We start from the raw sequence: 57,393 nt of genomic DNA, 5'->3' as shown, positions 1-57,393 counted from the left end.
GCTTCGTCGTCCTGATCCTCGGCTTCGCCTTTCACTGGCAGTCGACCCGCGCCCGCGAGGGAGACCTCATCAACGACGCCGTGCGCGGCCGGATCGACACCGCGCTCAACCGCGGCCGCTGCGGATTGTGGGACTGGGACCTGTCGCGCGGCCGGATCTTCTGGTCGCAATCAATGTTCTCGATGCTGGGCCTCGACGGTCGCAACGAACTCCTCACCTTCGGCGAGGTCAACGCGCTGGTGAAGTCCGACGACATCGACCTGTTCGAGATCGCCGACCAGCTCATTTCCGAGAAGATCGCCCACATCGACCAGACCTTCCGCATGCAGCACGTCGACGGCCACTGGATCTGGCTCCGCGTCCGCTGCGAGAAGACCAGCGGGGCGACCGATTCCAGCGTGCACCTGATCGGGATTGCGGTCGACATCACCGAGCAGAAGAGCCTCGCCGAGCGCACGGTGGAAGCCGACCTCCGCCTGCGCGACGCCATCGAGACCATTAACGAGGCCTTCGTGCTGTGGGACGCCAGCGACCGCCTCGTGCTCTGCAACTCGCACTTCCAGCGCCTGCACAAGCTGCCCGACTCGGCCGTCATCCCCGGCACCTCCTACGAGACGGTGCTTGAGGTCGGCCGCATGCCGGAGGTGCGCACCCGTCACAACGAGACCGCGGCCCAAGGCCCCGGCGCGCGCACCTTCGAGGCGCAGCTCGACGACGGCAGCTGGCTGCACATCAGCGAGCGCCGCACCAAGGACGGCGGCTACGTCTCGGTCGGCACCGACATCACCCGCATCAAGGAGCACGAGCAGAAGCTGGTCGACAACGATTTGCGCCAGCGCGCCACCGTCATCGACCTCAAGCGCTCACAGGCAGCCCTCGAGCGCCAGACCAACGAGCTCGCCGATCTCGCCGAAAAATATCAACGCGAGAAAACCCGCGCCGAGGAAGCCAACCAGACCAAATCGAAATTCCTCGCCAATATGAGCCACGAGCTGCGCACCCCGCTCAACGCCATCATCGGCTTCTCCGAGATCATGGGAAGCGGCATGTTCGGTGAGCTGGGCTCGGAGAAATACCAGGAATACTGCCAGGACATCCTGACCAGCGGCCATTACCTGCTCGAAGTCATCAACGACATCCTCGACATGTCCAAGATCGAGGCCGGCCGCATGAAGCTCGACATGGAAGAGCTCGATCTCGCGCAGACGCTGGCGGAATCCTTGCGGGTCGTCACCGGCCGGGCCCAGGACAAGAAACTGACGCTCGACGCCGACATCGAGACGTCGATCTCCGTTGTTGCCGACCGCCGCGCCACCAAGCAGATCATCGTCAATTTGCTGTCGAACGCGGTGAAGTTCACGCCCGACGGCGGACGCATCGTGGTGCGCAGCCGGCAGCTCGACGACAAGATCGTGCTGATGATCGCCGACACCGGCATCGGCATCGCGCCGCATTCGCTGTCGCGGCTCGGCCGTCCGTTCGAGCAGGTCGAGAGCCAGCTCACCAAGACCTATCACGGCTCGGGCCTCGGCCTCGCGATCGCCCGCTCGCTGGCGCAGCTGCACGGCGGCTCGATGAAGCTGCGCTCGAAGATCGACGTCGGCACCGTCGTCCGCGTCACCCTGCCGCGCGATGCGATCAAGGCGGCGGCCGGAATATCGGCTGCGGCGTAACGCTTACAATTGCAGCGACGGCGCGACTTCGCGCGCGACATTGACCAGCGCCGCGATCAACGGCGTCATGGGATCACGCTGCGGGATCACCATGCCGATGCTGTAATTGACGTCGGGATCGGTGATCGGGATCGAGCGGACCGTGTCGGACAGACCGAGCGTCTCGGCGAGCTTGGCCGGCATCACGCTCGCCCAGCGCCCCGTCTTCACGTGCGTGAACAGCACCAGCAGCGAGTTCGAGGTCAGGGTCGGCGTCGCCTCCGCGCCGACCGAGCGCAGCGCGCGGTCGATGATGCGGCGGTTCTGCATGTCGGGCGTCAGCAGGCACAGCGGCACCTCGCCGACCTCCTTCCACGTCACCGTCTCGCGATCGCCGAACATCCCGTCCGGGGCGGTCAGCAGGCGATAGCTCTCGTTGTAGAGCGGAATGGTACGCACCTTTCCGATCGGCTCGTTCTCGATGTAGGTCAGCCCCGCATCGACCTCGAGATTTTCGAGCAGTCCCAGCACTTCCGATGACGTGGTGGACTGGATGCGGAAGCGCACCTCGGGATGCTTGGCGCGGAATGGTGTCGTCAGCTGGGCGACCATGCCGAGCACGGTCGGGATCGCCGCGATGCGTATCTCGCCGGAGAGCTGATGCTTCAGCCCGTTGATCTCGTCGCGCATGGCCCGCGCGTCGCCCACGATCCGCCGCGCCCAATCCAGCGCCCGCTCGCCCTCAGGGGTGAAACCCTGGAAGCGCGATCCGCGCTGGACCAGCATCACGCCCAGGATCTCCTCGAGCTGCTTCAGCCCGGTCGACATGGTCGGTTGCGTCACGCCGCAAACTTCTGCCGCGCGTCCAAAATGCCGCTCCTTTGCCAGCGCCAGCAGCAGTTCAAGCTTGTCGATCAACCGGTCGTCTCCTCGAATTCTGTCGTGGCATGCAAGCTAGCACGCCGGCCCTGCACCAACACGCAAAAACCGGCAACCGATACGAGCTTGATTACCAATTCGTATCGTCCAATTGGCTGTGCCGATCGATCTGAATTCGCAATCGCAGCATGAGACAGCTTTATTGATCTTCGAACGATTCCAAATAGTTTGCGAGGAAGGGACGCTCAAATTGAGAACGAAGAATGACAGCGGTTTACGAGCCTTGGGATGAGACGCGCGGCGCCGAGATCATCGCCGAACATGCGAACCGGGAAGGCGCGACGCTGGTCATCCTGCATGCGCTTCAGGAGGCGTTCGGCTACGTGCCGGAGGCAGCGATTCCCATGGTGGCGCAGGCGCTGAACCTGTCGCGCGCGGAAGTGCATGGCGTGTTCACGTTCTATCACGATTTCCGCCACAAGCCGGCCGGCCGCCATGTGCTGAAGCTGTGCCGCGCGGAGGCCTGTCAGGCCGCCGGCGGCGATGCGCTGGCTGCGCGCGCGGAAGCGAGGCTCGGCGTTTCGCTTGGACATACGACAGCCGATGATCGCGTCACGCTGGAGCCGATCTACTGCCTCGGCCTGTGCGCGACCGCGCCGTCCGCGATGCTCGACGGTCGCCTTGTTGGCCGGCTCGACGAGAAGCGCCTCGATGCGCTGGTTGCGGAGGCACAGCGATGAGCGTGCGTCTGTTCGTCTCACGCGATGCGGGTGCGGTCGCTGTTGGTGCCGACGAGGTTGCACTGGCCCTGGAAAAAGCTGCAGCCAAACGCGGCGTTGCCATCGAGATCATCAGGACCGGCTCGCGCGGCCTGTACTGGCTGGAGCCGCTGGTCGAGGTCGCGACGCCGCAGGGCCGGATCGCGTTCGGCCCCGTCACCGAGAGCGATGTGCCCTCGCTGCTCGACGCGCTCGCCAGCAATACGCCGCATCTGCTGCGGCTGGGCGCGACCGACGAGATTCCGTGGCTGAAGCGCCAGACCCGCCTCACCTTCGCGCGCTGCGGCGTGATCGATCCGCGCTCGCTCGACGACTACCGCGCCCATGGCGGCTACAAGGGCCTTGAGCGTGCGCTCTCGCTCGGCTCGGATGCGATCCTCACCGAGGTCACCGCATCCGGCCTGCGTGGCCGCGGCGGCGCGGGCTTCCCAACCGGCATCAAGTGGAAGACGGTTGCGCAGGCGAAGGCCGACCGCAAGTTCATCGTCTGCAACGCCGACGAAGGCGACAGCGGCACCTTCGCCGACCGCATGATCATGGAAGGCGATCCCTTTCTCGTCATCGAGGGCATGACGACATCAGGCATCACGGTCGGCGCCACCAAAGGCTACATCTACATCCGCAGCGAATATCCGCACGCGGTCGAGGCGATGAATGCCGCCATCGTGGCGGCGAGGCGCGGCGGCTATCTCGGCGACAAGATCGGCGGCTCGACGTACAGCTTCGATATGGAAGTGCGCGTCGGCGCCGGCGCTTACGTCTGCGGCGAAGAGACCTCGCTGCTGGAAAGCCTCGAAGGCCGCCGCGGCCTCGTGCGCGCAAAACCGCCGCTGCCGGCGCATCACGGCCTGTTCGGCAAGCCGACCGTGATCAACAACGTGCTGTCGTTCGCGGCGATCCCCTTCATCCTCGCCGAAGGCGCCAAGGCCTATGCGGATTTCGGCATGGGCCGTTCGCGCGGCACGATGCCGATCCAGCTCGCCGGCAACATCCGCCATGGCGGCCTGTTCGAGACCGCGTTCGGCGTGACGCTCGGCGAACTCGTCGACGACATCGGCGGTGGCACGTTCACCGGACGCCCGGTGCGCGCGGTGCAGGTCGGCGGTCCGCTCGGCGCCTATTTCCCCCGCGCGTTGTTCGACACCCCGTTCGACTATGAGGCCTTCGCCGCGCGCGACGGCCTGATCGGTCATGGCGGCATCGTCGTGTTCGACGACAGCGTCGACATGCGCAAGCAGGCCCGCTTCGCCATGGAGTTCTGCGCCATCGAATCCTGCGGCAAGTGCACGCCCTGCCGGATCGGCTCGACCCGCGGCGTCGAGACCATCGAGAAGATCATCCGCGGCGATCGCGTCAGCGAAAACCTCGCGCTGGTCGAAGACCTCTGCAACACCATGAAATTCGGCTCGCTCTGCGCACTCGGCGGCTTCACGCCCTACCCCGTGCTCAGCGCATTGAAGCACTTCCGGGAGGATTTTGTTCCGGCGCCGACCACGCTTCAGGCCGCGGAATAGGAGAACGACGATGTCTCTGATCGAAGAAATCGACTACGGCACGCCACGCTCGAAATCGGAAACGATGGTGACGCTGACCATCGACGGAAACCAGGTCACGGTGCCCGAGGGCACCTCGATCATGCGGGCCGCGATGGATGCGGGCCACCAGATCCCAAAACTCTGCGCCACCGACATGGTCGACGCCTTCGGCTCCTGCCGGCTCTGCGTCGTCGAGATCGAGGGCCGCGCCGGCACGCCGGCCTCCTGCACCACGCCAGCGATGAACGGCCTCGTCGTGCACACCCAGAGCGAACGGCTGAAGAAGCTGCGCAAGGGCGTGATGGAGCTCTACATCTCCGACCATCCGCTCGACTGCCTCACCTGCGGCGCCAATGGCGATTGCGAATTGCAGGACATGGCGGGCGCCGTGGGCCTGCGCGACGTGCGCTACGGCTATGAGGGCGAGAACCACGTGTTTGCCAAATCCAACGGCAAGATCAACGCCGCCTGGATGCCGAAGGACGAGTCCAACCCGTACTTCACCTACGATCCCTCCAAGTGCATCGTCTGCTCGCGCTGCGTCCGCGCCTGCGAGGAGGTGCAAGGCACTTTTGCGCTGACGATCTCCGGCCGCGGCTTCGACAGCCGCGTCTCGCCGGGCATGAGCGAGAGCTTTCTGGGCTCCGAATGCGTCTCCTGCGGCGCCTGCGTGCAGGCCTGCCCGACTGCGACGCTGACGGAGAAGTCCGTCATCGAGATCGGCCAGCCCGAACACTCCGTCGTCACCACCTGCGCCTATTGCGGCGTCGGCTGTGCCTTCAAGGCCGAAATGCGCGGCGAGGAAGTCGTGCGCATGGTTCCCTACAAGGACGGCAAGGCCAATCGCGGCCATTCCTGCGTCAAGGGCCGCTTCGCCTGGGGCTACACCAACCATAAGGAACGCATCCTCAATCCGATGATCCGCGAGCGGATCGAGGATCCCTGGCGCGAAGTGTCGTGGGACGAAGCGTTCAGCTTCGCCGCGGAGAAGATGCGCGGCATCCAGAAGAAATATGGCCGCGACGCCATCGGCGGCATCACCTCGTCCCGCTGCACCAATGAAGAGACCTATCTGGTGCAGAAGCTGATCCGCGCCGGCTTCGGCAACAACAATGTCGACACCTGCGCCCGCGTCTGCCACTCTCCGACCGGCTACGGCCTGTCGCAGACTTTTGGCACGTCCGCCGGCACACAAGACTTCGACTCCGTGGAAGACACCGACGTCGCCGTCATCATCGGCGCCAATCCGGCCTCGGCTCACCCCGTGTTCGCCTCGCGCTTGAAGAAGCGGCTGCGCCAGGGTGCAAAGCTGATCGTGATCGATCCGCGCCGCACTGAGATGGTGGAATCGCCGCACGTGAAGGCGTTGCACCTGCCCTTGATGCCCGGCACCAACGTCGCCGTCGTGACGGCGCTGGCGCATGTCATTGTCACCGAGGGACTCGCCAACGAGGCCTTTATCCGCGAGCGCTGCGACTGGAGCGAGTTCGAGGAATGGGCCGCCTTCGTCGCCCAGCCCAAGCACAGCCCGGAAGCAACCGCCATCCTGACCGGCATCGATCCGAAGGATCTGCGCGAAGCCGCCCGCATCTACGCCACTGGCGGCAATGGCGCGATCTATTACGGCCTCGGCGTCACCGAGCACAGCCAGGGCTCGACCACGGTGATCGCGATTGCCAACCTTGCGATGGTCACAGGCAATATCGGCCGTCCCGGCGTCGGCGTGAACCCGCTGCGCGGCCAGAACAACGTGCAGGGCTCCTGCGACATGGGCTCGTTCCCGCACGAGCTGCCTGGCTATCGCCACATCTCCGGCGAGGCCGTGCGCGACCAGTTCGAGGCGCTGTGGAACGTCAAGCTCAACCCGGAGCCGGGCCTGCGCATCCCCAACATGTTCGATGCCGCGATCGAAGGCACGTTCATGGGCATCTACGTGCAGGGCGAGGACATCCTCCAGTCCGACCCCAACACCAAGCACGTGGTCGCCGCGCTGTCTGCGATGGAATGCGTCATCGTCCACGACCTCTTCCTGAACGAGACCGCCAACTACGCCCACGTGTTCCTGCCCGGCTCGAGCTTCCTCGAGAAGGACGGCACCTTCACCAACGCCGAGCGCCGCATCCAGCGCGTGCGCAAGGTGATGACGCCGAAGAACGGCATGGCCGACTGGGAGGTCACCATTGCGCTGGCCAAGGCCATGGGCTTCGAGATGAACTACAACCACCCCTCGGAGATCATGGACGAGATCGCGGCGCTGACGCCGACCTTCACCGGCGTCTCCTACGCCAAGCTCGACGAGCTCGGCTCGGTGCAGTGGCCCTGCAACGAGAAGGCGCCGGAGGGCACGCCGGTGATGCATATGGACGGCTTCGTCCGCGGCAAGGGCAAGTTCATCGTTACCGAATATGTCGCGACCGACGAGCGCACCGGTCCCCGCTTCCCGCTGCTGCTCACCACGGGCCGCATCCTCAGCCAGTACAATGTCGGCGCGCAGACAAGACGCACCGAGAACGTGGTCTGGCATGCCGAGGACCGGCTGGAGATTCATCCGCACGATGCCGAGCAGCGCGGCGTGCGCGAGGGCGACTGGGTGCGGCTGACGAGCCGCGCCGGCGAGACCACGCTGCGCGCGGAGATCACCGACCGCGTGTCGCCGGGCGTCGTCTACACCACCTTCCATCATCCGGACACACAGGCCAACGTGATCACGACCGACTATTCGGACTGGGCCACCAACTGCCCCGAATACAAGGTCACGGCGGTGCAGATCTCGCCGTCGAACGGCCCGTCCGACTGGCAGAAATCCTACGACGAGCAGGCGCGGCACTCCCGCCGCATCGCGCCGGCCGAGGCTGCGGAGTAACGGCATGCACGTGCCGGTCCAGGCCATCGACCGCGAGAGCTGGCGTGACGGTGTCGCGTCGGAAGGCGCGCGTCTGATCCCGGAGGAGACGCCGCTGGCGCTGACCTATAATGGCGGCACCTATGCCGTCATGATGGGGACGCCGCAGAACCTCGAGGATTTTGCCGTCGGCTTCAGCCTGGACGAAGGCATCATCAAATCGGTCGACGAGATCAAGTCGCTCGAGGTGGTGCGCCTCGACGATGGCATCGAGCTGCGGATGTGGCTGGCGTCAGAGGATGCAGGGCGCATCAGCGAGCGCCGCCGCCACATCGCAGGCCCGACCGGCTGCGGCATCTGCGGGATCGACTCGATTGCCGAGGCCGTGCGGCCCGCAGCCGTCGTGCCGCAAGGGACCAGCTTCACGCCGCAACAGATCATGGCCGCGATGCAGGCGATCGCGCCGCTGCAAGCGATCAACATGCAGACCCGCGCGGTCCATGCCGCGGCCTTCTGGTCGCCGTCGAATGGCATCGTGGCCTTGCGCGAAGACGTCGGCCGCCATAACGCGCTCGACAAGCTCGCAGGTGCGCTGGCACGCAGCCGGACGGACGCGAGCAACGGCATTGTGCTGCTGACGAGCCGCGTCTCGGTCGAGATGGTGCAGAAGACGGCCGCCATCGGCGCACCCGTGCTGGTCGCGGTCTCCGCCCCCACCGCGCTTGCGGTCCGCACCGCGGAGGCCGCCGGCATCACGCTGATTGCGATTGCCCGCAGCGACGGGTTTGAAGTGTTCACGCACCAGGGCCGCGTCACGGCCATTCGTGCTCAGGAGATCATCGATGTCGTCGCCTGACCGCCTCGTCTACATGGCCAACCAGATCGGCACGTTCTTCCGCAGCCAGGGTCACGACAAGGCCGTGCCGGGGATCGCCGACCACATCAAGAAGTTCTGGGATCCACGGATGAAGCGCGCGATCTTCGCCCATCTTGATGCCGGCGGCGCGGGTCTGGAGCCGAACGTGCGCGAAGCCCTCACCTCGCTGAAGCAGAGCCTTCCAGCAGCGTCCTGAACACGCGCCGCACCTCGCTTTGCGTCTCCTTCACGCGCGCCTCCAGCGACGAGAAGTCCGGCGCATCGCCGGCGCGGGCCATGACGCGCAACAGATCGGTGCCGGCGGTTTCCGGCTTGAAGCCGTCGCTGACGCAGAGCCGCAGGATCTGCGTCAAATCGTGATAGAGCCGCGCAGCTGCACGCAGGATCTCGGCCTCCGACTGCGCGAGCACGCCGAGCCTGGCCGCGTTATCCAGCACCTGAAGCGTACTGACGTCGAGAATGTCGGGCTTGGCATGGGCATGCACGAGCTGGAGATATTGCGCGATGAAGTCGATGTCGATCATGCCGCCGGCGGCATATTTGATATCCCAATGGTCGGTCTCGCCCTTCTCCTGCGCGATCGCGCGCCGCATGTCGGCGACGTCGTTGCCAATGATGGCGGGATCACGGCGGCGGGTCAGCACGTCACGAATAACGCCCCCAATCCGCTCGCCGAAGTCAGCCGATGCCGACACCACGCGTGCGCGCGTCAGCGCCATGTGCTCCCAAGTCCACGCCTCGTTGGCCTGATAATCGGCGAAGGAGGCAAGGCTCGACGCAACCGGGCCGGCGCGTCCTGACGGGCGCAGCCGCATGTCGATCTCGTAGAGCACGCCGTAATTGGTGCGTGTCGTGAAAGCGCTGATCAGGCGCTGGGTGAGGCGGGCGAAATAATGCGCGCCCTGCAGCGATTTCGCTCCGTCCGAGTCCGGGGTATCGCCGTCGAAATCGTAGAGCAGGATCAAATCGAGATCGGACGACGCCGTCATCTCGCGGCTGCCGAGCCGGCCCATCGCGATGATGGCGGTCTCCTGCCCCTTGATGCGGCCGTGCTGGGCGGCAAAGCGGTCGGCGACGAGGCCATGCACGGTGTGGACCACGCCTTCGGCAACGTCCGCAAAGGCCGTGCTCGCCTGTTGCGCCGAGACGGTGCCGGAGAGGATACGCGTGCCGATCAGAAACAGGCTCTCCTGCCCGAACAGGCGCAGGCGGTCCAAAAACTCCTCGTAGGAGGCCGCGTCCTGCACGGTGGCCGCAAGCCGCGCCGACAATTCCTGCCGATCAGGCATCGCGCCGAAGAAGCGCGGGTCGATCAGGCCATCCATCAGCTGCGGCTGCCGCGCCAGCATTTCGCCGAGCCGCGGCGCCGCGCCCAGCACCAGCGCGACCAGCGCGACGAGGTCGCGGTTCTGGCCGAGCAGCGTGATCAGCCGGCCGCCACGCTGGAGCGCCCCGAGGAAATGATCGAACGACACCACGGCGCGGTCCGGCCCCTCGGCATGCGCAAGGCCGTCAATCAGCGCCGGCACGAATTCGATGAAGGCGCTTCGCGTCGCCTCATTGCGGAACACGCGGTAATCGCCGGTGATCCAGTCACGCAAGGTCTGTGCGACGGCGGCGGGCTGCTTGAAGCCGAGCGTCGTCAGATGCTGGAGCAGGCGCGGATCGTCGGGACCCGCACCGTAGTCGAGCGCGGGCAGCCCCGCCGTGCCGGTCGGATCGTCGCCCTCGAACAGTTTTTCGTAGTGGCCCTGGACGATTTCGAGCTGGCGCAGCAGGTCGCGCGCAAAGGCCTCGCGATCCGGATAGCCGAAGAAGCGGGCAAAGCGCTCGACCGCCTCCTTGTCGTCGGGCAGCGCATGGGTCTGCTCGTCCGCGACCATCTGGAGGCGGTGCTCGACCCGGCGCAGGAATTCATAGGCCCTGGTCAGCTCGTCACGCGCTGCGAAGGTGATCCAGTTGCTGTTCGCGAGCACATTGAGCGCGGCGAGCGTCGGCCGCACCCGCAATTGCGGATGGCGGCCGCCCGCGATCAATTGCTGGGTCTGCGCGAAGAACTCGATCTCGCGGATGCCGCCACGGCCGACCTTGACGTTGTGACCTTCGACCGCAACCTCGCTCTGGCCGCGATAGGTCTGCATCTGCCGTTTCATGTCGTGGACGTCGGCAAGTGCTGCGAAGTCGAGATGCTTGCGCCAGACGAACGGTGCGATCTCGGCCAGCATCGCCTCGCCTGCCCTCGCATCGCCGGCACAGGCGCGCGCCTTGATCATCGCGGCGCGCTCCCAGGTGCGCCCTTCCCGCTCGTAGTAATGCAGCGCGGCATCGCGCGAGATCGCAACCTGCGTCGAGGACGGATCCGGGCGCAGGCGCAGATCGACACGGAAGACGTAGCCGTCATAGGTGCGCTGCTGGAGGATGCGCGCCATGCCTTGCGTCACGCGGACGAAGAACGGCTGCGGCTCGATGTCGGGTGCCAGCGTCGTGTTATCAGGGTCGAAGAACACGATGAGGTCGATGTCGCTGGAATAGTTCAGCTCGCCCGCCCCCATCTTGCCCATGGCGAGCACGATCAGGCCGCAGCCCTCCTCGGGCGCCTCGGGATTGGGCGGCAGGATCTTTCCACGTGCGGCTTCCTGCCGCAGCAGGTATTGCAGCGCCGCCTGCACCGAGGCGACCGCGAGGTCAGTCAGCGCCGCCGTCACCCGCATCACCGGCCAGACTCCGCCGATGTCGCACAGCGCGATCAGCAGCGCCGCCTCCGCCTTCATGCGGCGAAGCAGCCGCATCACATCGGCCTCGTCGCCTGCAGCTAACACCGCGTCCCTCGCCTCGGCGATCAGCGCCGCGAGATGCACATCCGGATCGCAGTCGAGCAGCCGGATCAGGCGCGGCGCATCGGCGCGCACCAGATCGAACAGATAGGGCGAGAATTCGGCAATGCCGGCCAGGATATTCCGGGCGAAGGGATGAACCAGCAACGCGCCAAGACGGCTCGATTGTGCCGGCTCGAGCTCGGCCAGCCAATTGTCAAAACGTCGTTGGTCGGTGGTGGAAGCGGCAATATGGGGAGCCTCCGCGAACCGCGCGGCCAGGCCCTCACCATGCTTGTCCGCGTTTCCCGGCGCGGAGTGGTTCATGCCACCTTCTGTGGCACATCCGGCATTGGAGGAGCAACCCTGTCGCCTGCGCGCGCCGGAAGCACCAACGTGGCGACGAGGCCGGGATGGGCATCACCCAGCCGCAATTCGCCGCCATGAAGCGTCGCAACTGCGGAGGCGAGGCTGAGGCCAAGGCCGGAGCCCGGCAGCGTGCGGCTGGCCTCAAGCCGCACGAATCGCTCAACGGCATGCTTGCGGTCGGCCTCGGGGATGCCGGGGCCGCGATCGGTGACGCTGAGCAGCACCTGATCGCCTTCGCGCCTGGCCTCGATCGTAATCTGCCTGGAGTCCATGCTCACCACGGTTCCACCTGTCGGCGCGGCTGGCTTGCCATATTTGATCGCGTTCTCGACCAGATTGGCGAGCGCCTGGCTGATCAATTCGCGGTTGGCATGAACCGGCGTCGGGTCGGCCTTCACCTTGAGCGTCATGTCGTCGTCCTCGGCCAGCGGCTCGTAGAGCTCGTGGATGCCGCCCGCGACATCGGCCGCGTCGAAATCATCCATGTTGCCGCGCGCCTGTCCGGACTCGGCGCGCGCGATCATCAGCAGCGCGTTGAAGGTGCGGATCAGGCCGTCGGATTCCTCGATGGTCCGCTCCAGCGCGGCACGGTAATCGGCCTCGCTGCCCGATTTCGCCAGCGCCTCCTCGGCACGGTTGCGCAAGCGCGTCAGCGGCGTCTTGAGGTCGTGGGCGATGTTGTCGGAGACCTCCTTCAGTCCCGCCATCAGCGCCTCGATCCGCTCCAGCATGGCGTTGAGGTTTTCCGCAAGACGATCGAGCTCGTCGCCGCTGCGCCCCACCGGCAGACGCCCGCTGAGATCGCCGGCCATGATGCGCTGCGCGGTGCCGGTCATGGCGTCGATACGCGTCAGCACACGACGCGCCACAAAGATGCCGCCGCCAAGGCCAAGCACCACGACGATCAGGACCGACCATTGCGCCGCTTTCGCCACGATGCCGAACAGGCGCCGCCGCTCGTCGAGATCGCGGCCGATCAGCAGCCGGAAGCCATTCTCGAGCTCGGTGACGCGCACCAATGCGCGGTGATCGCGCTCGTCCGCGTCCTCGATCCGCCGGTACGCCGTCTCCGACCAGCCGCGCGTCGCCATCACGCCCGGTGCCAGCGAGCCGACATTGCCGGCAACCGCCTGCCCCGTCGGCGTGGTCACGAGATAGAGGTTGGCGCCCGGCCGCAGCGCCCGGGACTCGATCGCGAGCACGAGCCCACGCAGGCCCCGGCGGCCGTAGAGCTCGCTGATCTCCGACGTCTCGGCATTCACCGTCTGCGTGATCTCCTCGGTGATCAGCCGCCGCGTATTCCAGGCGAAATAGCCGAGCAGCGAGGCCGCGAAGATCGCGAACAAAAACAGGTAGACCAGCGTCAGCCGGAATGCCGTGGTGCGGACGAGTTTACCGAATGCCGTCACGGATCATGTACCCGGCGCCGCGGATCGTGTGCAGCAGCGGCCGCTCAAAACCCTTGTCGATCTTGGAGCGCAGCCGCGAAATGTGCACGTCGATCACGTTGGTTTGCGGATCGAAATGATAGTCCCAGACGTTCTCCAGCAGCATGGTCCGCGTCACCACCTGGCCGGCATGCTTCATCAGATATTCGAGCAGTCGGAATTCGCGCGGCTGGAGCGTCAGCTCGTCCTTGCCGCGGGCAACGCGATGGGAGAGCCGGTCGAGCTCGAGGTCGCCGACGCGGTAGAGCGTGTCCTCGGCAGGTCCGCCGCGGCGGCGCGACAGCACCTCGACCCGGGCCAGCAGCTCGGCGAAGGAATAGGGTTTTGGCAGATAGTCGTCGCCGCCGGCGCGCAGGCCCTTGATGCGGTCGTCGACCTGGCCAAGCGCGGAGAGAATCAGCACCGGCGTCGTGTCGTCCTTGCCGCGCAGCGCGCCGATCAGCGACAGGCCGTCGCGCTTGGGCAGCATGCGGTCGACCACCAGCACGTCGTACTCGCCGTTCTCGGCCATGGCGAGGCCTTCCTCGCCATCGGCGGCGTGGTCGGCAATGTGGCCGACTTCGCGAAACGCCTTCACGAGGTAGTCGGCGGATTCGCGGTCGTCTTCAATGATGAGGAGGCGCATCGTGCGTTCGGCGGCGGTCAAGGGGGTCAACCTTCTCTGAACATGGCGCGAGCGGCGATCGCATGCAAGCCAAGCAAACAGGACTTGGGCGAGAACCTGGGCGAGAACCAGGGTAGGCAGAAAGGCGGGCGGTGAAGCTGGGGGGACTTCACCGCCCTAGGCCTTCCGACGGAGGGGGGCGTAATTCCACCGGAAGGTAGACTGGGGAAGCGAAATTTACGCTGCTCCCCTGAAGGGCGTCGCCGGCGGGGGCGACTAATGCCGGCGACACCCCTCATCTCGTAAGCTCCTGGCGCTTACCCCTTGGCGAGGGGAATGGCGACGAAGCGCGACTGGCCGCCGCTCTTCACGCGCATCAGGACGCTGTTCTTGTTGTCGGTCCGCGCCGCGGTGATGGCGTCGCGGACGTCGCCGGCGGTGGCCACGCTCTTGCCGCCGACTTCGAGGATCACGTCGCCTTCCTTGAAGCCGCGTTCGGCGGCTGCGCTCTTCGGATCGACCTCGGTGACCACGACGCCGTCCTTGCCGGCGCCGGCCACGGAATTGGCGGGCGCAACCGTCATGCCGAGCTTCGGCACGTCGGTGCCCTTGCTCGCACCCTTGCCGCTGTCGTTATCGATGTCGGCCTTGGCCTCGACCGTGTTCGGCAGCTGGCCGAGGGTGAGGGTAAGGACCTTGTCCTGGCCCTTGTGCAGCACGTTGAGTTTGACAGACGCGCCGGGTGCCATACCGCCAATGGTGCGGGCGAGTTCGCGGGCGTCCTTGACGGATTCGCCGTTGACCGACGTGATGACGTCGCCGGACTCGATACCGGCCTTGGCCGCCGGACCATCCTTCTGCGGCTCCGCCACCAGCGCGCCTTCGGCCTTCTTCATGCCGAGGCTGTCGGCGATGTCGGAGGTCACAGGTTGGATCTGCACGCCGATCCAGCCGCGGCTGACCGAGCCCTTGTCCTTGAGCTGGGCGACCACGCTCTTCACGGTGCTCGCAGGGATCGAGAACGCGATGCCGACGCTGCCGCCGGAGGGCGAGTAGATCGCGGTGTTGACGCCCATCACCTCACCGTTGGTGTCGAAGGCCGGACCGCCGGAATTGCCCTTGTTCACGGGCGCGTCGATCTGGATGAAATCGTCATAGGGGCCGTTGCCGATGTCGCGGCCGCTGGCCGAGACGATGCCCGCGGTGACGGTGCCGCCGAGGCCGAAGGGATTGCCGACCGCGAGCACCCAGTCGCCGATCCGCGGCTTGGCGTCGGCGAGCTTGGCGAACGGGAAATTCGAGCCGCCCTCGACCTTGATCAGGGCGAGGTCGGTGCGCTGGTCGGTACCGATCACCTTGGCGCTGTAGGTCTTGCCGTCGTCGGTCGTGACCTCGACCTTGTCGGCGCCGTCGACCACGTGGTTGTTGGTCACGGCAAAGCCGTCAGCCGAGATGAAGAAGCCGGAGCCCTGGCCCTGGACGACGCGGCCACGACCACCACCCTTCAGGCCCGGCATGCCATCCGGACCACCGAAGCGGCGGAAGAAGCGCTCCATCGGCGAGCCCGGCTGGAACGGCGACTGCGCGTCATCGCCGTCATCGTTGCTCGCGGTCTTTTCCTTGATGTTGACCTTCACCGAAATCACCGATGGCTTCACGCGCTCGACGATGTCGGCGAAGCCGATCGGACGCTCGACCTTGCGGACCTCGTTGTTGACCTGCGCGTGCGCCGGGCTCGAGAACAAATCGGCCGGCGAGGTCGACGGGCTGAAGCCGTGGACGGCAATCCCGAGACCGGCGAGGACAGACGCCATGAGCGCGATCCTGCGGGCCGAGAAAATCGACCGGCGCGGCTGCCGGTAGGACGGAAGGTTCGAGAGGTCGATACGGTCGCTCATGCAGAGATCTCCAGGGCCTTGAATTCGTTTTGGTGCCGGATGCCAGCACGTTGCGAACCTGAACATGGGGGCTCGCGCCTTACCGTGCGCTGGCGGCGGGGTTAAACTTTTGTAATGAAGGGCGAAGCCGATGCGGCGGTTTGAAGCAGCCCGAAAGTCGTGGTCTGACAGGAACTTAATCGAGTTCCCGTAATCAGCCGCGGAACGCGTTTTCGAGGGGCTTAGCTGGCCCTGACGCCAACGATGAACGCGTCGACTTCACACTTCAGGGTCTCGGCCTGTTGCGACAGGTCGACGGCGGAATCCCGGGCTTCAGCCGCCATGCGCCCGGTCTCGGCCGAGGTCGAGGTGATCTGCACGATATGATTGGACACATCGAGCGTTCCGTGTGCGGCGTCCTGCGCGCTACGGGTGATGTCCTGCGTGGCGTTGCGCTGCTGGGCGGTGTCGACCTCGATGCCGGACATGATCGACGAGATCTCCGACAGCGTCTTCGAGATGCCGTCGATGGCGCCGCGCGTCTCCGCGGTGATGGCCTGGATACTGGCGACGTGCGAGGTGATCTCCTCGGTCGCCTTGCTGGTCTGGTGCGCGAGGCTCTTCACCTCGGAGGCGACCACGGCAAAGCCCTTGCCGGCCTCGCCTGCCCGCGCCGCCTCGATGGTGGCGTTGAGTGCGAGCAGATTGGTTTGCGATGCGATCGCCTGCACCAGCTGCACGACCTCGCCGATCTTGTCGGCGGCATCCGACAGGGTGTGGATGGTGTCGCGGCTCTTCTCGGCCTGGGACGCTGCGCCCTCGGCGCGCTGGGTCGCATCGGTGACGCGGCGGCTGATCATGCCGATCGAATTCGTCATCGCCTCGGCCGAGCCCGCGACCGTCTGCACGCTGGTGCTGGCCTGGCTCGCGGCGCTCGCGACTGCATTGGCCTTGGTGCTGGTGTCGTTCGCAGTCCGCGACAGCGTCTCGGCGTTGCTCTTCAGATGCACAGCCGAGGAGGCCACGCTGTCGACGACGCTGGCAACGAGATCGTTGAAGCGCTTGACCCGCTCGTCGAGAAGCTTCGACCGCTCGGCCTGATGCTGGGCTTCATGCAGCTGCTGCTCGGTGAGGCGCCGCCGCTCGAGGCCATTGGTCTTGAACACTTCCAGCGCACCGGCGAGCAGGCCGATCTCGTTAGTGCCGCCGAGCCCGGGGACCGGCGTCTCGAACTTCTGGTCGGCGACCTCGCGCATGGCGTGGACGATCGCCGCCAGGGGGCTGAGGATGCCGTTGCGCACGGCGAAGAAGGTGGTGAGACAGATCGCGACGGCGACCACCGCAATCACGCCGCACGCGATCAGGAACCAGGAGAACGCCGTCTGCGCCTGCTGATAGATCAGCATCGCATGATCGCGCGCGGGGCCGCTCAGCGCGGCGAAGTCCGACGACAGGCTGGTGATCTCGTTGTTCAGATAGAGCACCGCGACGAAGCCGGTGCCGCCGCCGATGCCCAGCAGGAACAATAATGCAGCGACGACGGCGCCAACCAGAAAGCGGATCGTCAGATTGCTGTTCGTGAACATCGCTGCGGACTCAACGTCTGGAATCGAAACTCGCGACAAGCTTCCAGACAAAGGTCAACAGAACATGAAATACGCTGCGGCAGCCAGCCTACGTATCATTACGTAGGTCAGGACGATCTCGCCTCGTCCGACATGAGAGCCGCGAGCCGCGCTTCTTCTTCAGGCGTGAGCGGCGGAGCTGGTACATCTGCACCACTTCGTGCGCGCCGGCGGATTTGCAGCCACAGCGCCAGGCCGCCGCCAATCAGCAGCAGCGGCGCGAGCAGCCACAACGCCATGGTCTGCCGCTCGAAGCGCGGCTTGAGCAGCACGAACTCGCCATAGCGTGCGACGAGGAAATCGAGCACTTGCGAATTGCTGTCGCCGGCCGCGATCCGCTCGCGCACCAGCAGCCGCAAATCGCGCGCCAGCGGCGCATCGGAATCGTCGATCGATTGGTTCTGACAAACCATGCAGCGCAGCTCGCGCGACAGACCGCGTGCGCGCGACTCCTTCACGGGATCAGACATGATCTCGTCGGGTTGCACGGCGTATGCCGCAGGCAAGGCCAGCAGCACGAGCGCGACGATCGCAGCCATCATCCGCCGCATCAAAATCACTCCGCCGGCTGGAGGCGCTGCTTGGCCCGCGCCGGCTTTGGCGCGCCGACGCGCAGGCGCCGGTCCGACAGCGACAGCATGCCGCCGAAGGCCATCAGCACCGGCCCCCACCAGATCATGAGCACCAGCGGCTTGTGATAGATGCGCACGGCGATCGAGCCCTCGGTGGTGGCATCGCCAAGAGAGACGTAAAGCTGGCTTGCACCGCGGGTCAGCAGCGCGGCCTCGGTGGTCGAGGAGCCGCGCGTGGTGAAACTGCGCTTGGACGGCGTCATGACGCTGATCGTCTCGCCGTCGCGGCTGACGTTGAACTCGGCGATCATCTCGCGGAAGTTCGGGCCCTGGCGCTGAAACAGGCCGTCGAGCTTGAGATCGTAGCCGGCGACATGGGCAACGTCGTTCTGCTTCATGGTCGCGATGTATTCGCTGTTCCAGGTGGTCTCGCAGACGATCCCGATCAGTGCGACGCCGAGGCCGGCATGCGCGAACGCCGTGCCCCAGGCCGAGCGCGGCAGGCCGCGCGCCCGGTGCAGCACTGTGGCAAACGGCAGCCGTACGAGGCCGGTCCGCTCGACGATGTCAGTGACGGCGCCGGCGATCACGAAGATGCCGAGCCCGATTGCGAGCGGTGCCAGCGTGCTGCCGCCACTCGCCCAGCCCCAGACGATGGCGACGGCGACGAGACCCGCAACACCCGCCGCGAGCAGGCGCTGGGTCACGCCGAGCAGGTCGCCGCGCTTCCACGCCATCATCGGCCCGAACGGCACCGCGAGCAGCAAGAGGGCAAACAGCGGGGCGAAGGTGAGATTGTAGAAGGGTGCGCCGACCGAAATCTTGAGGTCGAGCGCTTCCATCGCCAGCGGATAGAGCGTGCCGAACAGCACGACCGCGCAGGCCACGCTGAGCAGCAGATTGTTCAAGACCAGCGCGCCCTCGCGCGAGATCGGCGCGAACAGGCCGCCCTGCTTCAACGAGGTCGCACGGCCCGCGAACAGCGACAGGCCGCCGCCGATGAACAGGCAGAGGATCAGCAGGATGAACACGCCGCGGGTCGGATCGGTGGCGAAGGCGTGCACCGAGGTGATGACGCCCGAGCGCACCAGGAAAGTGCCGAGCAGCGACAGCGAGAAGGTCAGGATCGAGAGAAGGATGGTCCAGACCTTGAGCGCATTGCGCTTCTCCATCACCAGCGCCGAGTGCAGCAGCGCGGTGCCGGCGAGCCACGGCATCAGCGAGGCGTTCTCGACCGGATCCCAGAACCACCAGCCGCCCCAACCGAGCTCGTAATAGGCCCAGTAGGAGCCCATCGCGATGCCGAGGGTGAGGAATATCCAGGCCACCAATGTCCACGGCCGCACCCAGCGCGCCCAGGCCGCATCGATCCGTCCCTCCATCAGCGCCGCGATGGCGAAGGAGAACGAGATCGAGAAGCCGACATAGCCGAGATAGAGCATGGGCGGATGCACGGCGAGGCCGATGTCCTGCAGCACCGGGTTGAGATCGCGTCCCTCGATCGGCGGATTGACGATGCGCAGGAACGGGTTCGAGGTCATCAGGATGAAGAGATAGAAGGCGCTGGCGATCCAGGCCTGCACCGCCAGCACATGCGCGCGCAGCGACAGCGGCAGATTGTTGCCGAAGGCCGCGACCAGGCCACCGAACAGCGCCAGGATCGACACCCACAGCAGCATCGATCCCTCATGGTTTCCCCACACGCCGGTGATCTTGTAGATCAGCGGTTTCATCGAGTGGGAATTCTCGTAGACATTGGCGACCGAGAAATCCGAGTTCACGTGCAACGTCACCAGCGCGATGAAGGACGCGCCGACGAACAGCAGCTGCGCCAGCGCGGTCGAGCGCGCCACGTTCATCAGCGCGGCATCGTGCAGGCGCGCACCGATCAGCGGCACGATGGACTGGATCAGCGCCAGCGCGAGTGCCAGCACCAGCGCATAATGTCCGGCTTCCGCGATCACCGCACCGCTCCCTGCGAGTTGCCCTGCGCAGTCGTGGCCGCAGGCTTGACGCCATCAGAAGCTTTGGCGCCGTAATCGTCCTTCCAGTGTCCCTGCTTCTTCAGGGCATCGGCGACGTCCTTCGGCATGTAGGTCTCGTCATGCTTGGCGAGCACCGTGTCGGCCTTGAACACGCCGTTGGCATCGAGCGCGCCTTCGGCGACGACGCCCTGCCCTTCACGGAACAGATCAGGCAAAATGCCCTTGAAGGCGACCGGAAGCTTGGCGCCGCCGTCGGCGACCTCGAACGTCACCGCGAGATTGTCACCGCGCTGGAGCGAGCCGGGCTGCACCAGTCCGCCAAGGCGAAACCGTTTTCCCGGCGCGACGTGCTTCTCGGCGACCATCGTCGGGGTCGAGAAGAACACGATGGAGTCGCGAAGCGCGTTGAGCACCAGCGCGGCCGCGAGCGCGAGCACGGCGAGCGAGCCGCCGATGATGGTCATACGTCGCTGCTTGCGCGTCATGGCGTATCCGTTCCCTGCTCGTCTCGCCCTGAACTCATCATCCGTCGAGCCCAAGTGTCTTGAGGCCTTCGTTGAGCTGGCGCAGTCGCGCGGCATCGTTGGCAACGGCCTGGCGGGCATCGGTCGACGCGCCCATCGCCTTGTCGCGATCGCCCATCACGAGATAGGCCCGCACCAGGCGCAACCAGCCTTCGACGTCGTCGCCGTTCTGCTTGAGGCGCGTGGCGAGACGCTCGACCATGCCGCGGACCATCGCGTTGCGATCGCCCGCGTTCATGTCCTTGGAGGCTGCGATGGTCTCGTCCGAGAGCGCGGGCATGGTCACGCCATCACCGCCAACCCGCGCCAGCGAGGTCTGCACCAGCGGACGCCACGGCGCATCCGCCGGCGCCTTGGCCAGCAGCGCGCGCCAGATATTGGCGGCATCGTCCTTGCGGCCGTCCTGCTCGGCGGCAAGGCCGAGGAAGTAGTTCGCCTTGGGATCGCCCGCGTCGAGCGCGTGCGCGCGTTCGAACTCGCCCTTCGCTTCGGCGGTCACCACGCCGTTTGCGGCAGCTGCGATGGCTTCGCCGAGATCGGACCGGCGCTCCGCGCTTTCGCCGTTATAGGTCAGCGAATTGCGATAGGCCCGAACCGCATCGTCAAAACGGCCGAGCCGCTCCAGCACCGGCGCAAGCACGTTCCAGCCGCGGCCATCGGTCGGATTCTTTTCCAGATGTTGCTCGACCTGCACGACGAGGTTTTCGAGCGATTGCGCCATGCCGGAGCCGGACCCGCGCTCCCGCTGCGCCAGGGGAAAGTCGCGCAGCAGGGGCGAACCGAGCGGCATGTAGATTCCGATCGCGACCAGCGGCAGGCCGACGAGCGCCAGCACGGCCGCTACGCGGCGCCATTTGAGGCTCGATTTCGGGGCCATTGCGGGCTCGCTGCCGGCGGCGGCGAGCAGCCTGCGGCTGATCTCGACACGCGCGGCCTCGGCTTCCGGTGCGGCGATCAATCCTGCGGCGAGATCACGCTCGATCTCGGCCAGCTGGTCCTTGTAGACCGCGACTTCGCTACCCTGGTTTTGGCTACCCTGATTTTCCGCTCCCGCGCCGCGGCCGAGCGGCCAGAGCACGGCGAAAATCGCCGCGACCGTCATCAGCGCGAACACGAACCATAGCGTCATCTGGCAAGCTTCCGGCGGCGCGCGAGCCGCGCCCATAGGTGGCTTTACACCACGGCCGGACGATGCGGCAATTGACAATTGTCAATTCGGCGCGAGCGCACACAGTCCCGAAACGTTGGAAATCCAACGGCTTAGTGGATCTCGAAGTCCACGCTTCGAGCGGCGTCTTCGCCGTGCCCGTCGAAGGCCCTCAGGAAGTAGGTTCCCGGCTCGATTGCGTCAGGCAATCTGATGCGCAACGCCCCGACGGGAACGGGCGATGCAACCCTGGTGATGGTCTCAGGCAGCTGCCGACCGCTTGCCTTCTCGACCAGCACCACCTTCGCGCCGACCATCAGCCTTTGATATTTGGCAACAACGACGCGATTCTCGATTTCGATGGAGCTGATATGAGGTTTCATGCGCCCACAGATAGAAATTCCAGAAACTTGCACGGCGAGCGTAGGGCTCGCCACGGCCACCGTCAACCTCAAATTGTGATCACGAAAATATGCGCCTGAATCAGCTCGCGCGCGACGATTTGCGTTCGCCGGTCGCCGCGTTCTCCGCGGCGCGGCTCATCAGCGAGGCATAATCATCGCCGAACAGCACCTGGCAGAAGCGAATAGCGGCCTGCACCTGCTGCTGCCTGTAGGTGCGGACCTTGTGATCGGCCGAGCGCAACGCCTGCACCAATTGCTCGGTCGAGCGTTCGACATATTGCTGGAGGTCGGAATAGGTGCGCAGCGTCACCTCGTTGATCGCAAGCTCGCTGGCGTAATTGCGGCAGGTCGCGACGAAATCGATCAACGCCGCGGTTTCCTCCACCTCGGTGCTGTCGATCCGCGCCCCCGGCGGAATGTCCTTTTCGGCGCGCTGGCGCAGGATGCGGCGAACGCGGCCGGGAACGCTGTCGATCTCCGACTGGAGAGCGTTCGAGATATCGGCCCGAATTGACGTCAACTGCTTGCCCCACGCGGAATCGTTGCGCAGGTCGAGTTCCGTGCGCAGGCCGCGCGCGCCGTCATGCAGCGCCTTGAGATTGTCCGCGACGGTGTCGAAATTACCGCGCTTGATGTCCATGCGCAGGATCGCGGCGACGGAGGACAAATCGTGCAGGGCGATCGTGACCGCGACGCCATAGGGCGTGGCCGCCACGCGGATCTCGTCGTCGGAGGCGGCGATCTTGATGGCGAGGCGGATGATCTGCCACGGCGCGGTCATGCGCTGCACGACGATCGACAGCGCGAAGGGCAGCATCTGCGGCGTCTGGAGAACGGGAATGTTGAGCGCAGTCGTCACCGAGGCGATCTGCGGATCGCCGAAGCTGCGCAGGAAGCGCGGCAGCTTCTCGTTCAGGGTGGCGATCGCCTCGCGGACGGCGAGCACCGCGCCGACCGAATAGAGGTCCTCGATCACGTTGGGCGGGCCGACGCGGGCGAGCGCGCGCGACTTGTCGCCGCCGCCGGGGCCCGTCAGCGTGAAGATGGCATCCGCAGCCACGGCCTGGAGCTTTTGCGCGAGGGCCTCGACCTGCCCTGTACTGTCGGCCGGCATGCGCGCCAGCGCCGCCTCGAATTCGTTCAGCTTGTCCGGGGCGCCGTCACGGCCAAGCCATTGCCAGATCGGCGGTAGCGAGGAGCGGCGGATCTGTCCGACCCGGATCGGAGCGCCCGCCTCGACCAGGAACGGTTCCAGCGCCTGGAACAGCAGCCGCGACAGGTCGTCCGTGCGCGGCGGCGGGGTCTCATCGGATTCCGTCTTGCGCACGATCTTGCGCAGCTGCTCGAGCACGAGGGTCGCCACAGCCGTGTCCTGGCCGCGTTCGAGCGCGCGCTCGAACTCCCGCATCAGCAGCGCCTGCGCCTGCGGCGGGAGCTGCGCGAGATATTCCCTCAGCCGCTCGATCGATGTCTGGCTCATGCGCCCGGGTAATGCACGGTAAAATGGCGGACATGGGATGCGTCCAGCGCGATCATAGGTGGCTGCGCCTTAAGAAGCCGTTGAGGACGTTGGCTCAAATGCCCGCCTTTTGCTCCGGATCGGCGCCCCGCTGAGCAAATAACCCCTTGGGAACAGAGGATTATATTCCGGGAAGCACCAGTTCGGCCCGCAAGCCCCCGATCGGCGCGCCACTGAGCGAGAGGCTGCCGCCATAGAGGGCGGCCAAGTCGGTCACGATGGACAGGCCCAGCCCCGAGCCGGGCTTGGACTCGTCGAGCCGCTGGCCGCGCCGGGAGACCTGGGCGCGCTCGGCCTCCGACAGGCCGCGACCGTCATCGTCCACGATGATCCTTAAGCGCGGACCGGCACCCGCCTGCTGCGGCGCCTCGACCAAAACCTCGATGAAGACGCGGGAAGCCGCCCATTTGCAGGCATTGTCGACGAGGTTGCCGACCATCTCCTCCAGATCCTGCCGTTCGCCGCGGAATTTCGCCGACGGATCCGCCTTGGCCTCGACCATGATGCCGCGGTCGCGGTGGATCTTCTCCATGGTCCGCCGCAGCGCCTCGATGGCGGGCGCGACCTCCGTGACGGTCGCAACGACCGAGACCCGTGCCGCGATGCGCGCGCGCTCGAGGTGATGGGCGACCTGGTCGCGCATCACGTCCGCCTGCTCCATCACCTTCTCCGCGAACGGATCGGCCGCATGCGCGCTGGCCTCATTCACGATCACCGAGAGCGGCGTCTTGATCGCGTGGGCGAGATTGCCGACGTGGGTGCGGGCGCGCTCGACGATCTCGCGATTGGCATCGATCAGCGCGTTGGTCTCGCGCGCCAGCGGCGCGATCTCGACCGGGAATTCGCCCTCGAGCCGCTCCGCGCGCCCCGAGCGGATGTCGGCGATCGATTCCGAGATGCGCTTGAGCGGCGCGAGGCCGAACCGGACCTGGAACACCGTGGTCAGCAGCAGCACGATGCCGAGCGCGGTGAAGGTGCCGCCGAGGTAATAGTCGAAGCTGCGCGTCTCGTCGAAAATCTCGGTGTCGTCGCCGGCGACGCTGACGAGAAACTTGCCGTCGGCGCCGAGATCGACCGGACGCTCGACCATGCGCAGGTTCTGGCCCTCGGGCCCGTCGACATAGGCGAGGCGAATGCCGGCGGCGGTGAGCTCGCTGCCCTGCTCCTCCAGCTTCGGGAGCTTCTTGTCCCAGAGCGAGCGCGACGAGCGCACCTCCGGCTTTTCGGCGTCGGTGCGCGTGATCTGCCAGTACCAGCCGGACAGCGGCAGCTCGAACAGCGGCTCGCCGAGCGACTGGAACTGGCGGTCCGGCGGCTCGTCAGGAGTCGCGACCTCGGCGATCAGGGTGCGCAGATAGAGGTTCAGCCGGCGGTCGAAGGCGCGTTCGGTGGCGTTCTTGTAGACCGACGACAGCACCACGCCGGTGATGGCCAGGATCACCACGAGCCACGCCGTCGCCGACAGGAACAGTCGGTTCGCAAGCGAGCTGGCGGGCATCGGAATGATCCCGGGAGCGCGAGGGGGCATGGCGTCGGCGGTCATGACGCGACCAAGGCCCCTGCCCGACCGCTCGTCAAGCCCAGATCACTTCAAGCCCCTGCTGGCGGCGGGGTCAGGAGATAGCCAAGACCACGGACGGTCTGGATGATATCGACGTCGAGCTTCTTGCGGATACGGCCGACGAAGACCTCGATGGTGTTGGAGTCGCGGTCGAAGTCCTGGTCGTAGAGGTGCTCGACCAGCTCGGTGCGGGACACCACGCGCCCGGAATGGTGCATCAGGTAGGCCAGAAGCCGATATTCGTGCGAGGTCATCTTGACGGGGTTGCCGGAGACACTGACCCGGCCGGTCCTGGTGTCGAGGGTAACAGGGCCGCAAGAGAGCTCGCTCTGGGCATGGCCGGTCGAGCGGCGCAGCAGCGCGCGGATGCGCGCCAGCACCTCCTCCAGATGGAACGGCTTTGCGACGTAATCGTCGGCGCCGGCATCAAAACCCTGGACCTTGTCGCTCCAGCGGTCGCGCGCGGTAAGGATCAGGACCGGCATGGTACGGCCGTTGCGGCGCCAGGCCTCCAGCACCGAGATGCCGTCCTTCTTGGGCAGGCCGATGTCGAGCACGACGGCGTCGTAGGGCTCGTTATCGCCGAGATAGTGCCCCTCCTCTCCGTCGAAGGCGCGGTCGACGACATAGCCGGCGTCGGTCAACGCCTTGGTGAGCTGGCGATTGAGATCAGGGTCGTCCTCAACAACGAGCAGGCGCACGCTTCTCTCCAGAAATAGGCCGCATGAACACCGCACCAGATGAGCAATTCCGGCGTGAACTGAATATGAACGCGGGGAACCGCCTGCGTTACTTTTTGGTCATATACGATTTGTTCGCAACCTGCGCGACTGCGCCCGCCAGGCCACCGGACGAGTCGGCGGCCTAGCGGGCGCAATGTGCCGCGTTATGCGGCGAGTCGGAAGCTCCGAAACAGGCCGTCAGGTTCGGAAGAACACGAACCAGATGACGGCGAGGATCAGGATCGCAAGCCCGGTCGAGATGGCGAGCAACGCGGCCACCGACGGACCAAGTTCGCCCTGGCGCGCCTCGGTTGCAGTTTCGACGATCTGGTGTCGGTCTCGCGTGGTTGCCATGGTGACCTCAATCTCTGGATGTCGCGTCGGATGGCCGCGACATCCTCGCGGCGTGATGTCCTGTGGCAACGCGTGATCGGATATGATGTTCCGGCTTTTGCCGGGGATCAGGCAGCAACCACGCGGCTGGCGGCCGGTTAACGCAGTTGCAAGATTCCGCTGCCCGCCGAGTATGATTCGGTGTGCCCCAATGGTATCCTCGTAAGTCGGTCCCCGTTGCGTTTGGAGTAGCCCATGGCCCCCCGCGCCAATTGGAAGGGTTTTCTGCGTCTGTCGCTCGTGACCTGCCCGGTCGCGCTTTATCCGGCCACTTCGGATACCGAGAAGGTCTCGTTCAACCAGATCAATCGCAAGACCGGCCACCGGATCAAGTACCTCAAGGTCGACGCCGAGACCGGTGACGAGGTGACCTCCGAGGACATCGTCAAGGGCTACAAGGTCGACACCGACACTTACATCGAGGTCACCAAGGACGAGCTCGACGACATCGCGCTCGACTCGACGCACACGATCGAGATCGACGAGTTCGTACCGAAGACAGACATCGACAGCCGCTATCTGATCCGCCCCTACTATCTCGTGCCGGATGGCAAGGTCGGCCACGACGCCTTTGCAGTGATCCGCGAGACCATCCGCAGCATGGACAAGGTCGCGATCGGCCGCGTGGTGCTGACCAACCGCGAGCATATCATCGCGCTGGAGCCGCTCGAGAGCGGCCTGATGGGCACGCTGCTGCGCTACCCCTACGAGGTCCGCAGTGAGAAGGACTATTTCGACGACATCCAGGACGTGAAGCTCACCAGGGACATGCTCGACCTCGCCAAGCACATCGTCGAGAAGAAGTCCGGCGCGTTCGAGCCCGAGCTGTTCGAGGATCATTACGAGACCGCGCTGATCGACCTCATCAACAAGAAGCGCTCGGGCGCGCCGATCGCGGCCAAGGCGACACCCAAGACCGGCGGCAACGTCATCAACCTGATGGACGCGCTGAAGAAGAGCATCGCGAACGAGAAGGACGCGCCCGCGGCGAAGGTCGCCAAGGAAACGGTCAAGGCCAAGAAGCCGAAGAAGCGCGTCGAGGGCCAGCGCGAGATGCTGCTGCCGATCTCCGGCAAGGGCGGCAAGGATGCTGCGGCGAAAGCGGCTCCCAAGGAAACTGCGAAGGAAACTGCGAAGAAGGCCGACAAGCCGGTGCGCGCAGCGGCGCGGGCGAAGAAGGCCGGCTAGCCGCACGCACCTCTCGATCGCGCCGTGATCACTTCCCTCGCCGATCGGCCGGCCTGACATGCCCTGGTCGGCGGCATTCGACGATCCCATTTCCTTAGCCGGCGGGCGCAAGCTGCGGACGCTGCAAGAGGCGGCCGATCACATCATGCAGCTGCCCGAGGACGCGCAGCGTGCGAGCCATTGGCAGACCGCGATCGAAACCCTGATCAACGCGGCCGAGACGGGCTGTGGCTGGACGATGTTCGCCCGCATCGCGATGCTGCGGGCACTCAACGCGGACGCGCGCCGCAAGTAGCCTCAACAATTCGTTAAGCGGCACCCTCGTTTTCGGCGTCTGCCTTCCGCCTGCGCGACGCTACGTAATCCTACGGAAGATAAAATTAACTGTCGATTCCCGCTGCGTGCACCAAGGTCGCGCCGTCGATCGAACCTAAGGTTTGCACACGGTGCAGCAGCGCGACGCCAGAAAGAACTATATCGGCCTCGTCAGCGACACGACCGAGGACAAGCACCTCGCCCACAGCGCGGCGCGGTCTCGGCCGCGCGTCATGAGCTATCTGGTCGGACGCCTCGCAGCGGTGCTGAAACGGCCAAGGCCGCGCCTGGACGCACGATCGAGTCCTGGGAAGGACAGTGTCAAATCCGGCCGAATTGGGTGACGAAACCTTAAGTCAACGAATGGCAACATATAAGGCCTGAGGTCGGGACCGCCCCACCTGCAGTTTGGCGCGTCTGCGCCCCGAAAAGTTAGTGAATCAATTTACCATTCCGAAAACGGCACCAGCTTACGTTGGACGGATGAAAAGGAGTTGACGATGGCTTTGCTCAGGTCCTTCCTCGCCGACGAAAGTGCAGCCACCGCGATCGAATATTGCCTGATCGCCACCGGCATTGCGCTCGCGATCGTCACGGTCGTGAACAACACTGGCAGTGCCCTGCTGAACAACAAGTTCAACTCGATCAGCGCCGCCACGAAGTAAACCGCAGATTAAGGCGCTCGGGTCTGCCGGCCCCGCCTCCACAAACTCGTCATTGCGAGCGCAGCGAAGCAATCCAGAGTCTTTCCGCGGAGGGATTCTGGATTGCTTCGCTGCGCTCGCAATGACGTCGTAGGCCGGATCGAGCGGAGCGAAATCCGGCAGTCGGCTCCCGCGGGTGCGATCACCCCGGATTATGCGGAGCCTGTCATCGGGCGGCGCTTTGCGGCGACCCGTTGGCTCCACCCACGCTACGGTGCTATCAATCGTTGAGCCACGGTTGCTGAGGGGATGCGGATGAGAAGCGCGACGCTATTGGCCCTCAGTCTCATGGTTGTCGGCGTTTGGTCGCTGGACGGCGCGCGCGGGCAGACCGCGCCGCCGGTTTCGCTTGCCCCGCCTAATGCCTCTCCTCCGCATGCGAACGCCAAAAACTCGAGAATTCCGTCGGCGTCCGGCAGGGAGACTTCGACATCTGTGCCGGGCGTGACTGCGCCGGCGCCGAATCCGGCCGCCGACTATGATGGCTTCAGCGCTGTCGATGACAATGACACCGCAAGTCAGCCGCCTGTGAGTTCACATGCAGCAAAGGGCTCCAGGTCCAATCCGGACACAAAAGGCACCGCGGCTCAGCAATTGATCGATCAGGAAGATGAGACGTTGAAACGCAAGCTGACGATCTGCAAGAACTGCAAATAGGAAGTTCGTAGCCCGGATGCAGCGGAGCGCAATCCGGGCTACGGCGGCTTGCTGCATAGCTGACTGTCACTCACACGCGCTTTACCCTCCCCAAGATTCCTGATCCTCTCTCTCCCAACCAGCCGGGACCAACCGGCATCCCAGGGAGAGAAACGCCATGAAGCTCGGCACCGCCATTGCGGAAATCATGCGGCGCGAGGGGATCGAGATCCTCTGCGGTTATCCCGTCAACCACCTGATCGAGCATGCGGCGAAGGCCGAGATCCGCCCTGTGATGGTGCGGCAGGAGCGCGTCGGCGTGCACATGGCGGATGCGATCTCGCGGGTGACGTCGGGGCGCACCATCGGCGCATTCTGCATGCAGCACGGGCCCGGCGCCGAGAACGCGATGGGCGGCGTCGCGCAGTGTTTTGGCGAGTCCGTGCCCGTGCTGGTGCTGCCGATGGGCTATCAGCGCCGGCTTGCGCATATCGAGCCGAACTTCAATTCCAGCGAGGCGATGAAGGCGTTTTCGAAATCGTCCGAGCCGATCATCCTGGCCGCCGAGGTCACCAACATTTTTCGCCGCGCCTTCACCAAATTGAAGAACGGCCGCGGTGGGCCCGTGATCGTCGAGATCCCCGCCGACATGTGGAACGAGGAGGTGCCGGAGCCGCTGAACTACACGCCGGTTCTGCGCACGCGCTACGGCGCCGATCCTGTTCATGTGAAGGAAGCCGCGAGCTTGCTCGTCAACGCAAAGCGGCCGGTGATCTATGCCGGTCAGGGCGTGCATTACGCGCAGGCTTGGCCCCAGCTGAAACGGCTGGCCGAGCGGCTCGCCATTCCCGTCACCACCAGCCTCGGCGGCAAATCGTCGTTTCCGGAGACGCATCCGCTCTCGCTCGGCTCGGGCGGTCTCGCCGTGCCGCGCGCCGTGCCGAAATTCCTCGCTGAAGCCGACGTCATCTTCGGTATCGGTTGCTCCTTCACCGAGACCAGTTTTGGCATCGCCATGCCGAAGGGAAAGACCATCATCCACTCGACGCTCGACCCGAACCATCTCAACAAGGATGTCGAGACGAAGATTGGCCTCGTCGGCGATGCCGGTCTCGTGCTCGATGCCTTGCTGGAGGAGATCGGCAAGACCGTCACCGCCGATCGCGATACCTCGGCGGTCGCAGCCGAGATCGCGGCCTCGCACAAGGAGTGGCTGGCGAAATGGATGCCAAAACTCACCAGCAATGACGCGCCGCTCAGCCCCTATCGCGTGCTGTGGGACTTGCAGCATACGGTCGACATCAAGAACACCATCATCACCCATGATGCCGGCAGCCCGCGCGACCAGCTCTCGCCGTTCTGGAAGGCGGTGGAACCGCTTTCCTATCTCGGCTGGGGCAAGACGACGCAGCTCGGCTACGGCCTTGGGCTGGCGATGGGCGCAAAGCTCGCAAAACCCGACAAGCTCTGCATCAATGTCTGGGGCGATGCGGCGATCGGCTTCACGGGCATGGATTTCGAAACCGCGGTGCGCGAGCGCATTCCGATCATGTCGATCCTGCTCAACAATTTCTCGATGGCGATCGAGTTGAAGGTGATGCCGATCTCGACCGAAAAATATCGCTCGACCGACATTTCCGGCGACTACGCCGCGATGGCGCGCGCCTTCGGCGGCTATGGCGAGCGCGTGACCAGGCCCGAGGACATCATCCCCGCGATCAGGCGCGGCATCCAGAAGACGCAGGAGGGCATTCCCGTGCTGCTGGAGTTCATCACCAGCAAGGAAACCGAGGTATCGCGGCCGGGGACGTGAGGGGGGCGGGGTTCAGCAAGGCGCGCTGGCTCCCGCCGCAGGAGGTGTGATAATCCGGCCAGGTGCCGCGCCTGTCGCGGCATCAAGCCGGATTGCGAATGACCGACCCTTCCAACGATGTCGCCGACGGGCTCGCCGCCGAGAACGCGCGGTTGCGCAGCGCGCTCGCGATGGCGCGCGATCGCGAGAATGCGAGCGCCGAGATCCTGCGCACCATCGCGGCCTCCCCGTCCGATGCAACGCCGGTGTTCGCGGCGATCGCATCCAGCTCGAAGCGTTTGCTCGGCGGCTTCTCCGCAACCGTGCTTCAGTTCACCGGCGACGAACTGCACCTCGTGGCGTTCACACCGACCAGCCCGGAAGGAGACGAAGGGCTGAAGGCGTCGTTCCCACGACGGATCGAGGATTTTCCGACCTTTGCGCTGGTTCGCGGCGGCGAGACGATCCAGTTTCCCGACAGCGAGGCTGGCGACGTCCCGGAGCTGAACCGCGATCTCGCGCGATTGCGTGGCTTCCGCAGCGTCCTGTTCATGCCGCTGATGAACCGCGGCATGGCGGTCGGCATGATCAGCGTCACGCGAACCGAGACCGGGGCGTTTGCACCCGACCTCGTGCAACTGCTCCAGACCTTTGCCGACCAGGCCGTGGTCGCGATCGAGAACGCACGGCTGTTCAACGAGACGCGCGAGGCGCTGGAGCGCCAGACTGCCACCGCCGACATCCTGAAGGTGATGGCGACCTCGCCCTCCGACATGCAACCCGTGTTCGACGCCATCGCCGCCGACGCCAACCGCCTGATCGGCGGCTTCTCCACCGCCGTGCTGCGCTATATCGACGGCGCCGCGCACCTTGCGGCCTTCACGCCCGGCGATCCTTTCGGCGACCGCGTGCTGCAGGCCTCGTTCCCGGTGCCGTTCGCGCAATTCCCGGCCTATCAGCTCGTCGCCCATGGCGAATCGGCGCAGCTGCCCGACACCGAGCTCGAGCCGGCCGCACGCGACATCGCGCGCGCCCGCGGCTTTCGCAGCATGCTGTTCACGCCGCTGATGAGCGAGGGCGAGGCCAAAGGCGTCATCATCGCGACGCGACGGACGACAGGCAGCTTCGCCGAGCATCACGTGCGGCTGTTGCAGACTTTCGCCGACCAGGCGGTGATCGCGGTCAAGAATGTCAGCCTGTTCAACGCCACCAGGGAGGCGCTCGAACGGCAGACTGCGACCGCCGACATCCTCAAGGTGATCGCGGCTTCGCCCGCGGATGTCACGCCGGTGTTCCAGGCCATCTCCGACAGTGCCAAGACGCTGGTCGGCGGACATTCCTCCACCGTCACCCGCCTGATCGACGGCATGCTGTATCTGGCCGCGTTCACCACCGACAATGATGCCGGCAACGATGAGCTGCTCAGCTCGTTTCCAGCACCGCTCGCAGCGTCCGGCATTCACAGCCGGGTGGCGGCGAGCGGGGAATACGCCTTCCGCAGCGACATGCAGAACGAGCCCGACCTCACGGACGCCATGCGGGAACTGGCACGGGCGCGCGGCTATCGCAGCATTCTCGTGATCCCGATGCTGCGCGATGGCGTTGCGATCGGCACCATCGGCGTGACACGGCCCGAGGCCGGTCCTTTCCCGGAGAAGGCGATCAGCCTGCTCAAGACCTTTGCCGACCAGGCCGTGATCGCGATCGAGAACACGCGGCTGTTCAACGAGGTGCAGGAGCGCACGCGGGAGCTTGCGAAATCGCTCGACGATCTGCGCGCGGCGCAGGACCGGCTGGTGCAGACCGAGAAGCTGGCCTCGCTCGGCCAGCTCACCGCCGGCATCGCGCACGAGATCAAGAACCCGCTCAATTTCGTCAACAATTTCGCCTCGCTCTCCGCCGAGCTGACAGACGAGCTGAACGAGGCCCTGGCGCCCGTTCCGCTCGCGAACGATGTCCGCAGCGAAGTCGACGAACTGACGGGACTGCTGAAAGACAATCTGCAAAAGGTCGTGCAGCATGGCAGGCGCGCCGACTCCATCGTCAAGAACATGCTGCTGCATTCGCGCGAGGGCGGCGGCGAGCATCGCCAGAGCGATATCAACGCGCTGGTCGAGGAAAGCCTCAGCCTCGCCTACCACGGCGCGCGCGCCGAGAAGCCGCAATTCGACGTGACGCTCAGGCGCGAGCTCGATCCTTTGGCCGGGTCGGCCGAAGTGTTTCCGCAGGAGATCACCCGGGTGCTGCTGAACCTGATCTCGAACGGGTTTCATGCGGTGGCGAAACGCAAGGCGGACAATGGCGCTGGCAGTTACGAGCCGGTGGTGACAGCCACGACCCGCGACCGCGGCGACAGCATCGAGATCCGCATCCGCGACAACGGCACCGGCATTCCCGATGACGTGAAGGCGAAGATGTTCAATCCGTTCTTCACCACCAAGCCGGCCGGCGAAGGCACCGGCCTCGGGCTGTCGATGAGCCACGACATCGTGGTGAAGCAGCATGGCGGAACCATCGACGTCGCGACCGAGCCGGGCGCGTTCACGGAGTTCACGATCCTGCTGCCGCGCAAGAGCAGTTTTTCAGACAACAGAGGATAGCGTCGCTCGGGGGCTTTCATGAATCTGGCGCGGCTCGTTCGACGGCAATTGCTCTCGCTCTCCGGCGTCGGCCTCATGCTGGGCGCGCTGTTTTTCGCGGCGGCGCTCACACCGACACTGATCCCGCGCAGCTACCTCACTCAAGGCGCCCTCGCCGGCGCCTGCTTTGCGATCGGCTATCTCGCCGGCGTCCTCTGGCGCTCGCTGTGGCATTATCTCGAGCTGCCGGAGCCTTCGGCACGCGCGCGGTCGAGCGCCAATGCGCTGGCAGCAGCCGGCTGCCTGCTCGTGGCGATCATCTGTCTACGGCAGGCCGCCGAATGGCAGAACTCGATCCGCACTGTGATGAAGATGCAGCCGGTCGACACCGCGCATCCGCTCAAGGTCTGCGCCATCGCCCTGGCCACCTTCGTGGTGCTGTTGATGCTGGGGCGGCTGTTTGTGTTGCTCGCCCGCTTCCTTGCCGCGCGCAAACGGCGCTTCATTCCGCAGAGGATCGCAAACGTCGTCGGCGTTCTGGTTGCAGGCCTGCTGTTCTGGGCGATCGCCAGCAATGTCCTGGTCCGCATGGCGTTCAACGCGCTCGATTCGTCCTTCCGCGAACTCGATGCCGTCTTCGAGCCCGAGCGGCCGCAGCCGACGGCGCCGGGGAAAACAGGAAGCCCGGCATCACTGGTGAAATGGAATGAGCTCGGACGTACGGGACGCCGATTCATTGCCTCGGGTCCGACCGCAGCCGAGATCAGCGCCATCACGGGACAGGCCGCACAGGAGCCTGTGCGTGTTTATGTCGGCCTCGGCGGCGCCGGCACCGCGCAAGCGCGCGCCAGGCTGGCGCTGGACGAGCTCAAGCGTCAGCACGGTTTTGAACGCAAGGTCCTGATCGTCATCACACCGACCGGCACCGGCTGGATCGATCCGTCGGCGATGGATAGCGTCGAATATCTCCACCATGGCGACGTCGCGAGCGTCGCGATGCAATACTCCTACCTCAACAGCCCGCTGTCGCTGCTGTTTCAGCCCGAATACGGCGCCGAAGCGGCACGCACTCTGTTTGCGGAAATCTACGGCTACTGGACGACACTGCCGAAGGACGGGCGGCCAAAACTGTATCTGCACGGGCTCAGCCTCGGCGCCATGAACTCGGAAAAATCCGCGGAGTTGTTCGAGACGATCGGCGATCCCATCGCTGGCGCGGTGTGGAGCGGACCGCCGTTCGAGAGCCGCATCTGGCGCTGGGTCACCGCGAACCGCAATCCGGGGACGCCGGCGTGGCTGCCGGAATTCCGAGACGGCCGCTTCGTGCGGTTCATGAACCAGAACGGACCGACGGTGCCGGCAGATGCGCCCTGGGGCCCGATGCGAATCGTCTATCTGCAGCATGCAAGCGACGCGATCACGTTCTTCAGTTACCGGGATGCCTACCAGCGTCCGGCCTGGATGGAGGCGCCCCGCGGTCCGGATGTTTCGCCGGAGCTCAGATGGTATCCGATCGTCACCATGCTTCAGCTTGCCCTCGACATGGGGATGGCGAATGGCACGCCGATGGGCTTCGGCCATGTCTACGCGCCCGAGCATTACGTCGATGCCTGGGTTGCCGTGACCGATGTCCGGGACTGGTCAACCGAAGCTCTTGCCCGGCTGAAAGAGTATCTTGCAGCGAAAGCGCGGAAGACAAGTAGCGGCAGTGCCGGTGACGATCCCTATGCCGATCGCGGCGGCTGAAGCGCCCTACTCCGCCATCTCCACCTGCTGCGTGACGGTGGGGCCGGCCAGCGGCCGCTCCTCCATCATGATCAGGCAGAGCGCGGCGGTGGTCATCAGCGCGGTGGCCGCGCCGAAGACGTAGCGGAACGCGTGCCGCATGTCCTCGGTGGGGATCGCGGGGATGCCGCCCGCGGCGTGATGCTCGCCGGCGAGCGGAATGTCGGCGCCGAGCGCGATCAGCAGGATCGCCGCGAAAGCCGCGACCGTGAACGAGGACATCAGCGAGCGGAAGAAGTTCATCGCGCCGGTGATGGTGCCGACTTGCGGCCGCGCCACCGAATTCTGCAGCGAGACCACGCAGACCGGGAAGGTCGTGCCGAGGCCGAGCGCGAACGCCGCCATCAGCGTCAACAGACCCCACAGCGGCAAGGTCGTGACCGTCAGGCCGAGCGCGCAAATCGCCGCCCACGACGTGCCGATGATGGCGACGCGCTTGTAATGCTTGGCGCGCGCCATGGTGCGGCCGGCGATCGCCGCGCCGCAGGTCGAGACCGCCGCGAGCGGGATCAGCGCAAGGCCGGCCTCGCTGGCGCTGAGATGGTAGACCGACTCGTAGTAGAGCGGCAGCTGCACGGTGAGGCCCGTGATCGCACCGAGCCCGCAACCGCCGGCCGTCAGCGCGAACGGCGCGACCGATCCCGTCAACAGCTTCAACGGCAGGAACGGCTCGTCGGCGCGGCGCGCGTGCCACACGAAGCTGACGGCGAGCGCGACGGCGCCGCCGACCATCGCAAGCACGGTCGGCGAGAGCCACGGGAAACGCGTGCCGCCCCAAGTCAGCACCAGCATGAAGACGACGGCGGAGGCCATCAGCAGCACACCGCCGAGCCAGTCGACCTTGCGCTTGCGGTGGAACACCGGGATCTTCTTCATCTTCGGCAGCAGCATCGCGATCGCCGCGGCCGCGAGCGGCAGATTGATCCAGAAGATCATCGACCAGTGCAGATGCTCGGCGAACACGCCGCCGATGACGGGGCCCAAAATGCCGCCGACCATCCAGACGCTGGAGAAATAGGCTTGATATTGGCCGCGCTCACGCGGTGAGACGACGTCGGAGATCACCGTCTGCACGACCGGCATGATGCCGCCGCCGCCAAGCCCCTGGAGACCGCGCGCGAGGATCAGCATCGGCATGTTCGGCGCGATTGCGCACAGCACCGAGCCTGCGACGAACAGGCTGAGCGAGATGATGATCATGACGCGGCGGCCGTAGATGTCGCTCAGCGTGCCGAACACCGGCGCGACCGCGGTCGAAGCGAGCAGATAGGCCGTGATGACCCACGACAGGTTCGAGACGTCCTGGAACTGGCGCCCGATGGTCGGCAGTGCGGTCGCCACGATGGTCTGGTCGAGCGCTGCGAGGAACATCGTCAGCATCAGGCTGATGACGATGGTGCGGACTTCATCCTGGGAGAGCGGCGTCGGCGGCGCGAGCGAAGGAGCGTCATCGACGCTCAGGACCTCGCTCGGAAGGCGGGTCAGCTCTTCGGCGATATCGTCGGGCAACACCTGAGTGTCGGCAGAACTGCTCTGCCGGTCGAACTTGTTCATCTCGATCGGAAGCCGTGAGGCGGCGCAATGCCGCGAAAGATTCGTTCTATGCAGTCAATGTAGAGAGGAAAGTTCTTCTCAGGCAGGCACCGCGGCGCATGGGTGCATCCCGCCTCGGGGCCATCCCGAACACGTGATGGAGCGTGCGGCGGATCAGTCCTTCGGGCGTCGCTTCAGGCGTGCCCGTTTCGGCAGCTGCGCCGGCCATTGCACGATGTGGTTCTCAAGCTCGTCGTCCGGGATCTCAACCTCACTGCCCTCGACCCGGCCGCGCACGGAGACGCCGGCCTCGTGCACGGTGTTGGGATCGCCGGAGACCAGCGGATGCCACCAATAGAGGTCGCGGCCCTCGGCGACGAGCTTGTAGCCGCAGCTCGGCGGCAGCCAGTTCAGGGTGCGGACATTGGCCGGGGTCAGGCGGACGCAGTCCGGAACCTTGTCGGAGCGATTCGGGTAGTCCTTGCAGCCGCAGGTCCCGGCATCGAGCAGCTTGCAGCCGACATGGGTGAAATAGATCTCGCCGGTATCCTCCTCCTCGAGCTTGTTCAGGCAGCAGCGGCCGCAGCCGTCGCACAGGCTTTCCCACTCGGCCTCCGACATCTCTTCCAACGTCTTGGTTTTCCAGAAGAATCCTTCCTGGCCTGAAGGTCGTTTGGGAGCTGCGGTCATGCGCCTCAACAAAGGTTCGAAAGAGCTACGGTTGATGCCATCTAGGGCGTGCGGCCGGGAGGCCGCAAGCAACGCCTCCGTGTGGCCCGTAATGAACCGGGGTTCAATTCAATTAGTCCTGTTGTTCAAAATCGCGAGCCTGACCATTGGTTTATAGCCCCCGCTCGGCTAGAAGGAACACAGAGTCCCCCTCGGACGCGAAACGGGCGCCTTGGGTTTGCCGCAACATTCCCGCAAGACGTCTCGATGCCGCCCCGGCCGGGTGCTTGAACGCTGTCGAAGCGAGCCTCAAGGGTTCTAGGTGGTCCAGAACACACCATCCAACTGGAAGAGCCGTGTCCGGAATTTCTTTCTGGACCTCGACGCGCGCATCGACTCCTCGCTGTTCTCCTCGGCCAAGGGCATCCGCGAGCTCTACGAGCGCTATTCGACCTTCATGGACCGCTTCTATGTCGGGCGGTGGAAGCGCTGGGTGTTCATCGAGCCGCTGTCGGAGGCCGCAACGCTCGGCCTCGGCGGCCTGGTGCTGATGCTCACCCTCGCCATTCCCGCCTTCCGCGAGACCGCGGACGAGGACTGGCTGAAGAAGTCCGACCTCGCGGTGTCCTTCCTCGACCGCTACGGCAACCCGATCGGCAGCCGCGGCATCAAGCACAACGATTCGATCCCGCTGGAAGATTTTCCTGACGTCCTGATCAAGGCGACGCTCGCCACCGAAGACCGCCGCTTCTACGAGCATTTCGGCATCGACATCGCCGGCACCGCGCGCGCGCTCGTCACCAACGCGCAAGCCGGCGGCGTCCGCCAGGGCGGCTCCTCGATCACGCAGCAGCTCGCCAAGAACCTGTTCCTGAGCAACGAGCGCACCATCGAGCGCAAGGTCAACGAGGCCTTCCTCGCGGTCTGGCTGGAATGGCGCCTGACCAAGAACGAGATCCTCAAGCTCTACCTCGACCGCGCCTATATGGGCGGCGGCACCTTCGGCGTCGACGGCGCCGCGCATTTCTACTTCAACAAGTCCGCGCGCGACGTGACGCTATCGGAAGCCGCGATGCTCGCCGGCCTGTTCAAGGCGCCGACGAAATATGCACCCCACATCAACCTGCCAGCAGCGCGTGCCCGCGCCAACGTCGTGCTCGACAACCTCGTCGATGCCGGCTTCATGACCGAGGGCCAGGTGTTCGGCGCCCGCCGCAACCCCGCCTTCGCCGTCGACCGCCGCGACGAGGCCTCGCCGAACTATTATCTCGACTATGCCTTCGACGAGATGCGCAAGCTGGTCGACACCTTCCCGAAGTCCTACACCGAGCGCGTCTTCGTGGTGCGACTTGCGATCGATGCCAATGTGCAGAAGGCCGCCGAAGACGCGATCGAGAACCAGCTCCGCCAGTTCGGCCGCGACTATCATGCGACGCAGGCCGCAACCGTCGTCTCCGATCTCGACGGCGGCATCCGCGCGATGGTCGGCGGCCGCGATTATGGCGCGAGCCAGTTCAACCGCGCCACCGACGCCTATCGCCAGCCGGGCTCGTCGTTCAAGCCTTACGTCTACACCACGGCGCTCCTGAACGGTTTCACGCCGAACTCGATCGTCGTCGACGGCCCGGTCTGCATCGGCAATTGGTGCCCGCAGAATTATGGCCATTCCTATTCCGGCGCGGTGACGCTGACGCAGGCGATCACGCGCTCGATCAACGTCGTGCCGGTGAAACTGTCGATCGCGATCGGCCAGAAGGAACAGCCGAAGGCGCCGAACCCGGCCAAGATCGGCCGCGCCAAGATCGTCGAGGTCGCGCGCCGCTTCGGCCTCAAGGCACCGCTGCCCGATACACCGTCGCTGCCGATCGGCTCGGACGAAGTCAGCGTGATCGAGCACGCCGTCGCCTACGCGACCTTCCCCAACCGCGGTAAGTCGGTGACGCCGCATTCGGTGCTGGAAGTGCGCACCGGCGCCGGCGACCTGGTCTGGCGCTGGGACCGCGACGGTCCGAAGCCGCGGCAGGCCATTCCTGCGAACATCGCCGCCGACATGGCGGGTATGATGAGCCACGTCGTCAGTGAAGGCACCGCGCGGCGCGCCGCGCTCGACGGCATTCCGACCGCGGGCAAGACCGGCACCACGAATGCTTATCGCGACGCCTGGTTCGTCGGCTACACCGGCAATTTCACCTGCGCGGTCTGGTACGGCAATGACGATTACTCGCCGACCAACCGCATGACCGGCGGCTCGCTGCCGGCGCAGACCTGGCACGACATCATGGTCGCGGCGCATCAGGGCGTCGAGGTCCGGGAAATCCCCGGCATCGGTATGGGCACGAAGCTTCCGCGCGAGCCGCTCGCCAACGCGCAGGCCAATGCGGCGCCAAAAGTGCTGGAGACCAAACCCGGTCCGCCGCCGGTGTTGACCAAGCGCGGCGCCGACATTCTGGTGCGCGTCGAGAAGCTGCTCGATGACGCGGCCCGGACCGCGACCAAGGCGGCTGCCGACGACGGCAAGCAAGCCAAGCCGGCATCGTCGACGAGCGCGCTCGCCTTCCCGCAGAACTATGCGGAAGAGAATGCGAACGCGTCCGCCCCGCGCAAGAACTGAGCAAGAGCTGATCGAAACCCGTGCGGCTGATCCTGATCACATTGACGGCCCTTCTGCTCGCGAGCGTGGTCGGCGTCGGCGCGACGTGGATGACGACGACGCGCGGCACCGAGATCGGCGCGCTGACCATCGGCGCCTGGACCGCGCGGCCGCGCACCGGCACCGCCGACGTCGATCCCTATTCGCGCGCCACCATCGTGCGCAACGGCGAGCTGCCGATCGGCACCGGTGACGGCGTCGCCTTCACCGCGACCGCCGACGACAAGAAGAAGGCGCTCGACGGCCGCTGCGACGTGATCGTCTCCGGCGTGACGCCGCCGGCGCGGTTCTGGACGCTGACGCTGTACGACCGCAAGGGCCACCTCGTCGCCAATTCGCTTGCCCGCTACGGCTTCACCAGCCAGGAGATCGTGCGGGGGTCCGACGGCTCGTTCGAGATCCGCATCGCCTCGCGCTCGCGCGCCGGCAACTGGCTGCCGACCGGCGGCATCGAGCGCTATGCGCTGATGCTGCGCCTCTACGACACGCCTGTCGGCGTTGCCACGCGCACCCAGCGCGATGCGCCGATGCCCACCATCAAGACGGTGGGCTGCTCATGATCCGGCTGCTGTTCACCATCGTTGCCGGCGTGGTGCTGGGCCTCGTGGTCCATCTCGTCAGCGTGCTGGCGCTGCCGCGGATCGCGACGCAGGACGCCTATTCGCGGCTGACGCCGATGACCAAGCTCAACGGCGTGACGCAACTGCCCCTCGCCGATCCCAACACCTCGCCGATGCCGTTCATGGACCCGGCCTTTGCGCTGGCGATCTGCCGCTACGACCTTACGAATGGACCGATCAAGCTCACGGTGCCGGTGAGCCAGGCCTACACCTCGGTATCGTTCTACACCCGCAACGAGATCGCTTATTACGCGATCAACGACCGCTCCGCGGGCAAGAAGGTGATCGAGCTCGACCTGATGACGCAGGCCCAGCACGACGAGCTGCCCGAGGACGAAGAGGTCACCGCGGCCGACCGCCTGATCATCGATTCCCCTGCAACCACCGGCCTGATCGTGATGAAGGCGCTCGCCGCCGAGCCCGGCCTGATGCCGCAGGCGCAGGCAACGCTTGCCGCTGCGAGCTGCGGACCGCAGACCGATGCGCCGGCCAAGGCCGAGGCGCCGCGCGGACGGCGCTGACGCGCGGCTGTTTCGGCAGCTCAAAACAAAAAGTGCGAAAACAACCCCATGCACAGTAGCCGGGGCATTGAAATCATTTGTTGTTTTGAGTTCGCGCCCGACGCGCCTCCCGGACCAGCCCATCCGCGCCGGCGCGCCCCCATTTTGCGCTTTGACACGTCGGGCAAAACACTGGCAGAATGGCATCATCGAAAGTTCGTCACACCCGCGCTGAGAAATCCGGCGCGGGTTTTTCGTTTCGGAGCAGGCGCGCTTACGATAGCTGCTTTCCGGGTTGCGCTATCCGCGCCCAGAGCAGCGCCAATGGTCCCAGCAGGATACCGCCTGCGAGAACGATGAACACGAGCAACCATCCGCTTGCGCTCTGCGGGCCGCCCGCAATGTCGAGCGCGGCGCCGGTCCCCCAGGCGCCGACCGCCGAGAGGCCAAAGCCAACAGTGGAGTGCAAGGCCAGAGTCGCACCACGATGTTCGGAGACGGCCGCCGCCGACATGCCCGCGGTCAACGCGCCGGAATCGGCCGGCACCGTCAGCCCATAGATCATCAGCAGCAGCGCGAGCACCCATGCCGGGGCTGTCGCGTTGAGTCCGATGACCAGCGCGACACAAGCCGATGCGATCATCACGATCGTGATCGCCCGATGGCGCCCGAATTTCAGTGCGGCCTCGTTGCCGAGGATGCTGGCGGGCATCGAGATGACCGCGAAGCAGAAGCTGAGCGCGACGGGGCTCAGCCACGACGGCGCGCCTTGATGAGCGATGACGAACGTCCAGAATCCGACCAGCCAGGTGCGGATACCATAGAGTTCGAAGCAATGAGCGCCGTAGCCGAAGATGTATCCAAGCGCCTCGCGGTTGGCGAAGACGGGCGCGAAGTTCAGCAGACGCCCGGCCTTCGGCGCGGGCCGCCGCCCCTCGATCAATAGACATGCGACGACCATCGCGACGGGACCGGAACCAGTCACGAGGAAAGCGATCCGCCACCCCCAGCGGTCGGCGATCAGTTGCGCCATCAGGAACGAGAGGCCGACGCCGACCGAGAAGCTCGATGTGTAGAGCGTGACGGCGCGCGAGGTGTCGCCGGCGGGAAGTCGGTCCGTCAGCGCCTTAAGGCCGGGCATGTAAGCGCCCGCAAATCCAAGTCCTGCAATGGACCAGATCGCGGTCGCCGACCAGAACCCTTGTGCGAAGAGTCCGAACGCTGCGGTCGCGAGCCCGCTGACGATCGAGCCCCAGAGCAGGACGAGCCGCGCGTCGATCCGGTCGGTCAACGTCGTCAGCACGGGCACCGCGAGCATGTAGCCGAAGGCGTAGCCGCTTGCCATCAAGCCGCCTTCGGCCGCCGATAGTCCCCACGCCGGCATCAGGTGCTGCGCCAGGTTTGCGGACAGCGTCACATGCGGCAGCAGATTGCCGACCTGGCCGATGCACATCACCGCAATGAGAGACCGACCGCCGAGCTTACGAATTTTGTTCTCCCACCTGAAGCGGCTTCGATATCGTCGGCTCGGTGCGAAGCAGCAGAAGCGCAAAGAAGGCCGAGACCGAGACCAGCGCGCTGATCCACAACGCACCGCTGCCGATGTGCTCGACCATCAGCCCGAGTGCGAGCGGCGCGGCGGCACCCGTCAGTCTGGAAGGCAGCGAGATCATGCCGACGCGCCTGCCGAATCCGGCCGGCCCAAACAGCACCAATGGAAGTGTACCACGGGCGATGGTGATGATGCCGTTGCCCGCGCCATACAGCACCGCGAAGACCGACGCCAGAAAGGGTCCTCCTGCGATCAACGCGACGATGCCAAACGGATTCATGAGTATGGCCAGCCTGGTCGACAGGAGCGGATGAAACCGGCCTAGCCATCCAGCCTCCAGCAGGCGGGCGCTAACTTGCGCAGGTCCAATCAACGCTCCCGCGAACAAGGCTTCGGCTGGCGTTGCGCCGAATGCGACCAGCATCGTCGGCAAGATTGCCGACACGCCGGAACTGACAAAGCTTGTCGCAGCAAGCATGTAAGCCAGCACGATCATCGCAAAGGTCTCGCTCTGTCGTCCGGATTGCTGGCTTGCATCCGGCCCCGGTCGGGACATCTGGTCCAATGGAGCCGCGCGCGGCAGTGAAAGATTGAGCGGCAATGCAAGGCCGATATGGATCGCCGCCCACACCTGGCAGGCGACACGCCAGTCGTACTCCGATGCGAGCCAATTCGTGAGGGGCCAGCCGAGAGTGCTGGCGAAACCGGCGATCAGGGTGATGCCGGTGATGGTTCGTCGCGCATTGGCGCCGTAGATGCGAGCCAGCGTCGCGAACGCCGCTTCGTAGAGGCCCATGCCCATGCCGATCCCGAGCAGCACCCAGGCTGCGATCAGCACCGCCACACCATGGGCCACGGACAGCAGCAGCAAGCCCGCCACAAAGACGACATTCGAGATGGCAAGCAGGCTGCGCCCACCGAACTTGTCGATGGCATGCCCCACGCGTGGGCCGAGCAGCCCGGAGATCACAAGCGCTCCCGACAGCGCGCCGAACACGTAAGTCGGCGCAAGATCGAGATCGTGCGCGATCGGCGCCGCCAGGATGGCCGGGAGATAGTAGCTCGACGCCCACGCAATGGTCTGAGCGGTGCCGAGTGCGACGACGACTGGGAGCGAGCCGGCGGCCTGCCTCGCAGTGACGTGCATCATGAGCAACCGCACCCCGCACTACCTGCCTTCTTGGCCGTCTCGTCGGCGGCACAGCAGGCTGACAGCTCTTCCTTCGCCGGACCACCGCAGCATCCCGCCGCAGCCCCTGACTCGACGCCACCGCGCGTGCATACGCCCGTCTCCGGCAGCACGAGTTCGACACGTGCCGCCGCTTCCTTGTCGCCCGCGATGTCGGCGACGATCGATCGGACCTGCTCGTAGCCGGTCATCATCAAGAAGGTCGGAGCACGACCGTAGGATTTCATGCCGGCCAGATAAAAGCCCGGCTCGTCATGGGCCAGTTCGCGGGCGCCATGAGGGCGCACCGTCCCGCAGCTGTGCTCGTTTGGATCGATCAGCGGCGCAAGCGCGGCGGGTGCCTCGATGGCCGGATCGAGCCGAAGCCGCAGTTCGGACAGGAACGAAAGGGAGGGACGGAAACCGGTCGAGACGATCAGCTCGTCCGCAACGACGCTCCGTGCACCACAACAGGAGCCTGCCGAAATCCTGAGGCGACCTTCGGAGTCCGAAAGATGCGTGACACCAAATCCGGTCTCGACCCTGATTTTCCCGGCCGCCACGAGTGCGGCGAAGGTGGAGCCCAGTTCGCCCCTTGCCGCCAGCTTGTCGTTACTGCCGCCGCCAAAAGCTTTTGCGGGATCGGCGCCCCGCAACAGCCAGATCGCTTGCGTGCCGGGCACCTCGCCTGCGAGCTGCACGAGGTCGATCAACGTGCCGACCGCGGAATGGCCGGCACCGAGCACGGCAACGGTCTTGCCGGCATATCTGGTGCGATCGGCACCCCGCACGTCGGGCATGCCATAGGCGATACGATCGGCGCGCTCGCGTTCACCAATCGCGGGCAAGCCATTGCTGCCGGCGGGATTGGGAGAGAACCATGTGCCTGAAACGTCGATGACGGCATCGGCGCGCAACACCTCAGGGCCTTTGCCGTTCTGATAGCGGATTTCGAAAGGCGCCTGGTCCCTGCCCTTCGTCTTGGCCTTTTCGAAGCCGGCGCGGCTGATCGCCGTCACGCGGCTGGAGGCGCGGATCGCCTCGCGAAGCGGCGTCCGCGTCGCGAGCGGATCGAGATATTGGTCGATCAACTCGCCGCCGGTGGGATAGGACTGAGGGTCCGGCGAATTCCATCCCGTCGGCGCAAGCAGGCGCGCGGCGGCGTTGTCGACATTGTATTCCCACGGCGAGAAGAGTTGGACGTGCTGCCACTGACGCACCGCATGCCCGGCTTCGGGTCCGGCCTCGAGCACGATCGGAGACATGCCACGTTCAAGCACGTGCGCGGCCGCAGCGAGACCCACGGGTCCTGCCCCGATGATGGCTACCGTCTTTCCGTTCATTCGACTTCTCCGATATTTCTAGAATAATCGAATAATTCCGACCAAAAAATCAGGCCGCCGTTTGCTCATCCTTGCACCCGACTTCGTCCGCGCAGCACTCCGCCGCCAGGAAATCGACCAGCCCCTGCATCGCATCGAAGTTCGCGTGGCAGATCAGGGTCGTGGACTCCCGGACCTGACTGACGAGCCCGACTGAAACCAGGGCCTTGATATGATGCGACAGCGTCGACGCCGGAATTTTCAGCTTTTCCTGTAGACGGCCCACAGGCATGCCGGAGTGCCCGGCCCGAACCAAGGCCCGATAAATCTGCAGCCGGGTTTGATTGCCCAAGGCCTCCAAACGTGCTGCTGCGTCGGCGATCTTCATGACAGCAAGGATGCGCTCCTTTGTGCTGCCTGTCAACCGTATTTCTAGAATATTCGAAATAGTCGGGACTTCAGATTGACGCAATCCCAATAATTCCATAAGTCCGGATATAGGGAAACAGAAGAAGCCGTGCTGGCGCTCGCCGCCCTCTCCCAATCGACCCGTCTGGAAGCTTTTCGAACGCTGGTCAAACATGAGCCCGACGGCCTTGCAGCCGGCGAGCTGGCTCGCCTTTTGGAAGTCCCCCAGAACACATTGTCGGCGCATCTGTCGATCCTTAGCCGCGCGCGCCTCGTGTCGTCCGAACGGTACAGCCGCTCGATCATCTACCGTGCCAACCTCGGCGAATTTCGCGACGTCGCCGTTTTCCTGCTCCGCGATTGCTGCGGTGGGCGGCCGGAAGTTTGCGAACCCGTCGTCGAGACCTTGCAGTCGTGCTGCTCGCCAAAGCGAAAGGAGCGGAGCCGTGTCTGATCATCACGCGTTCAACGTCTTGTTCCTGTGCACCGGCAATTCGGCGCGGTCGGAAAGGCAGGCGGCATTCGTCACCGCGTTCCGCTATCTCAAAAATCGGATCGATACCTTCGTGAACCTGCCACTGAGGAGTATCGACAAGCTCTCGCTCGGCACCAAGCTGCGCGAGATCGGCCGCGCCGATGGTGCAACACATTCAACGCCGAAGGCCGGCTGATGGATAATTTCGACCTTTCGCGACGTCTCGTGGCCGAAGCGCTGGGCACGGGCGTTCTCGTCGCCACCGTGGTCGGCTCGGGCATCATGGCGGAAACACTGACCAAGGATGTCGCGCTTGCGCTTCTCTGCAACACGCTTCCGACCGGGGCCATTCTGGTCGTCCTGATCACGATGCTGGGTCCGATCTCCGGCGCCCATTTCAATCCGGCGGTCACGCTCGTCTTCACAGGTAAACGCGAGCTGCCGGTGAACGAAGCAGCGCTCTACGTGATCGTGCAGATCGCCGGCGGCATCGCGGGAACGATGGCCGCGCATCTGATGTTCGGGCTACCCCTGCTCGATTTGTCGACGAAGGTTCGGACCGGTGGCCCGCAATGGTTCGCTGAAGCCCTCGCTGCATTCGGGCTGGTCGCGACAATCCTGGCCGGCATCCGGTTTCAACGGACGGCCGTCCCTTGGTTGGTCGGCTTGTACATCACGGCGGCCTACTGGTTCACAGCGTCGACCTCGTTCGCCAATCCGGCCGTCGCGATCGCCAGGTCCTTGACGAACACGTTCTCGGGCATTCGTCCCACTGACCTGCCCGGTTTCATCCTTGCGGAGCTCTGTGGAGCCTTCGCCGGCATGCTGTTGATGAATTGGCTGCTCGGCTCCTCCCGCGCGGCCGGCCCTGTCCCGATTACGGAGACGACCCGATGAGCGTCACGATCTATCACAACCCCGGCTGCGGTACCTCGCGCAACACGCTTGCGATGATCCGGCAGAGCGGCGTCGAACCTGACGTCATCGAATATCTGAAGACGCCGCCATCGCGCGAAACGCTGGTGGAGCTCATCAAGGCCATGGGCATTTCCGTTCGCGCGCTTCTGCGCGAGAAAGGCACGCCGTTCCACGAACTCGGCCTCGATGACCCCAAATGGTCCGACGACGAGCTGATCGATCAGATGCTTGCGCATCCCATCCTGATCAACCGTCCGATCGTGGTGACGCCAAACGGCACACGATTGTGCCGGCCTTCGGAAGTCGTCGTCGATCTCCTGAGCAATCCCGTCGGCCGATTCGTGAAGGAGGACGGCGAGGTGGTCGAAGCGCGATAGGTTCGCATTGCCCTAAATTTGTCGCCCGCCGTCTTGAGCATGCGCACGATCTCACCTAGACTTGGTCGTGTGGGGACCAAGCAGACTCCCCGTGAGACCTCGGTCCAAGCTCTGCGCAGCACGCCATTCATGGAGCTTGCGCAATGGACACCGAACGACACCCTTCCCGCCGACATATCGTCGCCATCCTGTCACGCGGAGACGCCGCCGCGCGTCGTGACACGACGGCGCAGAACAGCCGCTTCGTCCGCGTCTTCGAAGCCCTCGCCGCCGCGGGCATCGAGGCCCGGCCGGTGATCTACGACGAGACTTTTGCCGACGCCGTCCGCGATCAATTGCTGGGGGTCGACGGCGTGCTGGTCTGGGTCGACCCGATCCATCAGGGCAAGACGCGCGAGGCGCTCGACCCGCTGCTGCGCGACGTCGCGGCACAAGGACCATGGGTGAGCGCACATCCGGACGTGATCCTGAAGATGGGCGTCAAGGAGGTGCTGTACCGAACGCGTCATCTCGGCTGGGGCGCGGATACGCATCGCTATGACACCGCCGCAAGCTTCCGTGCCGAGTTTCCGTCACGGCTTCGGGTGAATGGCCCGCGCGTGCTGAAGCAAAATCGCGGCAACGGAGGCCAGGGCGTCTGGAAAGTCGAGGCGCTCTCGAACGCGGACGCCATGGTTCGCGTGCTTCACGCGCAGCGCGGAAGCATGCCCGAGGAGATGCCGCTCGACGCCTTGATCGCGCGGTGCGAGCCCTATTTCGGCTGGGGCGGCTGCATCATCGACCAAGCGTTTCAACCCCGCCTGCCCGACGGCATGATCCGCTGCTACATGAGCGGCGCAAAGGTCGCGGGCTTTGGGCAGCAGCGGATCAAAGCCCTGATCCCGCCGCCGCCGGAAGGGCCGGACTCGCCTGAAGCACAGCCGGGCCCACGGATCATGCACGGACCCGATGCGCCGCAACTCCAGGCGCTACGAAGATCGATGGAGGACGAATGGACGCCGCAGATGATGGAGACGCTCGGCATCGCTGAAACCTCGCTGCCGGTGATCTGGGACGCGGACTTCCTGTACGGGCCACGCGATGCCGCCGGTGCCGACACCTATGTTCTGTGCGAGATCAACGCGAGTTCCTGCTTTGCGATCCCGGAAGAGGCGCCGGCAGCGATCGCGCGGACGGTGAAGCTGCGCCTGTCACTGACTGAAAAGGCTGGCTTCGACGGGTAGACGGGCGACCGCGTTCGCGGGAACGCGCCGGCGCGTCCTTTGGCACGTCGGGCAAAACGGCCAAACAACGTCATCAAAAGACTGGCCCGCCCGCGCGGATCTTGATAGCTCGTCGGCAGAGGCGATCCGAGCAGGAGACACAAGCAACATGGTGGACGAGGTGAACGTTCGGACCGGGCAGTGCCATTGCGGCGCGGTGCGCTTCGAGGTGACGCTCAGCGACGGCTTCAATGCGATCCGCCGCTGCACCTGCTCCTACTGCCGCATGCGAGGCGCCGTCGTCGCCATGGCGGAAATGGGCGGGATCAAATTCCTGCAAGGCGAGGATGCGCTCACGAGCTACCGCTTCCACACCGGATCGGCGCAGCACTTCTTCTGTTCGGCTTGCGGAATCTACACGCATCATCAGCGGCGATCCGACACCACTCTCTATGCCGTCAACGTGGCTTGCCTCGACGGGGTCAGCCCGTTCGATTTCGCTGACGTGCCGGTCATGGATGGCATCAATCACACCAACGACACCGGCAAGCCGACGCGCCGGGCCGGCACACTCCGCTTCATCCCGGCCGACGAGAGCTCTGCACCATGACCGCCAGCAAGCGCATCGCCCTCTCAGGCCGGTGGCGCCTCTATCGATGACACCAACGGCTTGATCGGCACGCGCTGCGACCTTCCGCGGATCAGATCTTCGGGAGCTTCGCCCGCTCCACCACGCCGATCCATTTGGCGATCTCCGTCTCGATCAGCGTCTTCATCTCCGCCGGCGAGCTGCCGCGGACCTCACCGCCGACGGCGGTCTCCAGACGCTGCTTGATGTCGGGGTCCTTGAGCACGTCGAGCGTCGCTGCATTGAGCGTGGCGATGATGGCCGGCGGCGTTCCCTTCGGCGCGAGCAGGCCGGCCCAGGTGCGCACGTCATAGCCCTTGATGCCGGCTTCCTGAACCGTGGGGACATCGGGCAGCAGCGTGGTCCGCGTCGGCGAGGTCACCGCGAGGCCGCGGATGGCCCCGCTCTGGATCTGCGGCGCAAGCAGCACCGGCGTGCCGACGATGACAGGGATCTCACCGCCGAGCAGCGCAGTGACGGATTGGGAATCGCCGCGATACGGCACGTGCACGATCTCGACGCCGGCGGTCGCGTTCAGCAGCTCGCCTGCGAGGTGATGCGTGCTGCCGAAGCCGACCGACCCGAAGCTGAGCGCACCGGGCTTCTCCTTGGCGGTGGCGATGAGCTCGCCCAGCGATTTTGCGGGGTGGTCGTTGCGCACGGCGATGACGAGCGCGTAGTAGACCAGCGTCGAGATCATCTCAAAGCTGTCAGCGGGCTGGTAGGCGAGGCTCTTGTAGGTCGCCGCCGAAATCGCGTGCGCCCCGGTGACGAGACCGAGCGTGTAGCCGTCGGGCGCCGCTTTCGCAACGGCATCCGCCGCAATGTTGCCGCCGGCGCCGGGCTTGGCCTCGACGATGATCGGCTGGCCGAGCTTCTTCGAGAGCCCGTCGGCAATGATACGCGACAGCGTGTCGGCGGCCCCACCGGCGGCAAACCCGTGCAGCAGCCGGATTGGGCGCGACGGATAGGTGTCAGCCGACACAGCATTGGTTGCGAGGCAAATGCCCAACAGAAAAATGGCCGCAGCAAGCCGCTTCATCCGATGCATGGATGCTTCTCCCTTTGATTGTTATGTCGTTGGCCGCAGCGAGGCGGCGTTCTTCAAGTCGTCGTCAGTTCGCTTAACGTGCGAACTCCGTGCAATCAGGTGATGGCGGCATGCCCCAGACGTCGCGCGGCAGGCCGACCCAGACCTTTGGCCGCTGCGGACGATCGCGGTGCCAGGGACGCGGCTCGAAATAGCCGAGCTCTTCGTCGGTCATGCGGTCGAGATCGCAAAACAGCTCGACCAGATGCCCGTCGGGATTGCGATGATAGATTGCGGTGTTGTGCCCGGGGCCATGGCGCACCGGCCCCCACAGCACGGGGAGCTTGTGCCGCGCGAGATGGTCGCACGCCAGGTGCATGTGGGCCGGGCCCCGCAGCTCGAACGCAAAATGATGCAGGCCGCGATCGGGCGCGCGCGCAAAATTCAGCGTGTGATGCTCGAAGCCGCTGCGCATGAAGACGAAGCGGTCCTCGATCCAGTCGGAGACGCGCAGGCCCATCACGTTCGCATAAAACTCCGACGCCGCGTGCGGATCGGGCGTGCGAAGCGCGACATGGCCGAGCTTGGTCACGGCGAGCCCAGCGATCCGCTCCTGCGCGGGCGTCGGTGTCCAGCCCTGGATCAGCTCGAAGCGCGTGCCTTCGGGATCACTGAAAGTCAGCAGCCGGGACACGCCAGGCAGGGGATCGCTGCGAAGCTCGGGCCGCAGATCGGCCTGCTTCAGCGCGGCGCCCAGCGCCTCGATCTGGACGTCAGGCGATATCTCGAAGGCGATGCTGGTCAGCGCCGCTGCACCGGGCTCGATCACCAGCGAGAGCTGCTCGCAATCGTTGGCGAGACAGATGCGGCTTCCGTCGCGGCCCACGAGGCCAAGGCCGATCACGCCGCGGTAATAGTCGAGCAAACGCTCCGGATCGGGCGAAGCGAAGGTCGCGTGCCGGAGCCGCGTGAACCGTGCAATGGGTGCTGGTGCCGTCATGGTGCGGTCCCCCTCATGGCGTCATGATGATCTTGCCGAGCGCGGAGCCCTGCTCGAGCAGCGTATGGGCCTGCCTGACCTCGTCGAGCTTCAGGACCGCCGAGATCGCCGGCTTGATCGCATTGCCGCTCAACGCCTCGATCACGCTGCGCATCAGGGCGCGACGGCCGTCGCGATCGTGGTCGTAGATATGAAAGGAGAAGCAGCGCACGGCCGGACAGATGTCGAGATGTTCGCGCATCGCCGCCATCAGATTCTCCTCCGGTAGGCCGGCGAAGGCGTTGTACGAGAGCAGCGTGCCCCATTTGCCGAGCGCGCCGAGATAGCCGGTGAACTCGGGACCACAGACGTGGTCGAGCACGAGGCCGACGCCCTCGCCGTCTGTCAGCTCACGCGTCCGCGCCACGACGTCCTCGCGGCGGTAGAAGATGGTGTGATCGGCGCCGTTCGCCTTCGCGAACGCGGCCTTCTCGTCGGTCGAGACCGTGCCGATGACTTTCATCTGCGCGAGCTTTGCCAGTTGCACCAGCGCGGTGCCGACACCGCCGGCGGCGCCAATCACCAGCACGCTTGCGGGCGCGCGCGGATGGCGACACTCATGCAGCAGCGCGTAGGCGACCTGGTAGTTCGAGAGACACACGGCCGCTTGCAGATCGACATGATCGGGCAGCGCGTGAATGGCGTCCGCCGGCGCGACCACGTAGTCCGCGTAACAGCCGCCGCGCTGGGACAGATCGCGTGCGCTCAGCAGCACCTTCTGACCGACGGCAAAGCCCTCGACGCCGGGCCCGAGCGCGGAGATGCGGCCGGCGACGTCATTGCCGGGATTGGCCGGCAATGGCGGCATCCATTTGTAGACGCCGCGCCGGATCAGCACGTCGGGCTGCCCGACCCCGAACGCCTCGGCCCGGATCTGCACCTGGCCGGGTCCGGGCACAGGCACGGCAAGCTCGACCACTTCAAGTGCATCCGGCCCTCCCGGCTGACGCACCAGCACCGCCCTCATGATTTCACTGCTCCCTGGACCATATTTTCGAAAATCATACCGTTTACGAAAATTATTGCAAGACGGTCGTTGGCGCGGCATCTTAAGGCATCGATTCATTGGCAGAGCCATGCCCGACAGCGCCATTCGTCCCCGCAAGGAATTCGGCAAGACCATTGCCGCCGACATCACCCATCGGCTGCGCGAGGAGATTATCGCCTGCGCGCTGCCGCCGGGCGAGCCGTTGCGGTTCGACGTCCTGCGCGAACGGTTCGGCGCGAGCTTTACGACGTTGCGCGAGGCGCTGACCGCGCTTACCGCGGAAGGGCTGGTCGATGCGCAGGAGCAGCGCGGATTTCGCGTCGCGCCGGTCAGCCGCCAGGACCTCACGGAAGTCACCGACGCCAGGGTGCTGATCGAGGTGGAGCTGATCCGCCGCGCGATCGAGCGCGGCAATGACGACTGGGAAATCGCTGTCATCTCGACACTGCACCGCTTGAAGCGGATCGAGCAGCGCGATCCCGAGCACCCCTTGCGCGATCCCGAATGGAAGGTCGCCCATCGCCAGTTCCACCAGGCGCTGGTCTCCGCCTGCGGCTCCGCGACGCTGCTCGCCATCCGCGCCGAGTTGTTCGACCGCGCCGAGCGCTACCGGCACCTATCGGCCAATTTCCGCCCCCGCCCGCGCGACAAGGCCGGCGAGCACCAGGCGATCATGCAGGCCGCGATCTCGCGCAACGCGGATCTCGCCGTGCAGCTGATCGAGACGCATATCCGTTCGACCTCCGACAACGTCGCGACATACGCCGGGCACCTGCTCGACACCGAATAGGCCGCGCCGGCATTTTTGCGCAAGGCGGGCTTGCGCCCGCCTTCATTTTCGAAAATAATAGACAATATCGAAAATACTAACCTTCGGGGCGAAACCATGAAGCTGCTGTCGTTCTTGGACGGAAATCGGGAAAGCTGGGGGGCCGTTGTCGAAAACGGCGTGGTCGATTTCGGCCGCGCCCTGCCCCAGTATCCGACGCTGGCGGATTTCCTCGGCAGCGATGACTACGCCCGCCGCGATTCCATCGTCGCCAAGCACAAGCCCACGATGGCACTCAGCGACATCAAATACCTGCCGGTGATCCCGCGCCCCGAAAAGATCGTTTGCGCCGTGCGCAATTATCTCGATCACCACAACGAGGCGGTGGCGTTCGGCATGAAGCGCGAGATCACCGAATTCCCGCCGATCTTCCTGCGGGTCTGGCGCTCCCAGGTCGCGCACAACGCGCCGGTGATCCGGCCGAAGGTCTCGGACAATTTCGACTGGGAGGGCGAGCTTGCCGTCGTCATCGGCAAGGGCGGCCGCCACATCAGCCAAGCCGACGCGTGGACTCACGTCGCGGGTTACTCGATCTACAACGACGTCAGCGTGCGCGACTGGCAGCGGCATGCGCAGCAGATTGCCTCCGGCAAGAATTTTGTCGGCACCGGCCCATTCGGACCGTGGCTGGTTACGCCGGACGAAATCGGCGATCCCACCAAGCTGAAGCTGGAGACCCGCGTCAACGGCGCGGTGGTGCAATCCTCCGACACCTCGATGCTGATCTTCTCGATCCCGCGGCTGATCGAGTACGCCTCGACCATTTTCGACCTCGTCCCCGGCGACGTCATCGCCACCGGCACGCCGGCCGGCGTCGGCTTCACCCGCAAGCCGCCGGTGTTCCTCAAGCCGGGCGACGTGGTCGAGGTCGAGATCGAGAACATCGGCGTGCTCAGCAATCCCGTCGTGGACGAGGCCTAGAGCCGCGCATGTATGACATCCGCAAGTCCGCACTCAGCGTCGAGACGATCTTGCATGAGCGCGGCCCCCGCCTGGACAAGCCGCTGCTGGTCGGAACGGCAATTGCGGTGATCCGCAATCCCTTCGCCGGCCGCTTCGAAACTGACCTGATGCCATTTCAGGCGTCCTTGCGTGTGCTCGGGCGCGAGCTCGCAAGCGCGTTGATCGCGCAGCTCGGCGGCGCATCGCGCATCGAGGCCTATGGCAAGGGCATCATCGTCGGCGAAGACGGCGAGCTCGAGCACGGCGCGGTCTGGCACGAAGCCGGCGGCCACGGCATGCGCGAGGTGCTGGGACAACCCAAGGCGATCGTTCCGGCCGCGAAGACCATCGGCGGTCCCGGCACGCGCTTGATGGTGCCGCTCGGCCATATCCATGCCGCCTATGTCCGCAGCCATTTCGGCACCGCGGAGATGACACTGTGGGATGCGCCACGGCGCGACGAGATCGCTTTCGGCCTCGTGATGGCAACCGGCGGCCGCCCTCACGCCCGCATCGGCGGCCTCAAGGCATCCGACATCTCCGTGCATGACGGCCAGCGCTGATCGGCGCGCTCAATGCGCGCCGCACCGGCAACTCTCGTAATCCACGGGATCGTGGCTGTTGACGATCCTCACGCGGTCGCCGTGGTTTTGCTTCAGCGCGCGCAGCCGCGCCTGGTTGGCGATCCGCATGTCCCGGTCCATGTCGCCCTTGCGCTGGAAGTAGCCGAGCATCAGCGGCACGCGCGGCGATGCGTGGAGCTGGGCGTGATGGAAATAGCTGTCGCCGGCATGCAGCAGCCATTTCTCGCCTGATCGCACAGCGATGCCGCAATGGCCGCGCGTGTGGCCGGCGAGCGGGATCATCAGGATGTCGGCTTCCTTGTCGCCGAGTGCGCGCACGCCCTTGAAGCCGAACCAGTCTTCACCGGCCTCGCCATAGAACGCCCAGCGCGGTCCATGGCTCCACTGCCCCGTGACATAGCGCCCGTCAGGCGGCGCGGGCTTGCGCAGCACCGCCATGTCGTATTCGGCGCGATGGACATGGATCGCGGCATGGGGGAAATCAGGCACGCCGCCGGCGTGATCGCGGTCGAGATGGGTCAACAGCAAATGGCGCACGTCGCTGGGTGAATAGCCGAGCGCCCGCACCTGCTCGACCGCCGTCTCCGCCGGATCGAGTTTTGGCGCGGTCTGGCGCACCCATCGGCGACCGAGCCGCTCGGGTGTCGCGATATCGCCAAGGCCGATGCCGGTATCGACCAAAGCAAGCCCATCGTTCGTCTCCACCAGCAGACAATGGCAGACCAGGCGGGCGCGCTGGAACAGGCTGCCGGTGCCGTTCACCAGGCGGCGACCCATTGGGCACATCGTGCCGGTGTTGAGATGGTGGATCTTCATCATGCGTCCCTGCCTGTTGCGACAGGAGCGTTCTTGTCATCACGCAATCCATAGGTAAAATCTCGAATATTGATACTATCTCTAGGTCTATCCTATGGACATCCGCGAGCTTCGCTATTTTGCTGCCGTCTACCGCGAACGCAACCTGACCGCCGCGGCACGCGCCTGCTTCGTGTCGCAGCCGTCGATCTCGACCGCGATCACCCATCTCGAGGCCGAGCTCGGCACCACGCTGTTCATCCGCCACAAAAAGGGCGTCGCACCGACCGCCTCGGCCGAGCAGTTTCACACCCTAGCCCGCCGCATCATCGACGAAGCCGATGCCGCCCGCAGCCTGTTCAGGAAGCCGGCGACCAGGACCACCGTCACGCTCGGCCTGATGCGCACGCTCGACGTGCCCCGCACGATCGCGCTACTGAAGCCGCTGACGGCGCGCAGCGACATCGCGCTTCGCCTCGTAGGCCACGACGAGCGCGCCGATGCGCGGATCATTTCCAAGACCATGCTGCGCGCGGACGAGCATTTCGTCGCGCTGTGGAGCGAGCGCTATGTCGCGGCGCTGCCGCCGTCTCATCCGCTGACGCTGAAGGACAAGCTGCGCGCCGCCGATCTCGCCGACGCCCCGCTGATCGATCGCTGCCATTGCGAACAGAGCGAATTCTTCGGCCGCACGGCGCAGCGTCGCCACACGGCGGCGATCGCGCAATCGGAAGACTGGGCCATGGCACTGGTCGCCGCCGGCGTCGGCATTGCCATCGTCCCCGAGGGGGTGGCGCGCGGCAATCCCGATGTCGCCGTGCGCGAGATCGAGGTCAGGGTGAAGCGCGAGGTCGGGCTGGCCTACCGCGCATCCGCGCCGCTGGCCGATGCGCTGAAGGATTTCGTCGGGAAATTGCAGAAGCAGCGGCGCAAGCCGGATCGAAGGAGACAACGTCCCCTTCGCAAGCCGTGACCGCTCAGTCGGCAAACTGGCCGGCCGCCTTGATGATCGGAGCCCAGCGATCGATCTCGCTCGTCAGCACCGCCGACAGAGCTTCCGGTGTCGCCTTGTCCTGCGCGACCGGTTCCGTGTTGATGTCGTTGAACCGGGCGATCAGCGTGGGATCCTTGAGGGCCGCCTGGAGCGCCGTCACCAATTTCTGAACGACCGCCGGCGGTGTGCCCTTCGGGGCATAGACACCGTGCCAGACGCCGAGCTCGAAACCCTTCAAGCCGGCCTCGTCGGCCGTCGGCAGATCAGGCAGGCTCTTCAGCCGCTCCTTGGTCGTGATCGCATAGGCCTTGACCTGCTTTGCGGTGATCGGGCCGGTGGTATTGGTCGCCTGGTCGCAGGTGAGATCGATCTGCTTGCCGAGAAGATCGTTCATGATGGGACCGTTGCCCTTGTAGGGCACCGTGGTGAGCTGCTTCTGGATCGCCGTCATGAACAGCATGCCGCAGAGATGCGATGCTGCGCCGAGCCCGGCATTGGCGTAGGTCAGCTTGTCGCCCTGCTGCTGGGCGTAGGCGACGAGGTCCTTCAGCGTGTCGGCCGGAAAATCCGGGCGCGCGATGATGGTCATCGGCGCATTGGTCACCAGACCGATCGGCGCAAACGCCGTCTTCGTGTCATAGCTCAAATTGCGATACAGCGTGGCCGCGGTCGAGATGCCGACATGATGGATCAGCAGCGTGTAGCCGTCCGGCTGGGCCCGCGCGGCGCGGGTCGTGCCGATGGTGCCGCCTGCGCCGGTCGCGTTCTCGACGACGATCTGCTGGCCGAGCGATTTCCCCATGCCCGCTGCGGTCAGCCGCGCGATGGTGTCGGTGGGGCCGCCGGCGGCGAACGGCACCAGCATGGTGATCGGCCGGGTCGGATAGTCCTGGGCGACCGCAGACCCAAGCGACAGAAGCAGAGCCGACACGATGGCGATGAGACGCATGTTTTCCTCCGGTTATCATTGGCGCCATATGAGCGCATTCCGGTCTCTGCTGCTATCGGGAAAACGGATTCATCCAGCGGTCGCGCACGGCAGCG

50 protein-coding genes and 2 pseudogenes (1 of these 52 running past the window's edge) are annotated in these 57,393 nt (G+C 65.3%); 26 read left to right on the top strand and 26 right to left on the bottom strand.

Annotation, left to right across the window (positions count from 1 at the left end; all coding sequences use genetic code 11):
- A protein-coding gene (locus B5V03_RS09395) for a PAS domain-containing sensor histidine kinase (protein WP_129269407.1) crosses the window boundary here: on the top strand, positions 1-1,673 show its 3' portion. The gene continues 658 nt to the left of window position 1, outside the view; the window shows 1,673 of its 2,331 coding nt (coding positions 659-2,331); its start codon lies off the left edge, out of view; the stop codon is at positions 1,671-1,673.
- A gap of 3 nt (positions 1,674-1,676) precedes the next feature.
- Here the strand turns inward: B5V03_RS09395 and B5V03_RS09390 are convergent, their stop codons facing one another.
- Positions 1,677-2,570 (bottom strand): LysR family transcriptional regulator, encoded by an 894-nt coding sequence (locus tag B5V03_RS09390; protein WP_129269405.1) that lies wholly within the window; start codon positions 2,568-2,570, stop codon positions 1,677-1,679.
- Between the two features lie 224 nt (positions 2,571-2,794).
- On the opposite strand from B5V03_RS09390, the gene B5V03_RS09385 reads away from it, so the two are divergent.
- From B5V03_RS09385 to B5V03_RS09365, 5 genes are read left to right on the top strand one after another with little or no spacing between them, the layout of a single operon-like run.
- Positions 2,795-3,271: a formate dehydrogenase subunit gamma gene (locus B5V03_RS09385; RefSeq protein WP_129269403.1), complete on the top strand. Its 477-nt coding sequence runs from the start codon at positions 2,795-2,797 to the stop codon at positions 3,269-3,271.
- On the top strand, positions 3,268-4,824 hold the full coding sequence (locus tag B5V03_RS09380; RefSeq protein WP_129269401.1) for a formate dehydrogenase beta subunit: 1,557 nt from the start codon (positions 3,268-3,270) through the stop codon (positions 4,822-4,824). The genes B5V03_RS09385 and B5V03_RS09380 overlap by 4 nt, the downstream gene beginning before the upstream one ends.
- Positions 4,825-4,834: 10 nt before the next feature.
- Positions 4,835-7,708 (top strand): formate dehydrogenase subunit alpha, encoded by a 2,874-nt coding sequence (fdhF, locus tag B5V03_RS09375; protein WP_129269399.1) that lies wholly within the window; start codon positions 4,835-4,837, stop codon positions 7,706-7,708.
- 4 nt (positions 7,709-7,712) lie between these two features.
- Positions 7,713-8,543, top strand: a complete 831-nt coding sequence (fdhD, locus tag B5V03_RS09370; RefSeq protein ID WP_129269397.1) for a formate dehydrogenase accessory sulfurtransferase FdhD — start codon at positions 7,713-7,715, stop codon at positions 8,541-8,543.
- Entirely contained in the window at positions 8,530-8,760 is a 231-nt protein-coding gene (locus tag B5V03_RS09365; RefSeq protein WP_129269395.1) for a formate dehydrogenase subunit delta, read from the top strand. Before fdhD ends, B5V03_RS09365 begins: the two co-directional genes overlap by 14 nt.
- Here the strand turns inward: B5V03_RS09365 and B5V03_RS09360 are convergent.
- The 14 genes from B5V03_RS09360 to B5V03_RS41395 form a co-directional block, all read right to left on the bottom strand.
- Positions 8,723-11,704, bottom strand: a complete 2,982-nt coding sequence (locus B5V03_RS09360; RefSeq protein ID WP_129269393.1) for a bifunctional [glutamine synthetase] adenylyltransferase/[glutamine synthetase]-adenylyl-L-tyrosine phosphorylase — start codon at positions 11,702-11,704, stop codon at positions 8,723-8,725. The two genes, B5V03_RS09365 and B5V03_RS09360, sit on opposite strands and share 38 nt — an antisense overlap.
- Positions 11,701-13,155: a sensor histidine kinase gene (locus B5V03_RS09355; RefSeq protein WP_129269391.1), complete on the bottom strand. Its 1,455-nt coding sequence runs from the start codon at positions 13,153-13,155 to the stop codon at positions 11,701-11,703. Before B5V03_RS09355 ends, B5V03_RS09360 begins: the two co-directional genes overlap by 4 nt.
- Positions 13,139-13,819, bottom strand: coding sequence for a response regulator transcription factor (locus B5V03_RS09350; RefSeq protein WP_129269390.1), 681 nt, complete (start codon positions 13,817-13,819; stop codon positions 13,139-13,141). The genes B5V03_RS09355 and B5V03_RS09350 overlap by 17 nt, the downstream gene beginning before the upstream one ends.
- A 296-nt stretch (positions 13,820-14,115) precedes the next feature.
- Entirely contained in the window at positions 14,116-15,696 is a 1,581-nt protein-coding gene (locus tag B5V03_RS09345) for a Do family serine endopeptidase (RefSeq protein ID WP_129269387.1), read from the bottom strand.
- Between the two features lie 221 nt (positions 15,697-15,917).
- Entirely contained in the window at positions 15,918-17,261 is a 1,344-nt protein-coding gene (locus tag B5V03_RS09340; RefSeq protein WP_129269385.1) for a methyl-accepting chemotaxis protein, read from the bottom strand.
- A 107-nt stretch (positions 17,262-17,368) separates the two neighbouring features.
- Positions 17,369-17,851 (bottom strand): cytochrome c-type biogenesis protein, encoded by a 483-nt coding sequence (locus B5V03_RS09335; RefSeq protein ID WP_129269383.1) that lies wholly within the window; start codon positions 17,849-17,851, stop codon positions 17,369-17,371.
- Positions 17,852-17,856: 5 nt separating this feature from the next.
- Positions 17,857-19,836, bottom strand: coding sequence for a heme lyase CcmF/NrfE family subunit (locus B5V03_RS09330; RefSeq protein ID WP_129269381.1), 1,980 nt, complete (start codon positions 19,834-19,836; stop codon positions 17,857-17,859).
- Positions 19,833-20,342, bottom strand: coding sequence for a cytochrome c maturation protein CcmE (gene ccmE / locus B5V03_RS09325; RefSeq protein WP_129269379.1), 510 nt, complete (start codon positions 20,340-20,342; stop codon positions 19,833-19,835). Before ccmE ends, B5V03_RS09330 begins: the two co-directional genes overlap by 4 nt.
- Positions 20,343-20,379: 37 nt before the next feature.
- Positions 20,380-21,510 carry a c-type cytochrome biogenesis protein CcmI gene (ccmI, locus tag B5V03_RS09320; RefSeq protein ID WP_129269377.1) on the bottom strand — a complete coding sequence of 377 codons (1,131 nt, stop codon included), beginning with the start codon at positions 21,508-21,510 and terminating at the stop codon, positions 20,380-20,382.
- Between the two features lie 131 nt (positions 21,511-21,641).
- The gene (locus B5V03_RS09315; RefSeq protein ID WP_164987911.1) at positions 21,642-21,911 is read right to left on the bottom strand and encodes a hypothetical protein; all 270 of its coding nucleotides are present in this window, start codon (positions 21,909-21,911) and stop codon (positions 21,642-21,644) included.
- A 100-nt stretch (positions 21,912-22,011) separates the two neighbouring features.
- Complete coding sequence (locus tag B5V03_RS09310) at positions 22,012-23,412, bottom strand: hypothetical protein (RefSeq protein WP_129269375.1); 1,401 nt, start codon at positions 23,410-23,412, stop codon at positions 22,012-22,014.
- A 160-nt stretch (positions 23,413-23,572) separates the two neighbouring features.
- Positions 23,573-24,949, bottom strand: coding sequence for a sensor histidine kinase (locus tag B5V03_RS09305; RefSeq protein WP_129269373.1), 1,377 nt, complete (start codon positions 24,947-24,949; stop codon positions 23,573-23,575).
- Between the two features lie 92 nt (positions 24,950-25,041).
- Complete coding sequence (locus tag B5V03_RS09300) at positions 25,042-25,713, bottom strand: response regulator transcription factor (protein WP_129269371.1); 672 nt, start codon at positions 25,711-25,713, stop codon at positions 25,042-25,044.
- A 219-nt stretch (positions 25,714-25,932) separates the two neighbouring features.
- Positions 25,933-26,088 (bottom strand): hypothetical protein, encoded by a 156-nt coding sequence (locus tag B5V03_RS41395; protein WP_164987891.1) that lies wholly within the window; start codon positions 26,086-26,088, stop codon positions 25,933-25,935.
- Positions 26,089-26,322: 234 nt separating this feature from the next.
- Here B5V03_RS41395 and B5V03_RS09295 point away from each other — a divergent pair, with 234 nt between their 5' ends.
- The 7 genes and pseudogenes from B5V03_RS09295 (at position 26,323) to B5V03_RS09260 (ending at position 35,087) form a co-directional block, all read left to right on the top strand.
- Positions 26,323-27,315, top strand: a complete 993-nt coding sequence (locus B5V03_RS09295) for a Ku protein (protein ID WP_129269369.1) — start codon at positions 26,323-26,325, stop codon at positions 27,313-27,315.
- 58 nt (positions 27,316-27,373) lie between these two features.
- Complete coding sequence (locus tag B5V03_RS09290) at positions 27,374-27,610, top strand: hypothetical protein (protein WP_129269367.1); 237 nt, start codon at positions 27,374-27,376, stop codon at positions 27,608-27,610.
- A 520-nt stretch (positions 27,611-28,130) separates the two neighbouring features.
- Positions 28,131-28,295, top strand: a complete 165-nt coding sequence (locus tag B5V03_RS09280) for a Flp family type IVb pilin (RefSeq protein WP_129269363.1) — start codon at positions 28,131-28,133, stop codon at positions 28,293-28,295.
- Between the two features lie 294 nt (positions 28,296-28,589).
- A complete protein-coding gene (locus tag B5V03_RS09275; protein WP_129269361.1) occupies positions 28,590-28,991 on the top strand; it encodes a hypothetical protein in 402 nt (133 codons plus the stop codon).
- 142 nt (positions 28,992-29,133) lie between these two features.
- Positions 29,134-30,783 (top strand): annotated as a pseudogene (locus tag B5V03_RS09270) (thiamine pyrophosphate-requiring protein); the annotation flags it as partial.
- A 98-nt stretch (positions 30,784-30,881) separates the two neighbouring features.
- Entirely contained in the window at positions 30,882-33,362 is a 2,481-nt protein-coding gene (locus tag B5V03_RS09265; protein WP_164987890.1) for a GAF domain-containing sensor histidine kinase, read from the top strand.
- 18 nt (positions 33,363-33,380) lie between these two features.
- Positions 33,381-35,087: an alpha/beta hydrolase gene (locus tag B5V03_RS09260; protein ID WP_164987889.1), complete on the top strand. Its 1,707-nt coding sequence runs from the start codon at positions 33,381-33,383 to the stop codon at positions 35,085-35,087.
- Between the two features lie 6 nt (positions 35,088-35,093).
- Here the strand turns inward: B5V03_RS09260 and B5V03_RS09255 are convergent, their stop codons facing one another.
- Complete coding sequence (locus tag B5V03_RS09255; RefSeq protein WP_129269355.1) at positions 35,094-36,680, bottom strand: MDR family MFS transporter; 1,587 nt, start codon at positions 36,678-36,680, stop codon at positions 35,094-35,096.
- A 153-nt stretch (positions 36,681-36,833) separates the two neighbouring features.
- Entirely contained in the window at positions 36,834-37,349 is a 516-nt protein-coding gene (locus B5V03_RS09250) for a YcgN family cysteine cluster protein (RefSeq protein ID WP_129269353.1), read from the bottom strand.
- 301 nt (positions 37,350-37,650) lie between these two features.
- Between B5V03_RS09250 and B5V03_RS09245 the strand changes: the two genes are divergently transcribed.
- From B5V03_RS09245 to B5V03_RS09235, 3 genes are read left to right on the top strand one after another with little or no spacing between them, the layout of a single operon-like run.
- Positions 37,651-39,939 carry a transglycosylase domain-containing protein gene (locus B5V03_RS09245; protein WP_129269351.1) on the top strand — a complete coding sequence of 763 codons (2,289 nt, stop codon included), beginning with the start codon at positions 37,651-37,653 and terminating at the stop codon, positions 39,937-39,939.
- Between the two features lie 20 nt (positions 39,940-39,959).
- Positions 39,960-40,538, top strand: coding sequence for a DUF1214 domain-containing protein (locus tag B5V03_RS09240; RefSeq protein ID WP_129269349.1), 579 nt, complete (start codon positions 39,960-39,962; stop codon positions 40,536-40,538).
- Positions 40,535-41,119 (top strand): DUF1254 domain-containing protein, encoded by a 585-nt coding sequence (locus B5V03_RS09235; protein WP_129269347.1) that lies wholly within the window; start codon positions 40,535-40,537, stop codon positions 41,117-41,119. The genes B5V03_RS09240 and B5V03_RS09235 overlap by 4 nt, the downstream gene beginning before the upstream one ends.
- A 253-nt stretch (positions 41,120-41,372) precedes the next feature.
- Here B5V03_RS09235 and B5V03_RS09230 read toward each other — a convergent pair whose 3' ends face one another.
- Genes B5V03_RS09230 through B5V03_RS09215 form a run of 4 tightly spaced genes read right to left on the bottom strand, consistent with a single transcriptional unit; the run spans position 41,373 to position 45,528 of the window.
- A complete protein-coding gene (locus B5V03_RS09230; protein WP_129269345.1) occupies positions 41,373-42,551 on the bottom strand; it encodes an MFS transporter in 1,179 nt (392 codons plus the stop codon).
- Between the two features lie 28 nt (positions 42,552-42,579).
- The gene (locus B5V03_RS09225; RefSeq protein WP_206736131.1) at positions 42,580-43,800 is read right to left on the bottom strand and encodes an MFS transporter; all 1,221 of its coding nucleotides are present in this window, start codon (positions 43,798-43,800) and stop codon (positions 42,580-42,582) included.
- Positions 43,797-45,161: an NAD(P)-binding domain-containing protein gene (locus B5V03_RS09220; RefSeq protein WP_129269341.1), complete on the bottom strand. Its 1,365-nt coding sequence runs from the start codon at positions 45,159-45,161 to the stop codon at positions 43,797-43,799. Before B5V03_RS09220 ends, B5V03_RS09225 begins: the two co-directional genes overlap by 4 nt.
- A gap of 49 nt (positions 45,162-45,210) precedes the next feature.
- Entirely contained in the window at positions 45,211-45,528 is a 318-nt protein-coding gene (locus B5V03_RS09215; protein WP_129269337.1) for an ArsR/SmtB family transcription factor, read from the bottom strand.
- A 129-nt stretch (positions 45,529-45,657) separates the two neighbouring features.
- Between B5V03_RS09215 and B5V03_RS09210 the strand changes: the two genes are divergently transcribed.
- The 6 genes and pseudogenes from B5V03_RS09210 to B5V03_RS09185 all read left to right on the top strand — a co-directional run bounded on the left by B5V03_RS09210 (position 45,658) and on the right by B5V03_RS09185 (position 49,130).
- Positions 45,658-46,002: an ArsR/SmtB family transcription factor gene (locus tag B5V03_RS09210; protein ID WP_129269335.1), complete on the top strand. Its 345-nt coding sequence runs from the start codon at positions 45,658-45,660 to the stop codon at positions 46,000-46,002.
- Between the two features lie 52 nt (positions 46,003-46,054).
- Positions 46,055-46,219 (top strand): annotated as a pseudogene (locus B5V03_RS09205) (arsenate reductase ArsC); the annotation flags it as partial.
- Entirely contained in the window at positions 46,219-46,920 is a 702-nt protein-coding gene (locus tag B5V03_RS09200; protein WP_129269333.1) for an aquaporin, read from the top strand. The pseudogene B5V03_RS09205 and the gene B5V03_RS09200, both read left to right, overlap by 1 nt.
- Positions 46,917-47,318, top strand: coding sequence for an arsenate reductase (glutaredoxin) (gene arsC, locus B5V03_RS09195; protein WP_129269331.1), 402 nt, complete (start codon positions 46,917-46,919; stop codon positions 47,316-47,318). The genes B5V03_RS09200 and arsC overlap by 4 nt, the downstream gene beginning before the upstream one ends.
- Positions 47,319-47,461: 143 nt before the next feature.
- Positions 47,462-48,541: a Cj0069 family protein gene (locus tag B5V03_RS09190; RefSeq protein WP_129269329.1), complete on the top strand. Its 1,080-nt coding sequence runs from the start codon at positions 47,462-47,464 to the stop codon at positions 48,539-48,541.
- 148 nt (positions 48,542-48,689) lie between these two features.
- A complete protein-coding gene (locus tag B5V03_RS09185; RefSeq protein WP_129269327.1) occupies positions 48,690-49,130 on the top strand; it encodes a GFA family protein in 441 nt (146 codons plus the stop codon).
- A 91-nt stretch (positions 49,131-49,221) separates the two neighbouring features.
- Here the strand turns inward: B5V03_RS09185 and B5V03_RS09180 are convergent, their stop codons facing one another.
- From B5V03_RS09180 to B5V03_RS09170, 3 genes are all read right to left on the bottom strand, one after another.
- Positions 49,222-50,199 carry a tripartite tricarboxylate transporter substrate binding protein gene (locus tag B5V03_RS09180; RefSeq protein ID WP_129269325.1) on the bottom strand — a complete coding sequence of 326 codons (978 nt, stop codon included), beginning with the start codon at positions 50,197-50,199 and terminating at the stop codon, positions 49,222-49,224.
- A 73-nt stretch (positions 50,200-50,272) separates the two neighbouring features.
- On the bottom strand, positions 50,273-51,178 hold the full coding sequence (locus tag B5V03_RS09175; RefSeq protein WP_129269323.1) for a VOC family protein: 906 nt from the start codon (positions 51,176-51,178) through the stop codon (positions 50,273-50,275).
- A gap of 13 nt (positions 51,179-51,191) precedes the next feature.
- The gene (locus tag B5V03_RS09170) at positions 51,192-52,184 is read right to left on the bottom strand and encodes a zinc-dependent alcohol dehydrogenase family protein (protein ID WP_129269321.1); all 993 of its coding nucleotides are present in this window, start codon (positions 52,182-52,184) and stop codon (positions 51,192-51,194) included.
- A 109-nt stretch (positions 52,185-52,293) separates the two neighbouring features.
- Between B5V03_RS09170 and B5V03_RS09165 the strand changes: the two genes are divergently transcribed.
- The 3 genes from B5V03_RS09165 (at position 52,294) to B5V03_RS09155 (ending at position 54,539) form a co-directional block, all read left to right on the top strand.
- Positions 52,294-52,995, top strand: coding sequence for a GntR family transcriptional regulator (locus B5V03_RS09165; RefSeq protein WP_129269319.1), 702 nt, complete (start codon positions 52,294-52,296; stop codon positions 52,993-52,995).
- A 96-nt stretch (positions 52,996-53,091) separates the two neighbouring features.
- Positions 53,092-53,955, top strand: coding sequence for a fumarylacetoacetate hydrolase family protein (locus B5V03_RS09160; protein WP_129269317.1), 864 nt, complete (start codon positions 53,092-53,094; stop codon positions 53,953-53,955).
- Positions 53,956-53,963: 8 nt separating this feature from the next.
- A complete protein-coding gene (locus tag B5V03_RS09155; protein WP_129269315.1) occupies positions 53,964-54,539 on the top strand; it encodes an amino acid synthesis family protein in 576 nt (191 codons plus the stop codon).
- A 9-nt stretch (positions 54,540-54,548) separates the two neighbouring features.
- Here B5V03_RS09155 and B5V03_RS09150 read toward each other — a convergent pair whose 3' ends face one another.
- On the bottom strand, positions 54,549-55,376 hold the full coding sequence (locus B5V03_RS09150) for an MBL fold metallo-hydrolase (RefSeq protein ID WP_129269704.1): 828 nt from the start codon (positions 55,374-55,376) through the stop codon (positions 54,549-54,551).
- Between the two features lie 94 nt (positions 55,377-55,470).
- On the opposite strand from B5V03_RS09150, the gene B5V03_RS09145 reads away from it, so the two are divergent.
- Positions 55,471-56,328, top strand: coding sequence for a LysR family transcriptional regulator (locus tag B5V03_RS09145; RefSeq protein ID WP_129269313.1), 858 nt, complete (start codon positions 55,471-55,473; stop codon positions 56,326-56,328).
- Between the two features lie 4 nt (positions 56,329-56,332).
- Here the strand turns inward: B5V03_RS09145 and B5V03_RS09140 are convergent, their stop codons facing one another.
- A complete protein-coding gene (locus B5V03_RS09140) occupies positions 56,333-57,298 on the bottom strand; it encodes a tripartite tricarboxylate transporter substrate-binding protein (RefSeq protein WP_129269311.1) in 966 nt (321 codons plus the stop codon).
- Between the last annotated feature and the right edge of the window lie 95 nt (positions 57,299-57,393).

Origin of the sequence: Bradyrhizobium betae, from assembly GCF_004123905.1 — a bacterium.
Classification (GTDB): Bacteria; Pseudomonadota; Alphaproteobacteria; order Rhizobiales; family Xanthobacteraceae; genus Bradyrhizobium; species Bradyrhizobium betae_A.
This window is presented reverse-complemented; position numbering and strand designations above follow the sequence as displayed.

Bases quoted from the DNA above. Each gene is read 5' to 3' on its own strand.
- B5V03_RS09275 (WP_129269361.1), top strand. From the start codon at position 28,590: ATGAGAAGCGCGACGCTATTGGCCCTCAGTCTCATGGTTGTCGGCGTT.
- B5V03_RS09365 (WP_129269395.1), top strand. From the start codon at position 8,530: ATGTCGTCGCCTGACCGCCTCGTCTACATGGCCAACCAGATCGGCACG.
- B5V03_RS09350 (WP_129269390.1), bottom strand. From the start codon at position 13,819: ATGCGCCTCCTCATCATTGAAGACGACCGCGAATCCGCCGACTACCTC.
- B5V03_RS09170 (WP_129269321.1), bottom strand. From the start codon at position 52,184: ATGAGGGCGGTGCTGGTGCGTCAGCCGGGAGGGCCGGATGCACTTGAA.
- B5V03_RS09220 (WP_129269341.1), bottom strand. From the start codon at position 45,161: ATGAACGGAAAGACGGTAGCCATCATCGGGGCAGGACCCGTGGGTCTC.
- B5V03_RS09340 (WP_129269385.1), bottom strand. From the start codon at position 17,261: ATGTTCACGAACAGCAATCTGACGATCCGCTTTCTGGTTGGCGCCGTC.
- B5V03_RS09140 (WP_129269311.1), bottom strand. From the start codon at position 57,298: ATGCGTCTCATCGCCATCGTGTCGGCTCTGCTTCTGTCGCTTGGGTCT.
- B5V03_RS09180 (WP_129269325.1), bottom strand. From the start codon at position 50,199: ATGCATCGGATGAAGCGGCTTGCTGCGGCCATTTTTCTGTTGGGCATT.
- B5V03_RS41395 (WP_164987891.1), bottom strand. From the start codon at position 26,088: ATGGCAACCACGCGAGACCGACACCAGATCGTCGAAACTGCAACCGAG.
- B5V03_RS09385 (WP_129269403.1), top strand. From the start codon at position 2,795: ATGACAGCGGTTTACGAGCCTTGGGATGAGACGCGCGGCGCCGAGATC.
- B5V03_RS09290 (WP_129269367.1), top strand. From the start codon at position 27,374: ATGCCCTGGTCGGCGGCATTCGACGATCCCATTTCCTTAGCCGGCGGG.
- B5V03_RS09215 (WP_129269337.1), bottom strand. From the start codon at position 45,528: ATGAAGATCGCCGACGCAGCAGCACGTTTGGAGGCCTTGGGCAATCAA.
- B5V03_RS09305 (WP_129269373.1), bottom strand. From the start codon at position 24,949: ATGCCCGCCAGCTCGCTTGCGAACCGACTGTTCCTGTCGGCGACGGCG.
- fdhF (WP_129269399.1), top strand. From the start codon at position 4,835: ATGTCTCTGATCGAAGAAATCGACTACGGCACGCCACGCTCGAAATCG.
- B5V03_RS09200 (WP_129269333.1), top strand. From the start codon at position 46,219: ATGGATAATTTCGACCTTTCGCGACGTCTCGTGGCCGAAGCGCTGGGC.
- B5V03_RS09260 (WP_164987889.1), top strand. From the start codon at position 33,381: ATGAATCTGGCGCGGCTCGTTCGACGGCAATTGCTCTCGCTCTCCGGC.
- B5V03_RS09190 (WP_129269329.1), top strand. From the start codon at position 47,462: ATGGACACCGAACGACACCCTTCCCGCCGACATATCGTCGCCATCCTG.
- B5V03_RS09335 (WP_129269383.1), bottom strand. From the start codon at position 17,851: ATGCGGCGGATGATGGCTGCGATCGTCGCGCTCGTGCTGCTGGCCTTG.
- fdhD (WP_129269397.1), top strand. From the start codon at position 7,713: ATGCACGTGCCGGTCCAGGCCATCGACCGCGAGAGCTGGCGTGACGGT.
- B5V03_RS09310 (WP_129269375.1), bottom strand. From the start codon at position 23,412: ATGAGCCAGACATCGATCGAGCGGCTGAGGGAATATCTCGCGCAGCTC.
- B5V03_RS09250 (WP_129269353.1), bottom strand. From the start codon at position 37,349: ATGACCGCAGCTCCCAAACGACCTTCAGGCCAGGAAGGATTCTTCTGG.
- B5V03_RS09345 (WP_129269387.1), bottom strand. From the start codon at position 15,696: ATGAGCGACCGTATCGACCTCTCGAACCTTCCGTCCTACCGGCAGCCG.
- B5V03_RS09155 (WP_129269315.1), top strand. From the start codon at position 53,964: ATGTATGACATCCGCAAGTCCGCACTCAGCGTCGAGACGATCTTGCAT.
- B5V03_RS09235 (WP_129269347.1), top strand. From the start codon at position 40,535: ATGATCCGGCTGCTGTTCACCATCGTTGCCGGCGTGGTGCTGGGCCTC.
- B5V03_RS09380 (WP_129269401.1), top strand. From the start codon at position 3,268: ATGAGCGTGCGTCTGTTCGTCTCACGCGATGCGGGTGCGGTCGCTGTT.
- B5V03_RS09230 (WP_129269345.1), bottom strand. From the start codon at position 42,551: ATGTGCATCGGCCAGGTCGGCAATCTGCTGCCGCATGTGACGCTGTCC.
- B5V03_RS09175 (WP_129269323.1), bottom strand. From the start codon at position 51,178: ATGACGGCACCAGCACCCATTGCACGGTTCACGCGGCTCCGGCACGCG.
- B5V03_RS09360 (WP_129269393.1), bottom strand. From the start codon at position 11,704: ATGAACCACTCCGCGCCGGGAAACGCGGACAAGCATGGTGAGGGCCTG.
- arsC (WP_129269331.1), top strand. From the start codon at position 46,917: ATGAGCGTCACGATCTATCACAACCCCGGCTGCGGTACCTCGCGCAAC.
- B5V03_RS09265 (WP_164987890.1), top strand. From the start codon at position 30,882: ATGACCGACCCTTCCAACGATGTCGCCGACGGGCTCGCCGCCGAGAAC.
- B5V03_RS09185 (WP_129269327.1), top strand. From the start codon at position 48,690: ATGGTGGACGAGGTGAACGTTCGGACCGGGCAGTGCCATTGCGGCGCG.
- B5V03_RS09315 (WP_164987911.1), bottom strand. From the start codon at position 21,911: ATGAAACCTCATATCAGCTCCATCGAAATCGAGAATCGCGTCGTTGTT.
- B5V03_RS09255 (WP_129269355.1), bottom strand. From the start codon at position 36,680: ATGAACAAGTTCGACCGGCAGAGCAGTTCTGCCGACACTCAGGTGTTG.
- B5V03_RS09150 (WP_129269704.1), bottom strand. From the start codon at position 55,376: ATGAAGATCCACCATCTCAACACCGGCACGATGTGCCCAATGGGTCGC.
- B5V03_RS09295 (WP_129269369.1), top strand. From the start codon at position 26,323: ATGGCCCCCCGCGCCAATTGGAAGGGTTTTCTGCGTCTGTCGCTCGTG.
- B5V03_RS09160 (WP_129269317.1), top strand. From the start codon at position 53,092: ATGAAGCTGCTGTCGTTCTTGGACGGAAATCGGGAAAGCTGGGGGGCC.
- B5V03_RS09145 (WP_129269313.1), top strand. From the start codon at position 55,471: ATGGACATCCGCGAGCTTCGCTATTTTGCTGCCGTCTACCGCGAACGC.
- ccmI (WP_129269377.1), bottom strand. From the start codon at position 21,510: ATGACGCTATGGTTCGTGTTCGCGCTGATGACGGTCGCGGCGATTTTC.
- ccmE (WP_129269379.1), bottom strand. From the start codon at position 20,342: ATGACGCGCAAGCAGCGACGTATGACCATCATCGGCGGCTCGCTCGCC.
- B5V03_RS09280 (WP_129269363.1), top strand. From the start codon at position 28,131: ATGGCTTTGCTCAGGTCCTTCCTCGCCGACGAAAGTGCAGCCACCGCG.
- B5V03_RS09165 (WP_129269319.1), top strand. From the start codon at position 52,294: ATGCCCGACAGCGCCATTCGTCCCCGCAAGGAATTCGGCAAGACCATT.
- B5V03_RS09225 (WP_206736131.1), bottom strand. From the start codon at position 43,800: ATGATGCACGTCACTGCGAGGCAGGCCGCCGGCTCGCTCCCAGTCGTC.